Origin of the sequence: Pseudomonas morbosilactucae (genome assembly GCF_023241665.1) — a bacterium.
Lineage (GTDB): Bacteria > Pseudomonadota > Gammaproteobacteria > Pseudomonadales > Pseudomonadaceae > Aquipseudomonas > Aquipseudomonas morbosilactucae.
Window position 1 is genome coordinate 396,868 of sequence record NZ_JALQCX010000011.1, and the last position, 54,582, is coordinate 451,449.

Below are 54,582 nucleotides of genomic sequence, written 5' to 3' on the forward strand. Positions count from 1 at the left end.
CCGGCCGCCATCATGGCGCGGATCGCGGTCGGGGCGGTGTAGAGGATATTGACCTTGTGCTTGTCGACAATCTTCGCCACGCGGGTCACGTCCGGGTAGTTCGGGACGCCTTCGAACAGCAGAGTGGTCGCGCCATTGGCCAACGGGCCATAGACGATGTACGTGTGGCCAGTGACCCAGCCGACGTCGGCGGTGCACCAGTAGATTTCACCCGGGCGGTAGTCAAATACACGCTCGTGGGTCAGCGCTGCGTACAACAGGTAGCCGCCAGTGGTGTGCTGCACACCTTTCGGCTTGCCGGTGGAACCCGAGGTGTAAAGGATGAACAGGGCTTCTTCAGCACCCATTTCCTTCGGCGCACACACGGTGCCCGCCACTTTCATCAGGTCTTCGTACCAGATGTCGCGATGTTGGTTCCACTTGATGCCGCCACCGGTGCGCTTGCACACGATGACCTTCTGGATGCTGCTGGTTTCCGGGTTGGTCAGGGCGTCGTCGACGTTGGCCTTGAGGGGAATTTTCTTGCCGGCACGGATGCCTTCGTCAGCAGTGATCACCACCTTGGAGCGGCAGTCGATGATACGGCCAGCCAGGGCTTCAGGGGAGAAGCCACCGAACACCACCGAGTGGATCGCGCCGATGCGGGTACAGGCCAGCATGGCTACCACGGCTTCAGGGATCATCGGCATATAGATAGTCACCACGTCGCCGCGGTGCACGTCCTGGCCACGCAGGGCGTTGGCGAACTTGCAGACTTCTTCGTGCAGTTCGCGGTAGGTGATGTTGCGGCTTTCCGCCGGGTCGTCACCTTCCCAGATGATTGCGATCTGGTCGCCACGCTCGGCCAAGTGGCGATCCAAGCAGTTATAGGAGACGTTCAGGGTGCCATCGGCAAACCATTTGATGTCGACGTGGTGATCGTCGAAGGAGGTCTGTTTCACCGTGGTGAAAGGCTTGATCCAGTCGAGACGCTTGGCCTGCTCGCGCCAGAAGCCGTCGGGGTTGACCACCGACTGCTGATACATGGCCTTGTAGGTCGCCTCGTCAGTCAACGTGTTGGCTGCAACCTCGGGACGAACGGGATACAGAGAAGCCGCACTCATCTTTCTTACCTCGGTGAAATAGTTGTTTTTGTATGACCCCGTTGTAACGGGGGCGGCGCTATAGAACCATTCGACGATGGTAGTAACAACCCCCCACAAAATGTCCTGATATTCACTGCAACCGCTCAAGCACAGGACTTTCAGCGCTTTATAGCGTTTCCGGAAAATACTCCCCTTCGCCCCTGCCGGCCGGCTTTCCGGCGGATTGTTACAAAAAACGCCAATAGTCTTTATCAAAAGCACGTCTATATGCCTGTAACTCACAGGCCTAAAATCAACCTCGCCAACCCGGCTACTGATTAACGAAGTGACAGCCCCCACGAAGGCAGTTAATCAAACTTCCATTCAAGTTCCGCACGCAGCCCCATAAAGGCTGCGCGACCCAACTCGAACTTAAAAGGTGAATTCAAGATGAAAGCTTTATTAGTTCTGGCCCTTACTGGTCTTTGTGCAACCGCCATGGCCGACGAGGCGCCCACTGATGTGGCCAGTCAACAAACCCCGGTCGAGCAATACACTTACTCCACGGATCTGGACATCGCCAAAGTTGTCTCCATGAGTGACGTACCCAATGTATGTGAAGTTGTACCGGCTCGCATGGAATATGAAGACTCCCATGGCCAACGGCATATTCTGCAATATCGCGTCATGGGCAGCGGTTGCTCTAACGGCTGATATTCCAGCCAGTGACAAGCCGGCTTACACACACTCGCCGCAAGAAATCGCTCTTGCGGCAAAGATGCCAGGCGAACGACCCTCCATGGGACGAGCCCAGAGCCTCCCCTGATGCCAAGCCACGCCCTGCCCTCTTCCTGCTTCGCTGACGCTACTTCCCGACAAACCCTCAGCCCTCACACAGGGTGATCGCGCCAGCACCGCGCGAGCCTGTCCAAGTACGCGGCAAGCACGGGATTTGAGCGCTAATCCAGCCAACTCCAGTTGTGTCTCAAACCGGCGAAAGCCTCTCGAAAACACAACATCTAGTAAAAACACGCGTTTCAGCGGATTTTCTGCGGCTGATTTCCAAGCGCAAAAAAAAATCTTCACCAGCCAAAGCCCTGTAAACCCTCGCTTTGCCTTGAATGCCCCCCCTTTCCAAGCCTTCCTGCGCCACTTGGTCACCCCACAGACATAAAAAAATCCCTATAATGCGACCTCAAAACGGGCCTGCAACATTCCCTTACCGGACTGGAAAGACATGCTGGGGCCACCGCAGGAGCCGAAACGCTCGGTTCCGCCCCACGACCCGCTTCAGGACACCCGTGCACACATTCTGTTTATTGCCTGCGTTCACTGCTGCAACAAACGATTCCTTATAGATCTAACGCGGCCAGTAGGGTCGTGTGAAAAGCCAACCCTTTTGTTTTCACACGGGCATCTGGCCCTCAAGCAGGAGACGACACGTCATGCTGAGCTGGGACGAATTCGACAAAGAAGAAGGCGAAGTTGCCGTTAAAGGCGCCAACGCCGGCCATGCTTCTGAAGCCAACATGGACCGCCTCGACAGCGCTGGCGGTGCCGCCGCGCTCGAAGCCCGCGCCGTGACCGCCAGCGACTCTGCGGCCATCGCTCGTGCCAAGGCTGCACTGGACAAGCTGGACGTGGCCGAAGGCCTGGCCGAGCTGGAAGGTGCTTCCGCCCGTGTAGCTGTCGATGAAAAGCGCATGATCAACTGCCGCGCCGACCTCAACCAGCTCGTGCCGTTCAAATATGACTGGGCCTGGCAGAAGTACCTGGACGGTTGCGCAAACCACTGGATGCCGCAAGAAGTCAACATGACCGCCGACATCGCCCTCTGGAAAGACCCGGAAGGCCTGACCGACGACGAGCGCCGCATCGTGATGCGCAACCTGGGCTTCTTCTCCACCGCCGACTCCCTGGTTGCCAACAACCTGGTGCTGGCCGTGTACCGCCTGATCACCAACCCGGAATGCCGCCAGTACATCCTGCGCCAGGCGTTCGAAGAGGCGATCCACACCCACGCTTACCAGTACTGCATCGAATCGTTGGCCATGGATGAAGGCGAGATCTTCAACATGTACCACGAGATCCCGTCGGTCGCGAAGAAAGCCGTCTGGGGCCTGAAGTACACCCGTTCGATCTCCGATCCGAAGTTCGAAACCGGCACCGTCGAGACCGACAAAGAACTGCTGCGCAACCTGATCGCCTACTACTGCGTTCTGGAAGGCATCTTCTTCTATTGCGGCTTCACCCAGATCCTGTCCATGGGTCGCCGCAACAAAATGACCGGTGTCGCCGAGCAGTTCCAGTACATCCTGCGCGACGAATCCATGCACCTGAACTTCGGCATCGACGTGATCAACCAGATCAAGATTGAAAACCCGCACCTGTGGGATGCCGAGATGAAGGAAGAAGCCACCCAGATGATCCTCCAGGGCACCCAACTGGAAATCGAATACGCTCGCGACACCATGCCGCGCGGCGTACTGGGCATGAACGCGGCCATGATGGAGGACTACCTCAAGTTCATCGCCAACCGTCGCCTGTCGCAGATCGGCTTGAAAGAAGAGTACCCAGGTACCACCAACCCGTTCCCATGGATGAGCGAAATCATGGACTTGAAGAAAGAGAAAAACTTCTTCGAGACTCGCGTGATCGAGTATCAAACTGGCGGCGCGCTGAGCTGGGATTGATTCCTGACGCCACTGTAAGTTGTCTATTCACCCGTTGAATAGACTGCTCTAAAAAAGCCCTGACCTGTTCAGGGCTTTTTTATTGACGCGGAAAAACATTCAATACTTTTTCAACCTGCACCTGGCTTACAAGCCATCAACTTTTTAGCACTTTTTAATTATCAGAGTGGCTGACTTCAAGTACGGTTTCGAATCATCCCCAAGCCATTTCCCACTGATTGTTACAGTCAGTTTTTTACTGTTGCCGATCCCGGCTTCAAGCTTGCCCAAGTGCGCACTGGGCGGCTCTATCGTTCTGTTGCGCCCAAGCTCGCATTAACAAAATCGAGAAAATTTCGGTGCACGAACAAGGCCCAACCGCTATAAAAGCCCCTTCGCGCACAAGGACCTACGCCGCCATGAAATTCGACAACGCCTACTGCATCAGCCTCGACGACAAGCTGTCGATCTATGACGTGCGCGATCTGAATTTCGATGAAACCCAGGGCTTCGACTCGGCCAAGGAGCGCTTTCAGTGCCCCAATGATCAATGCCGTGCGGCCTTTGATGCGGAAAACGGGCTGGGCACCTTCAATGCCAAGAACGTCAATTATCGCCGCACCCCGCACTTCAAGAACCTTCCCGGCACCCGGCATGTGGACGGCTGCCCCTATGGCACTCGCCACGCCCTGATTGAAGGCCTGGAAGGCGTGGAGGCCGAGGATAACCGGGAGGAACACTTCCCTTCCGAGTTGTTGCTGGCTCGACGTGAATATGTGCGCAAACCGAGCAGCCCGGTGCCGGCCGTCGATACTCCGACCCTCCAACCGCAGTCGTCCTCCTTCAACGCAAGCGCGGCGCCCACCAGCGATCGGGCGCCGGACAAAACCAGCGTCTTTGCCCATCCGGTGGAATGCTTCGTGTCGAACATCGACGACAAAGACTTGCTCAAGCGCATGCCACTGAAGATTGGCGAGCACAGTGCGTCCTACGCCACCTTCTTCAAGAAGATCGAGTACCTGCAGGACAACAAGGGGCTGATCTACTGGGGCAAGATCAAGGAAATCAGGGACTACACCCAGAGCTTTCGCATCGACTTCGAGCAAAAGGTCTGGTTCAAGGCCGCGGACGACGCCAAAAAGAAGCCCTATTCGGTCAATGTCTACCTGAGCAAGAAGCTCATTGAGGGCTACCGCAAGCGCAAGGCGTTTCTTGAGGAGATCAAGCATGCCATCGACAGCGAACAGGATTTGTACTGCTTCTTCTATGGGGTCACGCCGGAGTTGAAGCAGGTGCCCAGCAAGAAGAACCCCGAGCAGACTTTCGGCGTGTTCAGCGCCAATATCGAGAACCTCGACCACTTCATCGTCCGTGAAGCACCGGCACTGAACACCCAATAAACGTCAGTCCTCAGGCAACTGCAACGCCACTGCCCCCGGGTGTTGGCGGACCAACGCGTACGGCAGTACCGACCAGTCCGCACCGTCGCACGAGCGCTGCACGCGGGCAAAGTAGGAGCCCAGGTACAAGCCCTTGGGCGTGAAGTACCACGAGGAATAGCCCCAGACACTCTCATCGGTAAAGTTGCAGCTGTCTTCATCATCAGCGGCCGGCGTTTGCATCTGCTCGGGGTACAGCTCGCGCCAACGGGCGATCAGCCAAGGTACCAGGACTTTGCTCCGATACTCGTAGCTGGCGTGGCTCTGCTCCTCAGTCGAAGGCGGGTCGCCCGGGTTATTGCGATCCGCGTGCAGCGTTGGCCGCCCCTCACCCACCCAGAGCACATCGCTCAGGGACAACTGCTCGCCACTGCGCACATCGATGTTCAGCGGTGAATCGCCAAAGTCCGGATGGGCACCGCCGCAGAAATAGCTGGTGGTGATGTTCAGGCTGATCACCCCCGCCGACATGAACTGCGGTTTCACCGTTTGAAAATACTCCCCCAAACCCAGACGGCTGGCCCTCAGCATGCACCCGTGGAAACTGGCCACTTCGTACCAGAACCGTCCCAGCAGTTGCTGATTGATGCGCTGTTGTTCGGCGGGCGTATAACCGGAGACGAGGGTGAACATCGACAGTTTGGAGCCCGGCTCGGTCCACCATTGCAGGGTGCGCCCCATGAAACGCTCTTGCTTGCCCTGCTTGAGGACCAGGCCCTGCAACCGCAGGTACTCATAGACATCCCCCCGATACAGCTGCGCCAGGTACTCCGGGGCATCCGCCTTGGGTGCTTCGGCCTGGGCCGCGACCAATTCAACCGGAAGGGTCTTGCCCTTGGCGCTGCGCCATTGGCCCTGCCAGCCATCGGCAGTCTTTTGCAGGGTCAGGCGGGGCCGCGGCGAGTTATCGCCATAGGGGTTCTGGCCCTCGTCGAGGCTGAGGGCCTGGCCTTCGAGGCGGCCGCTCAACCCCAAATCGCGGCGGTACTTCTGATAGAAATAACGACCTGTCAGCTCACCCGGATCCCGGTGGTCCAACTCCAGCACAATCGGCATCTTGCCCAGGGTTCCGGTGAACACCTGCAGGGCTTCATCAGCCTGGCTCGACGGCAGCAACAGCATCAGCAAAACCAACAACGGCACCCGACGGGCCAATCCTTTGAGCATGAACAGTTCCTTGATTGAAGAGGCCTGGCGGGCATCGCCGTGGCGAAAGCGCGACCGGATTATGGCGAGGTTGGCCGGCAGAATCGAGCGCGGCGCTGAGCAGATCCGGCTCGCTCAGGTGATCCACATGCTCAACATCACCAGCATCACCAGGCTGATGTACACCCGTGCGTGCAACCGGTCTGCAAGGACGCCGATCCAGCGCGACGCCAAGCGAATACCCAGCAGTGAACCCAAGGTCAGCACGCCAAACGCCAGCAGATCCACATAACCGATAAACCAGGGGCCCAACTCGACAGGGCTGAACCCGGCCAGGGCCATGTAGGTCAGGGTGCCGGCCAGAGCCACCGGGACACTCAGCGGATTGGCCATGGAGGTGGCCTGGGTCATGCTCAACCCGCATCGACGCAATAAAGGCACGGTCATTACACTGCCGCCCACGCCAAGGAAGGTGGCAACGGTACCGATGAGCAATCCGCCGCCCAGGGCCTGGGCCATGCCCAAACGTCGTGGCGACTGGCCGTGCAGCGGTTCGAGAAAGCCGCGACGCAGCAGGCAGTCGGCAATGGTCAGGCCGAGGTAGGCGATAAAGGCGTAACGGATGACTTCGCCGCTGACCCAAACGGCCACCATCGCACCCAACACCGCACCCACGCCGATGTAACCCGCCAAGGGCCACACGTAATGCCGGATCAAATGGCCCGCCCGCTGATGCTTCAAGGTCGCGACCAGGGCATTGACGATCATCACGCAGGTGGAGGTGGCGACCGCGATATGCATCGCCGACTGCCCAATCGCGCTGTCTGCCCCGTAGACGGCCGACAGCATGTGATAAAGCAGCGGCACCACCACAAAACCGCCACCAAAACCGAAGAGCACCGCGGTAACACCAGTCATGCAGCCAAAAAGCATCAACAGTAGATAGAACATCACGCAGCATCCATTACAGGGGAACCCGGACAATAGCCAGCGCGCCCCTGGCCGGCTTTAGCAGATAAGCCAATAATGTTCGCGTTCACGCCAATGGCAAGGGGCTCGCGGCCATGCGCAATACCTCAATCAACCTGCTCGACCAGACACCGCGCCCGGTGGTCGCCATCGGCACGGATTACCCCGACGGCCACCTGCTGCCTCGCCATCAACATCGCCGCGGACAATTGCTGTATGGGGCCACCGGGGTCATGCAGGTGAGTACCGAGGCGGGCAATTGGGTGGTGCCGCCCCAGCGCGCCGTGTGGATCGCACCTCAGGTGCCTCATGCGGTGCTGATGCTGGGCGTGAGCACCCGCAGCCTGTACATCGAACCGGACGCCGTGCCGTTTAATGAGGCCCCGTGTCGAGTCCTCAATGTCTCGCCGCTGATGCGCCAACTGTTGCTGGAAGCGGTGGACATCCCCCTTGAGTATGAAACCCACGGGCGTGACGGCGTGCTGATCAGCCTGTTGCTGCATGAGTTGGGGCGCAGCACCCCGCTGCCGCTGCACATTCCCCTGCCAGCCGAACCCCGCCTGCTCGCCCTGTGCCAAGCTTTCCTGCAGCAGCCGGATATTCATCAATCGCCGCAGCAGTGGGCGCAGCAGCTACACGCCAGCCTGCGCACCTTCAACCGATGGTTTCGTCAGCAGACCGGCATGAGTTTCGTGCAGTGGCGCCAACGCGCCTGTGTGGTCCTGGCCCTGGCACGCCTGGCGGCGGGCGAAGCGGTGACGCGGATCGCTATGGATTTCGGCTACGACAGCCCGGCGGCGTTTTCGACGATGTTCCGCCGGGTACTGGGGCAGGCGCCCACGGCCTACTTGCACAGCGCGGCCTGATCCTCGGGAAAGAACTTGTCACCAAAGGGTCGATAGAAACCGCAAAAATGAGTTTGATCAGCGGCCAAAACAACTGTACAAATAAACAGTATTTTATTGACTCTGCCTTTGATCCTCCCGGAGGAAACCATGGCCTCGCTCGCGATGAAAATCACCCTGGAACGTATCGCCCTGTTTCAATTCACCCCGACGCACTGTGCCCAGGCCCGCCAGTTGCTGGGTTGGAACATGGATCAGCTGTGCCAAAAATCCACCGTCTCTGTGCAAGCCATCCAACGCTTCGAAGCCGGCTTTGAGGTACGCGATGTCACTCGCCTGGCCCTGGCCTTCTGCTTCGAAGCGGAAGGCCTGGTGTTCTTCCCCGGTTTCGAGCCTGGGCGCGGCATGAACGTGCGAGGTGCAACCCCCAACCCGATGGAGCGCGCGGATTACGCCCTGATCGAATGATCCAGAGCGCTCACTACCGGCTCCAACCAGTGCTGCACCGAGTAATCGGCGGCAACCAGCCGGGCAAGCTGGCAATTGAGTTCCTTGATCCAGGTTCCATGGCGGCGCCGGCTGCGGGTGCCATGACCGCCACCATCGTAAACAGCCACCCAGGCCTGGAAAGTCTGGGTGGCAAGGTGGGATTCACCCCCGATGAAAATCTGCTCACTGCAGGGAAAGCTCACAGGGCGGCAACGCAACACCGGGGGTTCAGGAGGACTGGGTTTCCAGAGACGTGGTTTGTGCCTCGCCCTCCACGCTCAGCCACCAGGTGCTGCCGCGCTGGGGTTGCGACAGGCTGAAGGCTTGGCCCATCTGCGGCGTGGTGATGGCGATGCTGCGTTCCCAGGCCAAGGCCAGGATACGGTCGAAGGGTTCGTACCAGGCATGCATCGACAAATCGAAAGTGCCGTTGTGGATCGGCAGCAACCAGCGGCCCTTGAGGTCGATATGGGCCTGCAGGGTCTGCTCTGGCTGCATATGCACGTGGGGCCACTCGACGTTGTAGGCACCGGTTTCCATCAGGGTCAGATCAAACGGGCCGTATTGCTGGCCGATGCGTTTGAAGCCATCGAAGTACCCGGTATCCCCACTGAAAAAGATCCGCACAGGGCCGTCGATCATCACCCACGACGCCCACAAGGTGCTGTTGCCATCGAACAAACCACGCCCGGAAAAGTGCTGCGCTGGCGTCGCAATAAACCGGATGCCGTCGACCTCCGTGCCCTGCCACCAATCCAGTTGCCGGACCTTTTCCGCGGGGACGCCCCACTTGATCAAGGTCTCGCCCACGCCCAGGGGCGTGAGGAAGTGTCGGGCCTTTTCCGCCAGATGCAGCACAGTGCGACGGTCCAAATGGTCGTAGTGGTTGTGGGACAAAATCACCGCCTCGATGGCCGGCAGCTCTTCCAGGCTGATGGGCGGTTGGTGAAACCGTTTGGGGCCGGCCCACTGAACGGGCGAGGCGCGCTCCGCGAACACCGGGTCGGTGACCCAGAATTTGCCGCGCATCTTCAGCAGCACCGTCGAATGCCCAAGACGGAAGACACTGTGATCCGGCGCCGCCGACAATTGCTCGCGAGTCAAAGGCTGCACCGGGATCGCCCCCGCGGGGCGCGTGTTACGCGGCTTGTGGAAAATCATGTTCCAGAAGATGCGCAGGGTTTTGCCGAAACCTGCATGTTGAACGGGGGCGTGGTTGCGATAGGCGCCTTGTTCCTGGCGCGAGGTTTCAAGGCGAGCGGCGCCGTCGGCGTTGGGCGAGATAGTGGCCATGACTGAAGTGACTCCAAGGAACTCAACACGGTTCCGGCAATTCTCTGCGGGACGGTCCAGACCAACGCACGCAAGCATCAGTTGACTGTCATTGTTTGGATTTGAAGAGCGGATCAAGAACTACACTGCACAGTGTAGTTTCTACATTGCATGAAGCAGAAGACTAAGTAAACTGCCGATTGCAGTGCCCCTTCAGCCAACTCGAACCTCACTTATGACAGCTCCAAAGCGCCTCACCGACCGTAAACGCGAAGCCATCATCCAGGCGGCGATCAACGAATTCCGCGCCAGCGGTTTCGAGATCACCAGCATGGATAAGATCGCCGCCACCGCCGGTGTCTCCAAGCGCACGGTGTACAACCACTTCCCCAGCAAAGAGGAACTGTTCGCCGAAATCCTGCATAAGTTGTGGGCCAACATCTGTGCCCAGCCCGACGTCCAGTACCGCAGCGACCTGCCGCTGCGCGAGCAATTGCACACACTGCTCCAGGCCAAACTGCGCATGCTGGGGGACGATAACTTTCTGGACCTGGCACGAGTCGCCATCGCCGCCACCATCCACTCCCCTGAACGCGCGCAGAACATGGTGGCGCGCCTGAGCCAGCGCGAAGAAGGACTGAGCATCTGGATTCGCGCAGCCGTGGCCGATGGCCGTCTCAAACCGGTGGATGCAGAGTTTGCCTCCCACCAACTCCAGGGCCTGATCAAGACATTCGCATTCTGGCCACAGATCAGCATGGGGCAACCTACACTGCCGCTCGCTGAACAAACCCAGGTCATCGAGTCGGCCCTGGACATGTTTCTGTCCCACTATCAGGTTTGATTCCCCGCCCGATCCGTCTCTTCAGGAAGCCTCTTCCCTAGCCCTTAACGGCCCCTCTCAACGCTCTGAAACGACCTCGCAGCGCCCCTCCCACTGTTAAATGGCTTCGAAGGACACTGATTATTCTTCTTGGAATAAATGACAATATTCACCAAACTTATCCGATCAACGGCTATAGCGCATAAAACACCACAAGGTGTTTCAGAAGCAGATCTGGTGCATGACATTATGGAAATTCAACAAGGCAAAGGGTTGTCATTTGCCAGGCGCATCTATCGCCCAAGGACCATTGGCTTGGGCATCGGTGGCATCAGTGTCTTCGCCGCGCTCTATCCCATTGCCCTGCCCAACTGGATCTGGGCCCTGCTGCTGTTCAACGGCCTGATCTGGCCACACCTGGCTTACCAACTGTCGATCCGTTCGCGCTCGCCCTACCAGGCTGAACGGCGCAACCTGCTGTATGACTCGCTCTGCGGCGGCTTCTGGGCCGCAGCCTTTCAGTTCAATCCGCTGCCGGCGGTGACCATCCTATCGATGATGTCGATGAACAATGTCGCCGCTGGCGGGCAACGCCTGCTGATTCATGGCGCCGTTGCCCAGGTGACTGGCGTCCTGGCGGCCTGGGCGCTGCTGGGCATGCACTTCAGCACCCAAATCAGCCAAATCCAGATCTACGCCTGCCTGCCGATGTTGACCCTCTACCCCCTGGCACTGGGCATGGTCTGCTATCGGTTGGCGATGAAACTGTCCGAACACAAGCGCACCTTGAGTACCCTGAGTCGCACCGACAGCCTCACCGGCCTGCTCAACCACGGTTCCTGGAAAGACCTGCTGCAGATCAAATTCCTCAAGTGCCTGGAGCATAAGGCCCAGGCCAGCATCGCCCTGATCGACGTCGATCACTTCAAGCTGATCAACGACAGCTACGGCCACATCATCGGCGATGCGGTATTGCGCCAGTTGAGTGGCGAGTTGCGGCGCAACTTGCGCCAGGATGACCAGGCCGGCCGTTACGGTGGCGACGAATTTTGCGTGATCCTGCCCGGCCTGCACCCGCAGCAGGCAGTGGAGGTGATGGAGCGCTTGCGTGAAGCCTTCAGCCATTACCGACACCCGGACGTTCCCGAGTTGCGCGTCAGCCTGAGCATCGGCCTGGCAGCCTTTCAGCAGGGTTTCAATGACACCGCCGACTGGCTCAACGAGGCCGACAAAGCCTTGTACCAGGCAAAAAACACCGGGCGCAATAAAATCACCAGCGCCGCAATGCCCCCTGAGCCCGCCTTTGCCTGAGCCGCTGCCCGGCCAAAAACTTATACAAAATCTGGATAAATGCAGTTTTTGTACAAGTTTATTTAGATTTGTACGGTGTTAGCCATCATAATGCCGCCACTGCTCCCCCCTCCTGGAAGAGCGGCATCGCCCCATAGAATGAACCGCCGACCCACCCCAATTTGAATTGATTTGTAGACATGACGCCCTTCCTCCAACGACACCTCAAGGCTCAGCCCGGGTGCCGTGAAGGCTGAAATACCCGCTACCAGTTCAGTGTCAGTCATGGAGCGCTGGCACCCAGCAGACCCTGCCCAAGACCCTCGGGATCTTTTGGCATACAGGCGCACTCAATAGGGACCCACTCGACGCTTCCCACCGAGCACCAGCCACCATGCTATTCAACCGCCACAACAAGACCATCGAAACCCTGCAGCACACCGTTGCCCAACAAGCTGGCCTGCTCGAAGCCCTCGAACGCTCCATGGCCGTCGTCGAGTTCGATCTACAGGGCCGAGTGCTGCGCGCCAATGACAACTTCCTCAAGACCATGGGCTACCGCGCCGAACAGGTGCTGGGCCAATCCCACCAGCAGTTTTGCAGCACCGAGTTCGTGCGCAGCAATGGGTACCGCCAGCTCTGGACGCGCCTGCAAAACGGCCAGTTCGAATCGGGCACCTACGAACGGCTCAACGGCAGCGGGCAACCGATCTGGCTGGAGGCGACCTACAACCCGATCAAGGACGCGACGGGCAAGGTCATCAAGGTGGTCAAATACGCCCTGGATGTCACCGCCAAGGTGCAACAGGAAACGGAAGCCAAGGCCAAGCTGCAAGCCATCGACCGCGCCATGGCGGTGATCGAGTTCAACCTCGACGGCAGCATCATCAGCGCCAACCAGAACTTCCTCAATCGCATGGGCTACACCCTGGCCGAACTGCAAGGCAAACATCACCGGATATTCTGCAAGCCAGAGCTGGCCAACAGCAGCGCCTACCAGGATTTCTGGCGCCGGCTCAATCAGGGCGAGCTGTTCAACGGCCAGTTCGAGCGTGTCGACAAACAGGGCCGCACCCTGTGGCTGGAAGCCAACTACAACCCGGTGTATGACGCCGCTGGGCGCCTGATCAAAGTGGTGAAGTTCGCCTCGGATGTCACCCAACGAGTGGAACAGCACGAGCAGGACGCCCGCAGCGCCAGCCAGGCCTACCACATCTCCATGGAGACGCGGAAAGTGGCCGAACAAGGCACCGAGGTGATCCAGCAAGCGGCCAGCGAAATGCGCCACATTGCCAGCAATATCGAAGACTCCTCGGCCTTGATCGCCAAACTCGGTGACCGCTCCGAACAGATCACCGCGATCGTCAACACCATCCGTTCCATCGCCGACCAGACCAACCTCCTGGCCCTCAATGCCGCCATCGAGGCCGCCCGCGCCGGCGAGCAAGGCCGGGGCTTTGCCGTGGTAGCCGATGAAGTCCGGCAACTGGCGGCCCGCACCAGCGGTTCGACGGCGGAAATTTCCGAGATGATCGAGAAGATCCAGAACGAAACCCAGCAAGCGATCAAAAGCATGGACGGCACCCGCGACCGGGCGGCCAAAGGCGTGGGCCTGGCCGATCAGGCCGGTACCGTGATCCTGCAGATACGCGAAGGCACCGGCCACGCCGTCCAGGCGGTGAGCATGTTCGCCAGCGAACGCGGCGCACTCTGAGCCAGGGGATGCCGACGCGGGTTAACGCGTCGGCGGCACGGGGTGGCGCTATAGTTGCGCGATCGTCTGCCCGGTAGAAAATCCCCATGACCACCAAACGCCCTGAAGAAACCCCAGCCCCAGCTGTCGACCACCTGCGCTTCCATCGCCGCCACGCCCACCTGGCCCCCACCTTCGGCACCGACGCCTTCGCTTTGAGGGCCGAAGCCTTCGCCCGCTTCTTTGGCACGCCGACCTTTCTCGGGGCCCAGACCCTGATCGTACTGGTCTGGATCGGCCTCAACCTCAGCGGCGTCACCACTTTCGACGTCTACCCCTTTATCCTCCTCAACCTGGCGTTCAGCCTGCAGGCAGCCTACGCGGCACCGCTGATTTTGCTGGCACAGACCCGCCAGGCCGCCCGTGACAAAGCCCAGGCCGATGCCGATGCGCAACACCGCGAAGCCCTGGCCGTGGCCAACAGCGAGCGGCAGGCCCAAGCCGCCCACAGCAGCGCGCAATTACTGGAGCTGCTGGAGCAAAACACCCGCCTCACCGAAATGACCAAGCAACTGACCGAACGCATCGAAAACCTGACCAGCGAGATGCATCAGCACTTTGTCCGCAAGGAACCGCCCCAGGCTTGAGGGTCAAGGCAGGCGAACGTGGCGCGCCAGTTCGTCGAACAGGGCCACCACCGAGCGCAGCGCCCGACAGTCCGGGCGGGTCAACAGCCACAGCCCGGTGTCATGGCCCAAGGGTTCGCTCAGCGGCTCCAGCCCACCGCCGATAAGGAAGTCCGGCAGCGCAGCCACCCCCAAGCCCGCACGCACCAACTCGGTCACCGACTGCATGCTGTTGCAGCGGTAGCTGGGGCGCACACCCGGCCATTGACTGCGGCGCCAGGTCACCGTGGGGTGATCGGGCAGAAAATCGTCCGGGGCAATCCAGGCCACGCGAGACAGATCAGTGCAGTCGACCCGTTGCCGATAGGCAGCACTGGCACACACTCGATAAGCCACGGTTCCGAGGCGCCGGCCCACCAAGTGCTCCGGTGGCGCGGCAGTCAGGCGCAGGGCGATATCGGCGTCGCGACGGCTGAGGTTGGCAAAGTCGTTGGAGGTGCACAGCTCCACGGTCAACGCCGGGTAGCCGGGCATGAACTGCGCCAGGGCCGGCAGCAGCAACCCTTGCAACACCGAATCGGTGCAGGTCAGGCGCACGGTGCCACTGATGATTTCCCCGCCCTGGTCCACACCGATCCGCGCCGCCTCCAGGGCTTGTTCGGCACGCTCGGCCTGTTGCGCCAGAGTCTGCGCCAGGCTGGTGGGCAGGTAGCCCGCCCGGCTCTTATCGAACAGTTGCTGGCCCAGGGCGGCCTCCAGACGGCGTACCGCGCGAAACACCGTGGACACATCGACCCTGAGCAGCGCCGCGGCACGGGCCAGTGACCCGCCGCGCACCAGGGCAAGAATCAGGACGAGGTCGGGGTAGTCAAGCTGATAGTGCGTGGCTGCATTGATCAATTGGATAAACGCCAATATTGATTGCGTGGGCGCCAATTTATAGTGGCCGCCAGGAATCAACAAGCCATCGTCCCCCAGGGAGCCTCCATGCACGCCAACCGACCCCAGCCCCACGTTCGCATCGCCCTGATTGGCGACTACGACCCGCAGATCACCGCCCATCAAGCCATTCCCCAAGCCCTGGAGATGGCCGCGGCCGCCACCGAGGTCGAGCTGACCTACCAATGGCTGGGCACCGACTCCCTGAATGCGGACGCTCAGTTGGAGGGCTTCGATGGCATCTGGTGTGTGCCCGGCAGCCCTTATCGCCACCTTGATGGCGCGCTACTGGCAATCCGCGTGGCCCGGGAGCAACAACGGCCCTTCCTCGGCACCTGCGGCGGCTTTCAACATGGGGTGCTGGAATACGCGCGCCATGTCTTGGGCTGGGCGGACGCCGAGCACGGTGAACTGCACCCGGAGGCGCAACGGGCCCTGCTCACGCCCTTGAGCTGCTCACTGGTGGAAGCCGTCGACAGCATTCGTCTGCAGCCCGGCAGCCGCATCGCCGAGGCCTATCAAAGCCTGGAGATCATCGAGGGTTATCGCTGTCGTTACGGGGTCAATCCGCAGTTCGCCGATGCGCTGCTGAGCGGTGCGCTGGTCGCCACCGGGCACGACACAGCGGGCGACCTGCGAGCGGTCGAGCTCAAGGGCCATCGGTTTTTTGTCGCGACCCTGTTTCAGCCCGAACGCGCAGCCTTGGCCGGCAAGGTACCGCCCCTGGTGTGCGCCCTGCTCAACGCTTGCAAGGAGCCACACTGATGATCGGCAGCACACCCGCCCCCCCTTATTACGCAGTGATCTTCAGCTCACAACGCAGCGCCGCCGACCCGGACTACGATCAGGCCGCCCAGCGCATGGTCGAACTGGCCAGCCAGCAACCGGGGTTTCTCGGTGCGGAGTCCAGCCGCGATGAGCAAGGTTTTGGCATCACCGTGTCTTACTGGCGTGACGAAGCAGCGATCCTGGCCTGGAAGCACCATGCCGAACACAGCGTCATCCGCGAGCGCGGCCGTGCAGACTGGTACAGCCATTGCCACACCCGGGTGTGCAAAGTCGAACGGGCGTATCGCTTCGAACGCTAGAGTTGATCCAGGCGCTGACGCAGGTCGTCGGCCTGGGCGCTCACCGCGTCGCGCATCTCGTCGGGCATTTTGGCCAACTGCCGATACACCATCCCCAGCCGATGATTGCCTTCGAGCAACGGCTGGTGGCGGGCGAAAAAGTCCCAGTACAGCGCATTGAACGGGCAGGCACGCTCACCGATGCGGACCTTTTTGTCGTAGTGACAGCCCCGGCAGTAATCGCTCATGCGGTCGATATAGGCCGCACTGGACACATAGGGTTTGGTCGCCAGCAGGCCACCGTCGGCAAACTGGCTCATGCCCAGGGTGTTGGGCAACTCGACCCATTCGAAGGCATCGATATAGACCCCCAGGTACCACTGGTGCACCTCATAGGGATCAAGTCCGGCCAACAGGGCAAAATTGCCGATGACCATCAGCCGCTGAATATGGTGCGCATAGGCCTGCTCCAACGACTGGCCGATGGCATGGGCCAGGCAGCGCATGCGGGTCTGGCCGGTCCAGAACCATGACGGCAGCGGCAGGTCATGGGCAAACACGTTGCTGCGTTCGTAACCGGGCATCTGCGCCCAGTAGACCCCGCGCACATACTCGCGCCAACCGAGAATCTGCCGGATAAACCCCTCGACCGACGCTAAGGGTGCCACGCCCTGGTGATAGGCGTCTTCGGCCCGCTGCACCACTTCCCGGGGGTTGAGCATCTTGGTGTTCAGGGCAAACGACAGCAACGAATGAAACAACCGCCAGGCCCGGCTGCTCATGGCGTCCTGGAACTCGCCAAAATGCTTCAGCTCGTGCTCGATAAACCCCTGCAACTGCTGCAGCGCTTCGTCGCGATTCAGCGGCCAGGCCAGTTGTTCGGCGGCTACGCTGCCAAAGCTCTGGACCCCTGCGGCCTGAATGCTCTGCCACAGCAGGGAATGATCATGCCGCGGACGACTGTCGGCCGACTCGAACGGCATCCCGGGCCACGCCTGGCGGTTGTCGTGGTCGTAATTCCACTGGCCACCCAGGGGCTTGCGCTTAGGGTCCAGCAGCACGCCTTCGACCACCCGCAGCGTGCGATAGAAGTGCTCCATCAACCAATGCTCGCGCCCGGCGAAGATCAACTGCGCCTGCTCCCGGGCGGTGTAGAAGTGCTCGCTGTCGACCATCGTCGAGGGGATGGCCAGGGCCTCGCAGTAACCCAGTAATTGCTGGTCCAGGCGCCATTCATCCGGGGCCTGGTACTCGAAGTGGCTGGCCCCGTACCGCGCCAACAGGGCATCCAGGTTGCGGGTCAGGCACTGGGTGTTGTCCGGGTCGTCGATCTTCAGGTAACAGACGCGATGCCCGGCGGCCTCCAGGCTCGCGGCAAAGTCACGCATGGCGGCAAAGATCGCCAGGACCTTCTGCCCGTGATGCAGGACGTAGTCGGTCTCCTGGCGCACCTCCATCAGCACGTGAATCGCCTCCGCGCACGGTTGGCGAAACCAGCTGTGCAGCGGGTTGAGTTGATCGCCGAGGATCAGTCGCAAAAGGGTCATGGCAGGCCGGAGGGTTGATACGCAAAGGTGCAGAATGCCACACGTGGCTGCAGGCCGGCAGCGACAATGCTGCCCGGCCCGCGCCCGTCCACCGGCCTGAGGATCAGCTGCGTGCGGTGGCCACCAGGCTGCGCACGGCACAGATCTCCGGTACGTCAGTGCGACGCATGTACACCCGCAGCGGCTCGGTGATGTGAATCCGATCGTCGATGTTCTGCTCCAGCAGCAACTGGATGAGCTCGCGCTTGAGGGTCATGGTCTGGTCGGTGGCCGGGGCCCAGACGAATTCGCTGGTGGGAATGATGGCGTCGTCGGCGACGTCCATGCCGAAGGAGTCTTCGCTGAAACGCACAATGTGCTTGCCGGTCTTGCGGTTGAACCCGACAAAACCCTGAAGCTGGTCGGCGGCCTGACAGATAAGTTCGGACGTAATGCGCATGGTAAACCTCACTCAAGGTCCCGCAGGACAGGTGGTCAATGGTTTACACGCTTGGCAGAGGGCACAGATGCTTATGGGGTTTCCCTCTGATGGGGAAACTGCAGGGGTCAAGACTACTGCAAAGCCGAGGAAAAAAACGCCCGAATAATTTTTTTGACACACAGCCATGGCGCTATGGCGATAGCGTAAGGCGTTGCCTATTGATAAAAGAGAACGCTCCCCCGGCCCCGAAAGGAACTCGAAGATGCCCGCGACCTTTTCCCTGAACGCCCTGCTGCTGAGCCTGCTGCTTGCCGCCAGCCAAACCCAGGCTGCCAGTGCGCACGATCCCAAGGCCGTGGCCGCCAGCCATGGCATCGCCTACCCGGCGGTGATCGCCCACCGCGGCGCGTCCTACGATGCACCGGAATCCACTGCAGCGGCCTACAAACTGGCCCGGGACCTGGGGGCCGACTATTTGGAGCTGGACCTGCAACGCAGCAAGGATGGTGTGCTGCTGGCCCTGCATGACGACAACCTGCTGCGCACCAGCGACGTAGCCAGCAAGTTTCCCGAGCGCAAGAACAGCTCCGTCAGCGCCTTTACCCTGGCCGAACTGAAAACCCTCGACGCTGGCAGTTGGTTCAACCAGGCCTATCCACAACGCGCCCGCCCCAGTTATGTCGGCCTGCAGATCCTGACCCTGGATGAAGTGATCGATATCGCCCAGGGCAATCCGCAGCACAAACCCGGGCTGTATATCGAGACCAAGGGCCCCAGCCATTTCCCGGGCATCGAGCAAGACCTCAAGGCCAAGCTGCAGGAACGTGGCTGGCTGAACACCTCCGGCGTCCCTTCGGAAAAAGGCCAGCAGGCCATCGGCGAGGGCAAGGGCCGTGTGGTGTTGCAGACCTTCGACAAGCACAGTCTGGAACTGCTGCGCCAGGCCATGCCCAACGTGCCCGCCGTGTTGCTGCTGTGGGTGGCTGAAGGCAGCATCGAACCGCTGTCCAAGGTCAAGTTCGCCGACAGTGGCGAGCCTGACAAAGCCCACTATTACGCCAAGCAACAACCCAAGGACCGCGCCGCGTTCCAACAGTGGGTCGACTACGCCAAGGCCCAGGGCGCCGTCGGTACCGGCCCTTCCGTGGCCCTGCGCCAGGGTGGCGACCAGAGCTACGCGGACCTGGTGCAACCCTGGATGAATCAATACACCCACGAACAGGGCCTGCTGGTGCACGCCTACACCGTCGATGAGCCGGTGGACTTCAAGCAGGTGCTGGACGCCGGTGTCGACGGCATCTTCAGCAACCGCAGCGCGGAGTTGCTGACCTACCTCAAGCGCCCGCCCAGCCGCAGCGTGGCCCAAGTGCTTGACGCCAACGGCTACTGAGGATGGCCCTGCAACAGTGGCGCGGCCGGTTGTGGCTGGGGCCTGACTACGCCCTGCTGCAAGGCACCCTGGGGCCCACCGCGGCCCATGCCCACTACGCCCATCAAGTACTGATTGCGCCCGAGCAGCCGGTCACCCTCAGCCTCGATGGCGTGGTGCAAACCACCCACTGGCTGTTGATTGAAAGCTTGCGGAGGCATGCCATTGTCGAGGCCCCCGGCGAGGTATTGAGTGTCTACGCCGAACCACGGCTGCTGAATGGCGGCACCTTGCACACGCATCTGCGGGGCGCCGAATGTTCGTTGCCGGGCCTGGAAGCGGCCCTGCGCCAATGCCCGCGCCAGCCCCTCAGTGACAGCCGGGTCAGCCTGGCACTGATGGCCCTGGATAACGCCCTGACAGACAAGGTCCCCGCGGCGACCCTGGCGGCCCGGGCCCACCTCTCCCTGAGCCAGCTGGAACGCCTGTTCGCCCGGGACGTGGGCCTGCCCGTGCGGCGCCTGGTGCTGTGGCGACGCCTGCGCCTGGCGATGGCCCTGGTACTGACCGGGCAGCGGGTCACCGAGGCCGCCCATGGCGCCGGGTTTGCCGACTCGGCGCACTTCTCCCGGACCCTCAAGAGCCTGTTCGGCGTCACGGCCGGGCAAGCCCTGCAAGGTCTTGAACTGCGCGTACTGGATTGACTCAGGAGCGCAGTGGCTTAGGCACCGGTGGCTCATCGCTCAACGTCACCGCCAGGAATGGATCACACAACTGCGCCCGGTAATCCCGTGGAAAGTCCGGGCGGCTGCCAATGCCCAGGTCGCCGTCGCGAATGGGGTACTCGGCACTGTGGAAGGCCGTGCCCAACAGCCAGTCCCAAAAAGTGAAGAACAAGGCGAAATTCACATTGCCGGCCTTGCCGTACTTCATGTGATGAAAGCGATGCACCGGGGCCCAGGCAAAGACCCAGCGCAAAGGCCCCAGGCGCATATCGACATTGGAATGCTGCAACAACAGCTGGACGGCAATGGCCCAGGCCAGCAACTCGGCCACCGATAGGGGAATGCCCAGCACCAGTAACGGCAACAAGCCGGCGGACGCTTCCACGGCCTGGTGCAGGGGATGCTTCATCAAACCGTTGAACCCGTACAGCCGTTGCACGCTGTGGTGCACCGCGTGCAGGCGCCAGAGCCAGGGCAGCCGGTGACTGAAGTAATGGGCCAGGGTGATGCCACAATCGGCCACCACGATTGCCAGCAACAACTGCCCCCACAACGGCCATTGCCGGGGCCACAGGCCATCCACCGCCAGCAGGCTGACCATTACCGGCAACAGCAACAGGCCCAAGGCATTCAGGCTCTCATTGACCAAGGCGTGCAGCGCATCGCGCCGGCGATCCTGGCGAGCACGGTTCCAAGCGGGCTCATAAGGCAGCCACCACTCGGCCAGAAACGACACCCCGAGCGCCAGCGCAAACAGTGCCAGCAGCCACCCCGCCGATGCCCCGCGCTCGCCCACCCAAAAAATTCCGGCGCCGATAAAACCGACCCAGAACAGCGGCCCGTACAGCACTTTGATGATCCACCGCATAACCGCCTCCATTGATTGAGGCGCCAGCTTGCCGCCCGGTGAATAAGCGGCGATTGAACAAACGGCGCAAAGCGTCCGCGTAATTAAGGGTGAATTAAGTTCAGCTGGTTAACCTGAGGCCACTTAAACAGCTCACCCAAGGAATCAAGACATGAAAAAGCTCACTGCCCTGTTCGCTGCCACTGCCCTGACCCTGACTGCCGGCCTGGCCCAAGCCGACGTTCGCCCGGACTTGATCCCTGGCCTGCTCAAAGCCGGCAGCATCATGGACCTGGAAAAACTCAACCAGGCCGCCCTGGCCCAACACCCAGGCACCACCGCGACCAATATCACCGACACCGAGCTGGAGCAGACCGCTGCTGGCACCTATGTCTACCAAGTCGAACTGCGTGACACCAAAGGCGTGGAATGGGACGTGGACCTGGACGCCAAGACCGGCAAAGTCCTGAGCAACAAGCAAGACAAGTAACCCCCACACAAAAACGCCGCGTGACCCCAAGGTCGCGCGCGTTTTTGTGTGCGCTGAAAAATCAGGCGGTGGTGCTGACCAGCGAACCGGACGTACTGCTGTCGGAGTCCTGCAGGGCCTGCAACAAGGCCGCGGTGGCGGTTTGCAGCGAAGCGCTGGTGGAGGAAACCTGAGATTGCGCGGCGGCCACGTTGGCAGCCTTGGCGTCAGCGCTTTCTTCCTTGGCTTGGGCGGCCTGCAACTGGCGCTGTTCTTCCTGCAACTGCTTTTGCAGTTCGGCGATCTGCTTGCGCAGTTCCTTGACAGTATCGGACTCCTCGCTGCTGCTCGAACTGCTGTCGCCAGCCGGCGCTGCGCCGCCGGCCGGGGCCGCTTTGCTCGAATCGCTGGTGCTGTCGGTGGCACCGATCGCCGTGCTGTCGGTGGTGGTTTCGCTGTCGCTGCTCGCGGCTTTGGTGGTGCTGCTGGTGAGGGGCTGGGTAATGGTGACGGAGGTGAGGCTGACCATGGGTAATGTCCTGACGGGTGATGGGATAACCGGTCATCGACAGCACAAGGTCCAGCTTGAGAGTGATCGTGTATCGACACAGTAAGCATGTCGATACAGACCCGGCCCATCAGGCGCTCAAGCGCGCCGTCACTTCATTCAACTGACCAGACAAGCCGTGCAAGTTGCGGCTTGCCGCCTCGGTGCGCTGCACGTTGTCGAGATTGGTACTGGCGATGGCGGTGATCTCGGTGAGGTTGCGAGAAATGTCCTCGGCCACCGATGTCTGCTCTTCCGCCGCCGTGGCGATCTGCCGGTTCATGTCACGGATCGCCTCCACCGCTGCCGTAATGCGTTCGAGCATCGCCCCGGCCTGGGTCACTTGCTCGACACTTTCCTCACTGCGCGACTGGCCGCTTTCGATGGCCTGGGCCGCATCCACCGCACCGGTCTGCACCGTGTGGATGATCTGATTGATCTCGCTGATGGACGCCGCCGTGCGCTGGGCCAGGCTACGGACTTCGTCGGCGACCACGGCAAACCCGCGCCCGGCCTCACCGGCCCGGGCCGCCTCGATGGCCGCATTGAGGGCCAGCAGGTTGGTTTGCTCGGCGATCCCGCGAATCACTTCCAGGACCTTGCCGATCCGTCCGCTGTCGCTTTCCAGGCGACGAATCACTGTGGCGGTGTTGGCAATCTCGCCACGCATCTGGGTGATGGTGTGAATGGTGCCCTGCATCACCTGCTCGCCCTGCTGCGCCGAGTGATCGGCATCATCGGCGGCCCGCGCCGCATCGGCGGCGTGGCGCGCCACTTCCTGGGCCGTCGCAGACATTTCGTTCATCGCCGTGGCTACCTGATCGGTGCGGTTGAATTGCTCATTAGTGCCTTGGGACATCAGCCCGGCAATCGCATTCAGTTCGCCGCTGGCGCTGTCCAGGTCCGAGGCACTGCGCTGCAGACGGTTAAAGGTTTCCGCAAGGAAATCGCGCAAGGTGTTGGCCGCCACGGCCAGCTTGCCCAGCTCATCCTGGCGGGTACTGGCCACGCGCTCGGACAGACGGCCACGGCTCAGTTGGGCCACGTACTCGATCAACTCACGGATCGGCTGCACCAGGCTGCGGTTGACCAGCCACAGGCTGAACAAACCAATCAACGCCCCCGAGACCAGCATCACCAGAATCCCGATCCATACCGTGCGCTCGGCGTCGGCACTGATCAGCAAGGACTGCGCGCCGCCCTGCTGGCGCAACTCGCTGACCAGGCTGCTCATCTGCTCGCTGGTGGCGCGGTCCACGCCCTTGACGGCTACATCGCCGGCCGCCGCATCAGCCCCGGCCGCCACGTAGGCGTCACGCCCTTTCTGGTAGGCACTGCCCAACAAGCGATGCTCTTCACGCAGGCGCTCGATGCGGGTCTTGAGCGCACTGTCGACCCCAGGCGTTGCCGCCAATTGCCCGAGAATGTCCTGCACCTCGCGCTGCCGCGCCTCGAACTGGGTCCAGTACTTGTTCAGTTCCTGAGGCTCCTTGCCGCGCAACAAAACGTTTTTCCATTCCTGCACCTGCACCTTGAATTGCAGGTTGGCTTCATCGATCAACTGGGAGGTGTGCAAAGGTCCGTCGATCAGGGCGCGATAGCTTTGCACGCCACTGGACAGAAAATGAAAACACGCCAAGGCGATCAACAGCATCGCCAGCAGGCTGCCGCTCAACAGGGTGAGCACTTGCGCTCTCAGGGATTTTTGCAAAGACATCGTGGGGATCTCATGGCGGGGATAAAGCAGGCCCAAAACACCTGCGTAACGTCGTGACATCCCTGTCGGGCACACCTAAAGGTGCCTTGTGTTGTCAGCGTGATCGGCGCGTCGAAGACTTTCTTGAGCCACGCCGACTGCCGGTTATGACCCCCTTATATTGCTCGCCGAACTGTCACAAAAACGTCAAAAAACCTTGGGATGATAGGGCTCAAGTGAACCTGTGAAACCCAGCCACAGGCGCCCTCTCTCCTGCGAGACGCCATGAACCACAGCATCGACCAAAGCCACCGTGATTCCGACCTGTTCGGCCTGCTGTACGGCTTCAGTTTTCGCCCTGGCGAACGCGGTCGCGAGCTGGACTCGGCCAAGGCCCTACAGGCCCTGCAACACCCTGACGACGGCGACGAATTCCTCTGGTTGCACCTGAACCTGGCCCACGCGGCGTGCGAGCGCTGGATGAAGGCGCACCTGCAATTGCCCGAGGAGTTCTTCGAGGCCCTGCACGAGGGGTCGCGCTCCACACGCATCGAACACGTGGACTCGGCCCTGCTGGCGGTGGTCAACGACGTGGTGTTCAACCTCAGCAACATGGTGTCTTCGGACATTTCCACGCTCTGGGTCTGTGCCCGCAGCCGCCTGATCATCAGCGCCCGCCTGCAGCCCCTGCACTCGGTGGACAAGCTGCGCTCATCGGTCAAGGCCGGCGAATGCTTTCGCTCCCCCCTGGAACTGCTGGTGCACCTGCTGCGGGACCAGGGCGAAGTGCTGACCCAGATCGTGCGCAAGACCAGCCTCAGCGTCGATCAGATCGAAGACCAGTTGCTGGCGGCCCGGGTCGCCAGCAACCGCGCCGAACTGGGGGCCATGCGTCGGGTGCTGGTGCGCCTGCAACGGCTGCTGGCCCTGGAGCCCGGCTCCCTGCTGCGGCTGCTCAACCGGCCACCGCAATGGCTGCAGAAGGAAGACGTCAAGGAGCTGCGCAAATCCACCGAAGAGTTCGCCCTGATCATCAACGACCTCACCGCCTTGGGCGAGCGCATCAAACTGCTGCAGGAAGAGATCGCCGCCAACCTCAACGAGCAGAGCAACCGCACCCTGTTCACCCTGACCGTGGTCACGGTGCTGGCGCTGCCGATCAACATCATCGCCGGCTTCTTTGGCATGAACGTGGGTGGCATTCCGTTTTCCGGAGACCCGGAGGGCTTCTGGATCCTGGTGGCGCTGGTGGCCACCTTCACCGTGATCGCCGGGCGCTGGGCCTTCCGCAAGCGCCAGGACTACTGACCCCACCTTGCCGGCGAAGGCGCCCCCAAGGTAGGTGCCAGGCTTGAGGGCCTCTTCGCCGGCAAGCCGGCTCCTACGGGATGAGCGGGATGGCGGGATGAGCACGATGGCCGCGCGGGATCGACCTGATCAACGGAACGGCTCAATCGCGTAAACCATGATCTGAGGCAGCCTCTCTGTAACATTTGGCAACGATCATGGGCGACATTCCTCCCACCCACAGGATTGTCCGGCCATGGCCACCCCATCCCTGACTGCCGCCACCTCCCGCCCCGAGACACGCCCCTCACTGGATAAAAAACCTGGCCCCTTCACCCTTGTGGTGTTCTTTGCCGTGCTGGCCATGGGGTTGTTGTTCACCGCCTACAGCCTGGTGCACGACATGCACGAACTGGGCACCACGGTCACCACTTGGACGCCCTTTCTGTTGCTGGGCGTGGCGCTGCTGATCGCCCTGGGCTTTGAGTTCGTCAACGGCTTCCACGACACCGCCAATGCCGTGGCCACGGTGATCTACACCCATTCGCTGCCGCCGCACTTCGCGGTGGTCTGGTCGGGTTTCTTCAATTTCCTCGGGGTCTTGCTGTCCAGCGGCGCGGTGGCCTTCGGCATCATCGCCCTGTTGCCCGTGGAGCTGATTTTGCAGGTGGGCTCATCGGCCGGTTTCGCCATGATCTTCGCCCTGCTGATCGCCGCCATCTTGTGGAACCTCGGCACCTGGTGGCTGGGGCTGCCGGCCTCGTCGTCCCACACCCTGATCGGCTCGATCATCGGCGTCGGCGTGGCCAATGCCCTGATGCACGGCCGTGACGGCACCAGCGGCGTGGACTGGGGCCAGGCCACCAAGGTCGGCTACGCCCTGCTGTTCTCGCCCTTGATCGGCTTCGTCTTCGCCGCCCTGCTGCTGTTGGCCCTGCGCCTGTTCGTGAAGAACCGTGCGTTGTACAAGGCCCCCAAAGGCAATACCCCGCCGCCGTGGTGGATTCGCGGCATGTTGATCCTGACCTGCACCGGGGTGTCGTTCGCCCACGGTTCCAACGATGGGCAAAAAGGCATGGGCCTGATCATGCTGATCCTGGTGGGCACCCTGCCGATGGCCTATGCGCTGAACCGCACCATGCCGGCAGACCAGGCCCTGCAGTTCGCCGCTGTGGCCGAAGTCACCCAACAAGCCCTGGTGAAAAGCGCACCGCAACCGGCACCGGCCGACCCGCGTCCCGTGCTCTCCGAATACGTGCGCAGCAAACAGGCCAGCCCCGAACTGATCCCGGCCCTGGCCGCCCTGGCCGGCTCCATCGGCAGTGAGGTCAAGGGTTACGGCTCGCTGTCCAAGGTGCCCGCCGAAGCCATGGGCAACGTGCGCAACGACATGTACCTGACCAGCGAAACCATTCGCCTGATGGACAAAAACGCGGTGGGCAATTTCGACGCCGACACCCAGGGCAAGCTGCAACTGTTCAAGCAGCAGATCGACAACGCCACGCGCTTTATTCCGCTGTGGGTGAAGATCGCCGTGGCCATCGCCCTGGGCCTGGGCACCATGGTCGGCTGGAAACGCATCGTGGTGACCGTCGGCGAGAAGATCGGCAAGACCCACCTGACCTACGCCCAGGGTGCCTCGGCAGAAACCGTGGCCATGCTGACCATCGGCGCGGCGGACATGTTCGGCCTGCCGGTATCGACCACCCACGTCTTGTCCTCGGGGGTGGCCGGAACCATGGTGGCCAATGGCGGCGGGTTGCAGATGCGCACCATCCGCAACCTGGCCATGGCCTGGGTCCTGACCTTGCCGGCGGCGATCCTGCTGTCGGGCAGCCTGTACTGGCTGTTCACCCAACTGTTCTGATCAGCGCCCGCTTGCCCGCCGCCCTGTCAGCCGACGGCGGGCAAGCGGCCCCGCAAGCGACTGGCCAGCCCGGCCTGCAAGGCAAACGCCAGGACCCCGGTCAGCGGCGCCGAGAAACTGGCCAGGCCGCCCCCCGCCCACATCAGCATCAGCCCCAGGGCCGTGCCGCCGAACCAGGCTGTCAGCCCCACCGGGTTGAAGGCCGCCACGCGATCAATCGCCGCCACGTCGGTACGCCCCAACAGAATCTGCGCCAAGGCCACGCCGACCCAGGCCACGACAAAGATCCCCTGATAGGCCAGGGCCTTGAGCAGGTAGGCGAACACATCCGCCAGCATCAGGCCGTAGACAATGATCCCCACCGCCACCGCCCACATCAGGTAGGAGCCGCGCAGACCGAAACGACCGAAGAACGCCTGCATGTTCAAGGTCGCCAGGTAGTAGTTGGCGGTGTTGATCCGGGTTTGCGTGGCCCAGACGAACAACAGCCCCCAGAGCCCCATCAACTGCAAGATCGCCATCACCACCGAGACTTCATTGAGCGCGCCTTCATGGGGAATGCTGCTCACCAGGTAGATCCCCGCGGCGCCGTTGAGCAAAAAGGTCACCGCGTAGAACGGCATGCCGAAGTTCCAGCGACCGTGATAAGCGGCGTCTGCCGGCTTGCCGAAACGTGCGTAGTCGAAGGTGAACAGCATCAGGATCCACACCCCCATGTAGGCTACGAAGCAATCCCACCAGCCCGTGCTACTGGGATTGGCCGGGCCGAAATCCAGCCATTGCGGCTGGTAGCCATAACGGCTGATGGACAGGCCCACGGCGAACAGCAAGCCACCCAGATACACCGGCAACAGCACACCGTTGAGCTTGTCCAGCCAGTGCTGCACGCTGCCCAGGATCAGCGGCACGCTGTACAGCACCACCACCAGCGCCGCCAGCGGATACTGCAGTTGCGGGTATAGGTGGTTGAGGGCCACGGCGATCACCGAACCTTCGAACACCGCGTAATAGATCGCCGTGGAGAAGAAAATCAAGGTCGCCAGGCAGGCCCCGGTGCTGCCAAACAACAACCGTGAAAACAGCGCCACCGAGAGCCCGCTGCGCATGGCGAAGCGGCTGAGCACAGTGTTCACCAGGCCATAACTGAGCACCGACAGGAGCATGCCGATCAGTGCATTGCGGGTGCCGTAAGACAGGGCCAGGGAAGCGCCGACGACGATGTAGAACATCGCGCTGCACACCGCCCACCAGGCCATGGTCAGGGACAGTCGCCCCATGCGCGCCTCACTGGGCACGGCAACGCTGGTCGGGTCCTGCCCGGTTTGATTCGATTGCGATAAAGCTGCCATTGGCGTGAACTCCAGAACCAATCAAGGGTTGAAGCGCGGGCAGCCGTCACCGCACCGAAGTGCGGCGTTGGCGTACCTTTTGGCATGGCCCGCGCGATGCGGCGGGCAGAGTCAGGAAGGGAAGAGCTTGTTCAGACAGCTGAGCTTTTTCTTATAGGAGCGCCGGGCTTCCAGCGCTTCTTCGAGGGTCACCGCCACAAAGCGGGCCTTCTGGTTGGGCTGCATCTGGCCGATCAGGTCGAGGTCGGCACTGATCACCGTGCCGATCATGGCGTAGCCGCCACCGGACACCGCATCCCGGTGCAGGACAATGGGTTCAAGCCCTGCCGGCACCTGGATCGAACCGATGGGGTAGCAACTGTCGACGATGTTCGACGGATCGGAACCCGCGCCGAACGGCTGCTCCCGGGGCTGGAAGCTCAAGGCGCTGCCGCCCTTGAAGCGATAGCCGATGCGGTCGGCTTCCGAACCCACGGTCCAGGGTTCGGCGAAGAAGCTGACCTTGGCCGCGTCGCTCAAGCGTTCGTAGTACAGGCCCGGCACTACCCGCAGGGTGATTTCGCCCCCAAGGGATTGGCGCAGCGCCATGGGCAAACTGGCACCGGGACGGCTTTTGCCGCTGGCGACACCCACCGGCAGCTCATCCCCAGCCGCCAAACGCCGCCCCTGAAAACCGCCCAGGGCGCCCAAGGCATAGGTCGAGCGACTGCCCAACACCAGCGGCACATCGATGCCACCGGCCACCGCCAGGTACGCTCGGGCCCCAGCCTTGGGAAAGTCGAAGCGCAGCACTTGCCCGGCCTTGACCGCAAAGGCGGTGTCCAGGTGCATGTCCACACCATCGAGTTTGGGCGTCATATGGGCGCCGCAAACCGCCACCAGGGCATCGGCGCTGAACGCAAGCTCCGGCCCGAGCAGCGTGCACTCCAGCCCGGCCGCTCCTGCCGGGTTGCCCACCAACTGGTTGGCCGCGCTCAGAGCGTACTGGTCCAAGGCGCCAGACGGCGGAATCCCCAGGTGATAGAAACCTTCGCGCCCCAGGTCCTGCACCGATGTGGCGAGGCCCGGTTTGATGACCTTGATCATGCCAGCACCTCCTGCAGCGACTTGGGATAGCCGACCGGGTCGGCAATGAACGCATCCAGGGAAAACTCCACCTCGCGAATACGCAAGTCAAAGCGCCCGGCCTCGACTTCGGCCACCGCCTGGTCGTAAGCCTCGCGGTCGATGGGCTTGAACTGCACGATGTCCCCCGGGCGGAAGAACACCATGTGCGCCTTGAGGTAAGCCAGTTGCTGCTGCGGGTCGTAGATGGGGGCCGGGGTGACGCCGAACATCTGGTAACCGCCGGCACCGCGCACCGAGTAGATGCAGCCGAAACAGCCGCCATGACCCAGGGTCAGTTTTGGCGTATCGGTGCGCGGCCGCAGGTACTTGGGCACCTGCAACTGCCGCTCACGCTCAACCATCTGGAACATGAACGGCAGCCCGGCAACAAACCCCACCATGGAGACGAACCAGGGCGCACCGCTGTGGGCGGCGATAAAAGCATCGACGTCCGCCAGACCGTTGATCCGCGCTGCGTACTCCAGGTCCGTGGCGCTGGGGTCCTGGTGCCGGTCACGAAAGCGCATCAGGGTTTCATGGGTCCAGGGGTCGTTGTAGAGCACCGGGATCTCGATGATCCGGGTGTGCAGGCTGCGCTCGGCCACCGCCCCGGCCTCGGCCTGCTGCACCGCCTCCAGCAGGGTGTGCGGGGCGATGCGGTCCGGGTCGAAGCGGATCTGGAACGAGGCATTGGCCAGGCACACATCCAGCACCCCATCCAACTCCAGGCGCTCCACGGCGCGGGTTACCGCCATGCCCTTGAAGAAGGCTTCCAGGGACATGCTGTCGCTGACTTCGGCGAATAGGTGCTCATCGGCACCAAAGCTGTAGCGGATCGGCTGGCTCATGCGACACCTCCGGCGCGGCGCTCGGCCAGCCAGGTTTCCAGGGTTCCCGTGTGAAAATCGGCCTGCTGCAGCCAGGGTTCGGCCAGCAGTTCACGGTGCAGCGACAAGGTACTGGCCATGCCGGTCAAGGTGGTGTGTTCTACGGCCAGCCGCGCCCGGGCCAGGGCCTCGCCACGGTCACGCCCGTGGACGATCAGCTTGGCCAACAGCGAATCGTAATAAGGCGGCACCACATAGCCCGGGTACAAGTGACTATCGACCCGCACTCCCGCCCCTTCCGGCCAGATCAACTGCTCGACCTTGCCCGGGCTGGGGAAGAAATCCCGTGCCGGGTCTTCGGCGTTCAAGCGCATCTGCAAGGCCGCGCCATTGAGTTGGATATCGCTCTGGCGAAAACCCAGGGGCTCGCCCCCAGCAATGCGCAACATGGCCTGGACCAGATCGATACCGGTGATCAGTTCGCTGATGGGGTGTTCCACCTGAATCCGCGTGTTCATCTCGATAAAGAAGAACTCGCCGGTGCTGTCGTCGTAGAGGTATTCCAGGGTGCCGGCGCCCTGGTAGCCCAAGGCTTCGGTGAGGCGCACGGCGCTGCTGCACAATTGCTCACGCTGCTCGGCGCTGAGCACCGGCGACGGTGCTTCCTCGAAGATTTTCTGCCGCCGCCGTTGCAGCGAGCACTCGCGCTCGAACAGGTGCACTGCGTGTTTACCATCGCCCAACACCTGGACTTCGATGTGCCGCGCACGGCCAATGAAACGTTCCAGGTACACCGCGCCATTGCCGAAAGCCGTCTGGGCTTCCCGTTGCGCTCGAGGGAATTCCTCGACCAATTGCGCCGCATCCTGAGCCAGGCGAATCCCCCGCCCGCCACCGCCGGCACTGGCCTTGATCAACAGCGGAAAGCCCACGTTTTCAGCGGCCTTGAGCGCGGCGTCCAGGTCGAAGAGTTCACCCGGGGAGCCCGGTACCACCGGCACTCCCGCCGCCTGCGCGGTGCGCCGGGCTTCAGCCTTGTCGCCCATGCGGCGGATGGTCTCGGCACTGGGCCCGACGAAGATTGCTCCGGCCTTGACCACCGCCTCGGCGAAGTCGGCGTTCTCGGAAAGAAAGCCATAGCCCGGATGCACCGCATTGGCACCGCTGGCCTGCAAGGCACCGAGCAGGGCCTGGACATTCAGGTAGCTCTTGTCGGCCCGCGCCGGGCCAATGATCTGCACGTCATCGGCCATGCGTGCGGCCATGGAATCGGCATCCGCCTCGCTGCAAGCGGCAACGGTAGGAATCCCCAGGGCCTTGGCCGCGCGAATGATGCGCACGGCAATCTCGCCACGGTTGGCCACCAGTAATTTGTTAATTGATCCAGTCATGCCCCGGCCCTCACTGTTCGAGCGTCGCGACGACCTGACCCGGTTCCACCGGATCACCGTCTTCCACCAAAAAGGCACTGACTTGACCCGCGCTCCCGGCGGTCAGTTCGGAGAACTGCTTCATGACTTCAATCAGGCCGATCACGGTATCGGCGCTGACGGAGTCGCCGACCTCGACGAAAGGTGCCGATTCCGGAGTGGCCTTGCGATAAAAGGTGCCCGGCAAGGGGGTGATAACACTGTATTCGGCCATGTCTGTTCCTTTTGGAATAGTTGTAGAAAGGCAGGCAAAAAATCAAAACCAGGTGAAACCCGCGTCTGCGCGCGGTGCTTCGTGTGGATGCGCCTCAGCGCGGTGCACGCACCTCGATGCCGGCCTGATCCAGCGCCGTGCGGGTGGCTTCCACCAGATCCAGAGCGCCCGGGGTGTCGCTGTGCAGGCAGATGGAGTCGAACTCGATGGCCAGGTCCTCGCCTTCAACGGTACGCACCAGGCCGCTTTGGCAGGCGCGCAGCACCTTGGCCGCCACGGCCGCCGGGTCCAGGGCGCGCACTTGGCGGGTGAAGACGATGGAACCGCTGAGGTCGTAATCGCGGTCGGCGTAGAACTCGCGGATCACCGGCTGGCCCAGCTCCTGGGCGATGTGCCAGATCACCGAATTGGGCATGCAATACAGCAGCAGCTCAGGCTCCAGCTTGCGCAGGTTCTGCACCAACAGCCGCGCGGCTTCCTCGTCCCGGGCCAGGTGCATGTAGAGCGCGCCGTGGGGTTTGATGTGCTGCAACTTGAGGCCCTGGACCCGGGCCAGCTCACGCAGGGCACCGAGCTGATAGAGCATGTCGTCGACCAATTCCTGGGCCGGTGCATTGATGTGTCGGCGGCCGAAACCCACCAGGTCACGGAACCCCGGATGAGCACCAATGGCGACACCCAAACGCTTGGCCTGTTCGATGGTGCGGCGCATGGTGCCAGGGTCGCCAGCGTGAAAGCCGGTGGCGATATTGGCCGAGCTGATAAAGCCCATCAGCTCGGTATCAACGCCATCGCCGATGGTCCAGGGACCGAAGCTTTCGCCCATGTCCGAATTGAAATCCACTGCCTGCATCACTGTTGCTCCAACTCTCGTGACTTCGTGCAGTGAAAATTAGAGCGGCCTTGACCCCTTGGGAAGATCTATTATCAGATAGAGCATCTTCTGAAAAACAGATAAAGCTACCAGGCAGCGTTGCCTTTTACGGCAACGGCGTCTGCTGGGTCGCTTTCGCCGGCAAGCCGGCTCCTACAGAGTGATGGGGAATGGAACATGTCGTTGACCTTGCGCCAGGTGCGCTACTTCGTGGCCACTGCGGAAATCGGGCAGATCTCCCAGGCGGCGATCCACTTGAATATCTCGCAGTCGGCAGTGACCACGGCGATCAAGGAGCTGGAGGCGATGCTCGCCGTGCAGTTATTCGTGCGCTCAGCCCAGGGCATGAACCTGACCGACGCCGGGCGGCATTTTCTCAACCGTGCCTATGTGATTTTGCGCAGTGTCGACGATGCACTGAACAGCCCGCTGCCGGACTACCGAGCCAGCGGTGTGCTGCACCTGGCGGCCAGCTACACGGTGATCGGCTACTTCCTGCCACACCACCTGCAACGCCTGGAGCACTGGCACCCGGACGTCACCATCGAGCTGCATGAACAGGAACGCCGGGCCATCGAGCAAGGGTTACTGGAGGGGCGTTTCGACATGGCGGTGGTGCTCACCGCCAACCTGACTCACCCGGACATCGTCTCGGAAACCCTGTTCAACTCCGAACGCCGGCTGTGGCTGCCGGCGCACCACCCGCTCTGCGAACGGGCCAGCATCAGCCTGGCGGACGTGGCTAAAGAACCCTTCATCCTGCTGACCGTCGACGAGGCCGAGCAGAGCGCCATGCGCTATTGGGAACAGGCCCATCAACAGCCTCAGGTGCGGGTGCGCACCAGCTCGGTGGAGGCAGTGCGCAGCATGGTGGCCAACGGCAGCGGCGTAGCGATCCTCTCAGACCTGGTGCATCGGCCCTGGTCGCTGGAGGGCAAGCGCATCGAAACCCTGACCCTCAGCGATGCCGTCACCCCCATGAGCGTGGGCCTGGCCTGGCACCGGGAACGGGCCTTCACCCCGGCCATGCAGGCGCTGCGCGATTACTTCCACGATGCGTTCCTGGCGCCCCAGCAACTCTCCGCCCGCCGCTAACGATGCCTGCCTTCAGGGACAGGTCCAGCGCTGTGCAGTGGCGGCGATCTGCCCGGCCAACTGGGCAATGGCCTGTTGGTGGGCCTGCACCAGGCTATTCAGTTCAACACCTGCTGGCTGGCGGATCTGGCTGCTACAGGTGAGGCTGCGGGCCGGACCACCCTCGCCCCGAAGGCGCAGGCTCCAGACCACATCGATCAGCGCGTAACGCCCGGGCAGGGATTCGAAGCGCCGCACATCGGTCTGCAACGACAGCACCGGGCGCCCGGGCTGCTTGGGCAAGCCTTCGAGGTTACGCGTGCCGAGCTTCTGCTCCATCTGGCTGGCCAGGGCGTCGTGGAACTCGTCCACCAGGGGCGCGCTCCAGCGCTGGGTTTCGAGGATCGCCAGGGTGCCGCTGTCCTGACGCACTACCAACTGCGGCTGGTCCACCTGGACCGGGATACGCACCGTGGACATTTCGAACTGCAGGCTCCCGGTCCGGGCCACAGCGCTGCCTTCGGCCACCGGCGGCATCAGGGTGTAGTAATGGGTCGGCGCGGAGCTGCAAGCGGCAAGTCCCAGGCTCAGGCACAACAACAGGGCTGGTTTTTTCATGGCTGGGCTTCCGACGCGGATTCACGAACCGAGGTGGACGGAGACTGGTAGGCATCCGGTTGATTGTCTTTCAGGCGACCGCGAATCAGCGCCTCGGGATGACGGCCCAGGAAGTCGGTGAGTACCCGCACCGAGCGGGCGGTGCGCTGCACCTCTTCCATGGCCTGGCCCAATTGCAGGCGTTGCGGCGAGTCTTCAGAGAAGCTGTCGTTGGCACTGGCCAGGGTCTTTTTCGTCTGTTCCAGGGTGTCACGCATTTGCGGCAAGACGTCGCCGTTGACCTGTTTCAGGGTCTTCTGCATTTCCCCCAGGCTGGCGTTGAGGTTGTTGGCGATGGCGTCGATCGGCAATTTGCTGATCTTCTCCACCACGGCCTGCAACTGCTCCTGCAGCTTGTCCAGGCTGCCCGGCACCGTCGGGATTTCCAGAGGCCGTGCGCTGGCATCGAATGCCACCGGCTTGGCCTTGGAAACGAAATCCAGGGAAATGTAGAGCTGGCCGGTCAGCAGGTTACCGCTGCGCGCCTGGGCCCGCAGGCCCTGCTTGACGAACGCAGCGATCAATTGGGCGGAGCGGGCATCGTCTTCGCCGCCGAACTCCTTGAGCAGTTTTTCGTGGGCCTTGCCCAGGCGATCCGGGTAGATCACGGCCCCCACCAGGGTCGGGAAATACTGACGTTGCTCGTCGTAGTCCAGGTCCATGGACACCACCTTGCCGACGTTGACCCCAAGGAACTCCACCGGTGCATTGACCGCCAGTCCACGCAGGGGCTGGTCGAAACGCATGCGGATGTAGCGCGGCTGGCCATCAGGCGGTGCCAGGGCCGTTTCCTGATCGCCGAACAGGGTGTATTCGGCGTGTTCCGGGGCCGGCTTGGCATCGGGGCTGTACTTGGGTTCGACGAAGGCAATGCCGCCGGCGAGGATCGAGGACACCGACTCGGTGTTGACCTTCAGGCCGTTGGCACCGAGGGTCACATCCACGCCGCTGGCGTTCCAGAAACGGCTGTCGGTGGTGACGTACTTATCGTTGGGCGAGTTGACGAAGATCTTCACGTCCACGCCCTTGCCACTATTGGCCAACTGATAGGACACCACCTGCCCGACTTCGATGCGCCGGTAGTAGACCGGCGAGCCGATGTCCAGGGAGCCCAGGTCGTCCGTGTGCAGAGTGAAGCGCTTGCCTTTCTGCCCGTAGGTGATCGGCGGTGGGGTTTCCAGGCCCTTGAAGCTGTTTTTGCGTTTCTCCGATTTGCCGGCATCGGCGCCGATAAAGGCCCCGGACAGCAAGGTGTCGACCCCGGACACGCCGTTGGCGCCGATGCGCGGGCGCACCACCCAGAACATCGAGTCGTCAGCGGTGAAGGGTTCGGCGGACTGGTCCAGTTCGACCTTGGCCAGCACCTTGCGGCGATCGTCGCTCAAGGCGATGGAAGTCACCTTGCCGATCACCACGTTCTTGTACTTGACCTGGGTCTTGTTGGCCTCCAGGCCCTCGGCCGTCTGGAAGCTGATGGTGATTTCCGGCCCGGCCGAGAGCGACTTGTTGACCACCATGGACAGCCCTACCAAGGCCGCGACGATGGGCACCAGCCACACCAGCGAGACATTGAAACGGCGCGTCCTGACCGCTGGCGTACCCGGGGCGGCCTGGGGCTTTGAAGCGTTGGAACCTGGATGATCAGACATCTTCAACCTCTACATCCCAGATAAGCCGGGGATCGAAACTCATGGCCGCCAACATCGTCAGCACCACCACCAAACCAAAAAACAGAATGCCCATCCGCGGATCGATGGAGCTCAGGGCCCGAAACTGCACCAGGGCCGCCACCAGGGCCACCACCAGCACATCGAGCATGGACCAGTAGCCGATCAACTCGATAAACCGATAGAGCCGGGCACGTTCACGCTGGGCCCAGCGGCTGCGGCGCTGGCATGTGACCAGCAAGGTGCCGAGGACAAAAAACTTGATGCAGGGCACCACCACGCTGGCGATGAAAATCAACAGGGCAATGTCCCAGGAGCCGTGTTTCCAGAACTCCACCACCCCGCTCATGATGGTGTTTTCACTGCCACTGCCAAACATGCTGGTGTGCATCACCGGCAACAGGTTAGCCGGGATGTAAAAGATCACGCTGGCCACAAGGAAGGCCCAGGTGCGGCTCAGGCTGTTGGGCTTGCGCGCGTGCACAGGCGATTCACAGCGCGGGCAGTGGTGCTGATGCTGCTCACACGCCTGGCCGCAGGTGTGGCAGAGCATCAGGCCCAAGTCACGGGCATAGGGCGGTGCACTCATCAATAGCGGCCCTCGAGGTCGTCCCAAAGGCTGCGGATGCCCTTGCCGGAAATCAGGATGATCAGCACCGTCAGCATCGACAAGGCCCACAAGCCGAGCCCCGGATGCACATCGAGCATGCCCGCCAGCTTGACGATGGCCACCAGGATCCCCAGCAGGCACACCTCCAGCATGCTCCAGGGCCGCAGGTGTTCCAGGGCGCGCATGCAAGCCTTGAAGCCCGGCGCCGCGCGGCCGACGTTGGCATGGCCCAGCACCCAGCACAGCAGGATGATCTGCAGGCAAGGCGCAAGAATGATGGTCAACCCGGCAACGGCGGCAATCAGGCTGATACGGCCCTGGGCCAGGGCCTCCACCGATTGCCAGAGGGTGGCTTCGTTACTCAGGCCCTCCAGGCTGATCTGGATCACTGGGAACAGGTTGGCGAACACGAACAACAACGCTGCGGTGATCGACAGGGCAAACAACTGCTGCACATTCAAATGCCGCGCGCGCACCAGGACCGCGCCACAGCGTGAACACTGGGCGGTCTGGCCTTTGGCGAGCGGCACCGGTTCGAATACCGAATCGCAGTGTTCGCAAATGATCCAGGGACGAGAAATAGTCATGGTCTTCAGAGGGCCGGGTGGGCGGCAGGTTCAGGGCAGGAACCGGCCGGCGCGTATTTTCGACAAAAGTAGAGGACAGTGTCTAGTTTTGTTTGAGGACTCTTCTTGTTTACGGACTGTGCGCCAGCATCTACGCCATAATAGGCGCCCCGGGAATTTTCGCAGACCATGACCGACTCCACGCCCCTCCCCGTCAAACCTCAGCGTGCGCCCAAGCAGACTCGCGGGCATGAACGCGTCATGGCGATTCTCGATGCCTGCGCACGGCTGCTGCTCAGCCACGGCGTGGCCAACCTGACCATGCACGGCATCGCCCGGGAAGCCGGCACCTCCATCGGCTCGCTGTACCATTTCTTCGCTGATAAACAACAGGTACTCGATGCGCTGGGGCAACGCCATATCGTCGCCGTGAGCCACATCACCGAGCCGTTGCTGGCGGTGGATGCACAGCAGTGGCGGGAGATGAGTTGCCGGGGGGTGATCGAGCGCATGATCCTGCCGATCCTGCATTACCTCGAACAACACCCCGACCTGTTGCAGATGATCAACCCGGGCTTCGCCACCGGCCAGCTCCAGGCGCCCGAGCTGCATGCCCGGGTGAAAAGCGTCTATGAGCAGATTTTCAGCCTGCGCCTGCCCCAGGCCAGCGCCGAGCAACGGGCCACCTATGTACTGGCCATGTTTGGCCTGCCCATGGGCCTGTTCCAGTTGGCCCAGGAGCACAGCCAACTCAAGCATGTGCTCCTGCTGCAAGAAGCGCCGCGGGCCATGGAGGCGTACCTCGAAGCCATTGAACGCCAGCACCGCAACGCCTGAAGCGATCGGCGCCTAGTGCGCCAGGTGCTGTTGCAGCCACTTGGCCCGCAGCACGTCGTAGGCCCAGTGGTAGAGATAGGTGTAGGGCAGGAAAAACAGCAGCACGCCGATGTCCAGGAGAAACGCCTGCAACAGGCTGACGTTCAGCCACCAGGCAATCAGCGGTACCCCCACCGCCACCAGCCCGCCCTCGAACAGCACGGCATGCACGAGCCGGGTCCAGCCATTGTGGGCAAGCCCGAAGCGCTTGAGCCCACGGTCGAACAGGGCGTTGAAAACCACGTTCCAGGCCAGGGCGAGCAGGCCGATGCCAATGGTAACCGCGCCCATGTCGACCATGGGTTTGTCCATCACCCACGCCAGCAACGGGGTGCAGATCAATACCGCCAGCAACTCGAAACCCACCGCCTGACAAACCCGTTCGGTCAACGATTTAGAGGTGTTCATGGCCCTGCTCCGTGAGTGAATGAGGTTGCGATCATCCAGGATCGGCCCGATACTTCATAACCAATAACCATCGATCAAGGCGATAGTTCATGGCCTCACATGAAGTGCTGCTGGCCTTTGTCCAGGCGGCCACCCAGGGCTCGTTTTCCGCAGCGGCACGCCAATTGGGCAAGAGCCAGTCGACCATCAGCGCCGCCGTGGCCAGCCTGGAAATCGACCTCAATGTGCAACTCTTCGACCGCAGCAGCCGCAAGCCCGGCCTGACCCCAGCCGGCTACGTGTTATTGCAGCGTGCGGAAGAGATCCTGGCCGCCACCAGCCGCTTGGAAATGGCCGCCAGCCAGTTGTCCCAGGGCGTGGAAGCCAAACTCACGGTGGCCCTGTCCGACACCTATCAGTCGGACCGTTTCGAAGCGTCGCTGCAAGCGTTCGAAGCGCGCTACCCGGACCTGGAACTGGAATGCCTGATTGCCGAATGCGAAGACCTGGTGGCCCTGGTGCAAAGCGGCCGGGCGCAAATCGCCTTTGCCGAGATGCAGCCCAGCTACCCGGCGGACCTGGAACACGCCACCGTGGAAGAGCGCACCGAAATCGCCCTGTTCGTTGCCCGTGATCACCCCCTGGCGCAACTCAAACAGCTCGACCCAGAGAACCTGGAACAGCACCGCGAACTGCGCCTGGCAACAATCATCAACCCCTATGAAAGCCGCGCGCGGGGCCGGGTCTGGTCGGCGGCCAGCTACCTGATGCTGCTGGAAATGGCCCAAGGCGGCTTCGGTTGGGCCGCATTGCCCCGCTGGTTGGTGGAGCGTTTTGGCGCCGGCACGCTGCAAGAACTGAACGCCCGTGGCTGGCCCCGCCCGGTGGCGGTGGACGCACTGTGGTCACGCCTGCATCCACCGGGCCCGGCGGGCAGTTGGCTGTTGGCGAAAATGCTCGAATAACCCGCCGTCAGGCGGCAACTGTGCGCGCTGGTGGGTGGTTCTGGAAGTACTCCAGCAAGGTGCGCAAGGTGCCTGATTCCAGGGCCTGGGCGGCGTAGCACAGCCCCACCCGCCGGCTCGGTGCCGGCAAGTGCAGAGCGCGGGTTACCACCCCTTCCCGCCCCAGCAGCAGGGACTGGGGCAGCATCGCCACGCCCACGCCTGCGGCCACCAGGTGCAGGGCCTGTTTCAGCGATCCGGCATGCCCGGCCAGGGTCTGCGGCGAACGGCCATACAGTGCCATCAAGCGTTGGTGAGAAGGGTGCTGCGGGCAGGTGATCCAGTCATCGATCGGCACCCAGGCTTGCCCGGCCGGCGACTGGGCCATGGGATGGGCTGCGGGCAACGCCAATACATAGGACTCTTCCCACAGCGGCAGAAACAATTCGTCCTCGCAGCACATCTCCTCCACCGCCAGCCGGGCATCGCCCACACAGCCCTCTTGCAGGGTCAGCAACAGCCCGGGCAACGCCTGGTGAGCCATACGCACAAAGGCGCCCACCTGACTGTCGGCAACGTCCCCCTCCACCCCCAACGTCAGTGGCGAGCGGTCTTCCTGGCCGCGAAACAGTCGGCTCAGGGCCTCGGCTTCAGCCACCATGCGCCGAGCCTGGGGATACAAAACCCGGGCCTGCTCACTGACCTCCACACCACGGGGTTGACGCACAAACAGCGTGGTTCCCAGTTCCTCTTCCAGTTGCTTGATGGTCACCGACAAGGTGGGTTGGCTGATAAACAAGCGCTGGGCGGCGACAGTGATGTTGCGTTCCTCGAACACCGCGAGAAAGGCTTTGAGATGGCGAATATCCATAGGAAATTCCGATACCAGAGAGAGGAATAAGGCATTTTTCAGTTATGCACACAGTAAATACACTGCCGGCCAGCACTCGTCATTTGTTTTTCTTATTTCAGGAGTCATCCCATGAGCAAGCCACTGGTCATCATCACTGGCGCCAGTTCCGGTATCGGTGAAGCCGTTGCCCGGGCACTGTCGGCGGCCGGCCATCCGCTGTTGCTGCTGGCCCGACGCATCGAACGCCTGGAGGCTCTGGGCCTGCCCAATACCCTGAGCCGCGGCGTCGACATCACCGATCGTGCCGCGCTGCTGGCGGCGGTCCAGGACGCCGAAGCCCGGTTCGGCCCGGCAGACGCCTTGATCAACAACGCCGGGGTGATGCTCCTGGGGGAAATGAGCAAGCAGGACCCCGAACAGTGGGACCGCATGCTCGACGTCAACGTCAAAGGCCTGCTCAACGGTGTGCATGCCGTGGTTGCCGGGATGATCGAGCGCAAGGCCGGCACCCTGATCAACGTCAGCTCGGTGGCCGGGCGCAAGACCTTCCCCAATCACGTGGCCTACGTGGGCACCAAGTTCGCGGTCCATGGCCTGTCGGAAAACCTGCGCGAAGAGCTGGCGCCACACAATGTGCGGGTCATCACCATTGCTCCAGGCGCGGTGGAGACCGAACTGCTGAGCCACACCACCGACGAAGGCATCAAGAGCGGCTACCAGGCCTGGAAGCAGGACATGGGCGGCACCGTGCTCAGCGCCGAGGACGTGGCCGGGGCGATCCAGTTTGCCTACGAACAGCCGCCCCACGTGTGCATCCGCGAAATCGTCCTGGCTGCCACCCGCCAGCAGGCCTGACGCTCATTCCCGGGCGCGCTCCAACGGTCGCCAGCACCCGACTGCCAGCACTTAAAGCTGCTGGAGGCGGCGCTCGATAAAGCGCCGTTCGGGCAGTTGCTGGGTCAAGGCCAGCGCGCGCTCATACGACGCCCGTGCCTGCTCCACCTGGCCTAGCTGCCGGCAAAACTCGGCACGGGCCGAGTGGGCCAGGTGGTAATCCTGCAGATCCCCGCGCTGCAAAATCGCCTCCACCCGCTCCAGCCCCGCCAAAGGCCCGTCGCGCTGGGCAATGGCCGCGGCCCGGTTGAGTTCAATCACCGGCGAGGGCACCCGCCGCAACAGCACGTCATACAGGCCGACAATCTGCTCCCAGTCGGTGGCCTGCGCACTGCTCGCCTCGGCGTGTACCGCGGCAATCGCCGCCTGCAGGCAATAGGGCCCGCTACGTCGATAGCTCAAGGCCCGTTCGACCAGCGCACACCCCTCGGCCATCGCCTCGGCATTCCACAGCGAACGGTCCTGCTCATCCAGCAGGATCAGCTCACCGCTGACCGAGACCCGCGCCTGGCGTCGTGACTCATGCAGCAGCATCAGGGCCAGCAGCCCCATGACTTCGGGCTCCGGCAGCAACTCCATCAGCAAGCGCCCCAGGCGAATGGCCTCGCGGGTCAGTTCATCGCGGGTCAGCTCACTGCCCATGGACGCCGAGTAACCCTCGTTGAACACCAGGTAAATCACCCGTAGCACACTCTCCAGGCGCTCGGGCAGCTCGGCCATGGACGGCACCTGATAGGGAATACCGGCATCGCGAATCTTGGCCTTGGCGCGCACGATGCGCTGGGCGATGGTGGCCGGGCTCACCAGAAAAGCACGGGCGATTTCCTCGGTGGTCAGGTCACAGATTTCCCGCAGGGTTAGCGGCACCTGGGCGTCCGCCGCCAGCGCCGGGTGGCAACAGGTAAAAATCAAGCGCAAGCGATCGTCTTCCACCTCTTCGCCACTCCAGTCCGCCTGTTCCAGTTCTTCCAACTGGCTGGCCAGCAAGGCCTGGGACGCGGCAAAACGGGCGCGGCGGCGCAGGCCGTCGATGGCCTTGAAACGCCCGGTGGACACCAGCCAGGCTCGCGGGTTGTCCGGTACGCCATCGCGTTGCCAACGTTCCACGGCGACAAAAAAGGCCTCGTGCAAGGCCTCTTCCGCCAAGTCGAAATCCCCCAGCAGGCGAATCAGGGTCGCCAGAACCCGCCGCGACTCCGTGCGGTAAACCGTCTCCACCCGGGTTGGGACGGTTGCGCCCGGCGGCGTCGGCATCAGTCCTTCATCCCTTGGGTGACCAGGGCCACCAGGCGCTCCAGGCTCTGCCCCCAGCCCTCATGAAAACCCATGGCTTCGTGGGCCTGGCGGTCCTCCGCGGACCAGTGCATGGCCCGGGCGGTGTACAGGGTCTGGCCGTCCTGTTCCTCAAAGGTCACTTGCGCGGTCATGAACGGCTTGGCGGACGGGATCCATCCCGGCAGGTAGGCATCGGTGAAGACCAGCCGCGACGGCGCGACGATCTCCAGAAACACGCCCATGGTCGGGTACTCGCTGCCATCGGGCGCGCGCATCAGGGTGCGAAACTGGCCGCCGACCCAGAGGTCCATTTCGCATTCCGGGGTGGTCATGCCGTGGGGCCCCCACCATTGGGCCAGCAGGTGCGGCTCGGTCCAGGCGCGAAATACGCGATTACGCGGTGCATCGATCAGGCGGCTGATGGACAGTTCAAAGGGGGCGGGCGAGCGGCCCGACAGGTCGTGGCTCATCGCGAAACTCCTGTTCTTTTAGGGGTGTTATCAGGGATTCAATTCACGAACGGGGCGGACCTCGACGCTGCCGACCCGGGCCGCCGGAATGTTCCCGGCCACCTGGATGGCAGCGTTCAGGTCACGGGCTTCAATCAGGTAGAAGCCGGCCAATTGCTCCTTGGTTTCGGCGAACGGACCGTCGGTGATCGACAGCTTGCCGCCGCGCATACGCACCGTGGTGGCGGTCTGCACCGACTCCAGGGCCTGGGCCGCAAGCATGCGGCCGCTGCCTTGCACCGCCTCGGCGTAGGCCAGGCATTCGTCATCCTTGGGACTCTCGGGCAAGCTGTGCAGCAACTGCTCGTCGCTGTACACAAGGCAGAGATATTTCATGAGGTTCTCCCGGCAAAGGCTGATCCACTATGGCTGCTGTTTCGGACTTTGGCGAACCACCCGACGATCAGGGTTCGAGGTCGAACAGCACCGTGCCGCTCTGCATATCGAAGGGCGCCGACCAGTGTTCATGCACCACTTTCCACTCGCCTTGCAGGCGCTGGTAACCGGCGGTCACGCGCATCCAGCAGGCCTTGGTTTCACCCTGTTCGTCAGTGCCGCCGCAGCGGGCCAGCCAATGGGCAAAGGCGCTGTCCTCGGCGGACACCACATGCAACTCATGGAACTCGAAGATGCCCGGGCCGGGGCAGACCTTCATGCATTCTTCCCAGTGCGCCCGGTAGGCCGCCTTGCCCTTGAATTGCAAGGCGCCGACGGCGTCGAAAGAGGTGATGTCATCGGCGTAATAGCTGACGATCTGTTCGATATCCTTGGCAATCACCGCGTATTGCCAGGCGTCGATCAAGGTGCGGATCTGCGCGTCTGTGGCATGACTGTGCATGGCGAATCTCCCGACTGAGTGAACGGTAGAAGCTCCAGGCGCGGCCTTTTCGGACAGCACCAGAAACCTCCAGACACCCTTAGTCGTCTGGCGAACCGGCTAATCGACAGGCCACAGAAAAATAATTCAGGCGCCGGGCAAATCGCTAGAATCGCCGCCTACTTTGCCCGGCCATGGAGCCCCTTGTGAGCACTCGACTCGTCGCCTATGAACAGCTCAACGAGCAGCAGCGCGAACAACTGCAGGCCCTGGAAGTGCTGCCACAGCAAAAGGCGTTTTCCGGGGACATCGACTCCGCGCTCTACACCCTGCTGAACGCACGCGGGCCGGGGATCAAGGGCTTTGCCCTGCTGGCCGAGGAATACCCCGTGGCCTTCCTGCTGCTCAGGCGCCCGCCCTGCCTCCCAGCCTGGGCCGACGCCGACAGCGCCACGCTGCACGCCTTGCAGGTGGACCACAGGTTCCAGGGGCGGGGTTACGGCAAGGCCTTCCTGCACGCCCTGCCCGCCGCCGCGCGCCAAACCTGGCCAGAGATCAACAGCCTGATGCTGTCGGTGGATGCCGATAATCAGGCCGCCCTCAACCTCTACCGGCAACAAGGCTGGATCGACAGCGGCGAAGCCTACCGAGGCCGCATCGGTTACGAACGGCGGATGGCGCTGAGGTTCTGAATCAACGACCGGGGCCGGGCTCGCGCGACGGCCAAGCCCCGTCTGGAGCGGGCGTTACAACTGCAGGAGCATCTCGTGCCAGGCCATGCCGCCGTGGTCCGAATCCGAGGCCTTGATGTAGACAAAACCGAAGCCTTGGTAGAGCGGCACGTGGCGCTCCTTGCACATCAGGTGGATGCTCGACTTGCCCATCTCGGTCATGCGTTGGATGAACGCCTGCATCAACTGCTTGGCCACACCGCGCCCCTGGAAGTCCGGGTGCACCACCACGGACATGATCACTACGTTGGGCCCTGCCGGGTCATGGCCGATCAGCTCCTTAAAGGCCTCGTCGGCCATTGCCACCTCGAATGCGGCGCCGGCGTTGATAAAACCGGCCACTACGCCCGATGCCTCTGCAACGATAAAACCCTGGGGCCAGGTGGCGATACGGATCGCGATCTTTTCCCGGGTAGCCGCTTCGTCGCCTTCATAGGCCTGGGTTTCAATGGCAAAGCAACGGTCCAGGTCAGTGGGCTGGACCTGACGGATAACAACGGGGAATGAGGTCATGGCGGACACGGGGCTGCGTAGAAAAAAGGGCCGCAATCATAGAGCAATCGCCCCGCCTTATCGATCACTCAGCCCCTGGCGGACGCCCGCAGGCGCCCGCCAGGGTGGCTATTAGGCAGCGTTGAGGGGCACCCAGATTTCCAGCACGCCCGCCCCGGTGCGCGGATTGAAATCGGCGCTGTAGCGCTCGAATCCCGGTGCATCCGCCGCCGTGCGGCCTGACTGTGGCAGCCAAGTGTTCCAGATGTATTGAAAGGTCTGGGGCAACCCGTGGAGTGGTCCCTGGTGCTCGAACACCGCGTACTGCTGCGGTTGTACCTCGACCCAGCGATAACGCTCCGGCAGGTCATCGAGCTTGCTGATTTCCACCCCAGCGATGTAGTCGAACCCGCCCTGCTGGTCGGTGTTGCAGCAGACGCCGTAGGTCACCTCGCCCACCTGGCTCGGGACCTTGCCGATGTGGGGCACAAAGCGCTCCCAGAGCTCAGGAATCGCCCCGGAAGTGTCCTGGGTAAAACGCTGGCCAAAGCCGGCAACCAATAAAAAACGCTCCTTTTCGAAGCGCGGCTGCAGGGCGACGCCCTGTTTTAGGTCATCCATGAAAACCACTCCTGGCAGTGAAAAACGGGTTCGGCATCCAGTATAGAAGGCAAACCCGAAATCCCCCGTCAAAGCCCTGGCAGTTCGGCCGAGGCGGCCCCCACGATAAATTCCTGGTAACCCGAAAGGATCACGTAGACCGCGAAATAGCAGAAGATCGCCGCCGATGCCAGGTAAGAGTAGCGCAGCAATTTATCCCCCAGAAGCTTGCCGCCCTGGGTCGCAGCCAGGCACAAGCCCATGGTCCAGACCAGCCCGGCGCAGAAGAACCCGGCCAGGAACAAGCCGGAACTGGCCACCCCACCGCCCCCGGATCGGGCAATCAAGGTCCCGCCCACGGCGGCGAACCAGAGGATCGCGGTAGGCGATGACATGGCGAGGAAAATCCCGCGAAAAAACTCTTTGCGTGGCGACCCGTTGTCCACCTCACCGGCCTCGGCCAGCACCGAGCTGTGATGGATGGCGGCGTAGATCATCTTCGCCGCGAAGTACACCAGCAACGCCGAACCGCCGACCCAGAGCACCCAGCGCACGCTTTCGTATTGCAGCAGCACGGTCATGCCGGCCAGGGCCAGCACGGCGTAGATCAGATCGCCGACACAGGTGCCCAGGCCCAGGCAAAAGCCTTGGAAATAGCCACGCTGCATGGCCAGGGTGATCATCGCGATATTGGCCACGCCGATGTCCAGGCACAACGAAAGGCTCAGCAAAAAGCCGCTGGTAAACTCCATGATTGATCCTGTTTGATGCGGTTGTTCGAGAGTGCCCCGTCATGGAGCGCTGCTGAGTCAGGCAAGAAGCGTGCACGTTATAGCGGCAAAACCGGCGCACTCGCAAATACCCGGGAAAACGCCCGGCCCGCCCCTGAACTATTTTTTCTCGCCCTCTGGACAAGCGCCGGCCAGCGCCCTTATCTTCAGCGCCGCAGGCCACCGCAGTGGCCAACGTCGCTCGGACGGTTCCGGGCGCTTACGTACTCTCGAGGCAACAATGGCCGAACAAGGTTCGCCGCGCCGCTTTGCGCGCATCGATCGACTCCCCCCTTACGTGTTCAATATCACTGCCGAGCTGAAGATGGCTGCGCGTCGGCGCGGCGAAGACATCATCGACTTGAGCATGGGTAACCCGGACGGCGCCACACCTCCCCATATCGTGGAGAAAATGGTCACCGTCGCTCAGCGTGAAGACACCCACGGCTACTCCACCTCCAAAGGCATTCCGCGTCTGCGCCGCGCTATTTCCCGTTGGTACAAGGACCGCTACGAGGTCGACATCGACCCGGAAAGCGAAGCCATCGTCACCATCGGCTCCAAGGAAGGCCTGGCGCATTTGATGCTGGCGACCCTGGACCAGGGCGATACCGTGCTGGTGCCCAACCCCAGCTACCCGATTCACATCTACGGTGCGGTGATTGCCGGCGCCCAGGTGCGCTCGGTGCCACTGGTGCCCGGTGTGGACTTCTTCGCCGAGCTGGAGCGGGCCATTCGCGGCTCGATCCCCAAGCCGAAGATGATGATCCTCGGCTTCCCGTCCAACCCCACCGCCCAATGCGTGGAGCTGGACTTCTTCGAACGGGTGATTGCCCTGGCCAAGCAGTACGACGTGCTGGTGGTCCACGACCTGGCCTACGCCGACATCGTCTACGACGGCTGGAAAGCCCCGTCGATCATGCAGGTGCCCGGGGCCAAGGACATCGCGGTGGAGTTCTTCACCCTGTCCAAGAGCTACAACATGGCCGGCTGGCGCATCGGCTTCATGGTCGGCAACCCGGAGCTGGTCAACGCCCTGGCGCGGATCAAGAGCTACCACGACTACGGCACCTTCACCCCGCTGCAGGTAGCCGCCATCGCCGCACTTGAAGGCGACCAACAGTGCGTCAAGGACATTGCCGAGCAATACCGCCAGCGCCGCAATGTGCTGGTCAAGGGCTTGCACGAGCTGGGCTGGATGGTCGAGAACCCGAAAGCCTCGATGTACGTCTGGGCCAAGATTCCCGAGGCCTACGCGCACCTGGGCTCCCTGGAGTTCGCCAAGAAGCTGCTGGCCGAAGCCAAGGTCTGCGTCTCGCCAGGGGTGGGTTTCGGTGAGTACGGCGACGATCATGTGCGCTTTGCGCTGATCGAGAACCAGGACCGGATTCGTCAGGCCGTCCGCGGTATTCGCGGCATGTTCCGCGCCGATGGCCTGGTGCAGAAAAGCTGATAACCCTTCAGCCACAAAAAAACCGCAGCGATGCGGTTTTTTTGTGCCCCTGTTTCACCAACTGGCCCCCACTTTGTAGGAGCCGGCTTGCCGGCGAAGCCGTTTAAACCACCAACGACAACAGCAGGATAAAGATCAGGCCCACCACCGACAGGATGGTTTCCATCGCTGTCCAGGTCTTGAAGGTCTCGGCCACGGTCATGTTGAAGTACTGCTTCACCAGCCAGAACCCGGCGTCGTTGACGTGGGACAAGATCAACGAGCCGGCGCCGGTGGCCAGCACCAGCAGCTCACGGTTGACCCCGGGGATCATCCCCACCACCGGCACCACGATGCCCGCGCCCGTGATGGTCGCCACGGTGGCCGAACCGGTGGCGATGCGAATCACCGCCGCCACCAGCCACGCCAGGAGGATCGGCGAAATTTGCGCGTTGACCGCCATATGACCGATCACGTCACCCACGCCGCTGGTCACCAGCATCTGCTTGAAGCCACCGCCAGCACCGATGATCAGGATGATCGCCGCCGTCGGCGCCAGGCTGGCGTCGAGCAAGCCGAGAATCTGCTTGGAGCCGATGCCCTGCTTGTAGCCGAAGGTGTAGAGCGACAGCAGCAAAGCCAGCAGCAAGGCACTGATCGGGTGGCCGATCATGTCCATCCAGATGCGGAAGAAATGCCCGTCCGGCAGCGCCACGTCGGCGAACGTCTTGAGCAGCATCAGGAACACCGGCAGCAACACCGTCAGCAAGGTCACGCTGAAGCTCGGCAGGTTCTGCGAGGTATTTTCACGCGCCAACTGGTCGACCAGCTCCTGGGACGGGTTGCCCGGGATGTACTTGGAGATGAAGGTGCCGTAGATCGGACCGGCAATGATCGCCGTCGGCAACGCCACAATCAGACCGTACAGAATGGTCTTGCCGATATCGGCACCAAACACGCCGATGGCCAGCAACGGACCCGGGTGCGGAGGCACCAGGCCGTGAACCGCCGACAGGCCGGCGAGCAACGGGATACCGATCTTGATCAGCGACACGCCGGTACGCCGTGCAACGATGAACACCAGCGGGATCAGCAGGACAAAGCCGATTTCGAAGAACAGCGGAATGCCCACCAGGAAGGCGGCGAACATCATTGCCCACTGCACCCGCTCCTTGCCGAAGGCACGGATCAGGGTCTGGGCAATCTGATCCGCCCCGCCCGACTCGGCCATCATTTTCCCGAGCATGGTGCCCAGGGCCAGGATGATGCCGACAAAACCGAGCACGCCGCCAAAGCCGTCCTGGAACGCCTTGATGATCTTGTCCACCGGCATGCCCGACGTCAGGCCGAGGAAACCCGCGGCGATGGTCAGGGCAATAAAGGGGTGCAGCTTGAAACGGGTGATCAGCACGATCAGCCCGATGATGGTGACCACTGCATCCACCAGCAGATAGGTCTCTTGGGACATGCCAAACATGGGGTTTGCCTCCGGTTTGTTGTTTTTATTAAAGCGTTAAAAACGTGAGCCGATTGGGATAGCGCTACCTTTTCGAACCAGCACTTAACGTGATGGTTCCAGGCCGTGTTCCAGCCACCAGGCATGGGCCCGCTCAGCCAGGCTGGCGACGCTCAGGGTGCTGGCATCCAGGGCCAGGGTGCGCGGTTCGCCAACGGGGGATTCAAGGGTCGCGAATTGACTGTCGATCAAGGTCGACGGCATGAAATGCCCGGGCCTGTGGGCCACGCGGTCAGCCGCCACTTCAGGGGTCAATTCGAGGAAGACAAAGCCCAGGCCCGGCGTGGCGCTGCGCAAGCGCTCGCGGTACTGGTGCTTGAGCGCCGAACAGGTCAACACCGGACGCTGGCCGGCGGCCAGGGCGCGACGCAGTTCATCGCACAGGCTGTCGAGCCAGCCGGCGCGGTCGTCGTCGTTCAAGGGAATACCGGCACTCATCTTGGCGATATTGGCGGCAGGGTGGAACGTATCGCCTTCAATGGCAGTGGCGCCGCTGCGCTGGCACAGGGCTTCGCTGACGCTGGACTTGCCGCAACCGGCAACGCCCATGATGACCAGGGCCGTGATGGATTGACTCATGTAACACCTCAGCGCGCAGACAGCGCTACCTTCGCTCTGTGAAAGCCTAGTGCAAAAATAGTTTCTGCCGACGCCTTCTTGTCATTTTTGTGGGTTGCCGCGTATATAGGCCCCGAAACCAAAGAGCGCAGATCAGGCAGACCGCGCTCACGCATTGCAGCTGTTTTGAGACAGCGCTACCTTAGTGACTTGAATTTTGTTTGGCAAGCCGTCTGATGACCACCCACAAAAACGATAAAAACACGCGCACCACTGGCCGCCCCACCCTCAATGAGGTGGCGCGCCTGGCAGGCGTGAGTCCGATCACCGCGTCCCGAGCCCTGCGCGGTATCAGCAGCGTGGCCACCGAACTGGTGGAAAAGGTCCAGCAGGCCGCCCGCGAGCTCAACTACGTGGTCAACCCCGCGGCCCGCGCCCTGGCCTCGGCCCAGAGCCAATCGGTGGTGGTGCTGGTGCCGTCGCTGTCCAACCTGCTGTTTATCGAAACCCTGGAAGCCATCCATCAGGTGCTGCGTCCCAAGGGCTTCGAAGTGCTGATCGGCAACTATCACTATTCCCGTGATGAAGAAGAAAACCTGCTGCGCAACTACATGGCCTATCAGCCGCGGGGTTTGCTGCTGACCGGTTTCGATCGCACCGAAAGCGCCCGGCGGATGATCGAGACCAGCAACATCCCCTGCGTGTACATGATGGAACTGGACGCCGGCGCGGGCCTGAACTGCGTCGGTTTCTCCCAACTGAGCGCCGGCGAAACCGCCGCCCGGCACCTGATCTCCCGCGGGCGCAAGCACCTGGCCTACATCGGCGCCCAACTGGACCAGCGCACCCTGCTGCGTGGCGAAGGCTTCCGCCGAACCCTGCAACAGGCGGGGCTCTACAACCCCGACCTCGAAGTGCTGACCCCACGCCCGTCGTCCGTGGGCCTGGGCGGCGAGCTGTTCCTGCAATTGCTGCACAGCCAGCCCCTGGTCGACGCGATCTTCTTCGGCAACGACGACCTGGCACACGGCGCCCTGCTGGAAGCCATGCGCAGCGGTATCAAGATCCCCGAACAGGTGGCGGTGCTGGGCTTCAACGACCTGCCCTCCTCGGCCCACATGGTGCCGCGCCTGAGCAGCATCAGCACCCCGCGCGAAGCCATTGGCCGCCGCGCCGCGGAACAGATGCTGACCCTGATGGCCGGCAATGCCGTGGCCGAGCCAGTGGTAGACATGGGCTTTGAGCTGAAGGTGCGGGAGAGCACCTGAGCCGCCTCAGGGCTTCAGGCTCAAGGCACTGAGCAACAACCCAAAACCCACCAGAGCGGCCCCGAACAACTGATCGATACGGCGCTTGTACGCCACCAACTGGCTGGCGATCGCCGGTGTCGAAAAAAACAGCGCCACCAAGCCGAACCACAGCACGTGGGCCAAGACGATGATCGCCCCATAGCCAACCTGCACCGGCCATGCCGTGCCTGGCTCGATCACCTGCATAAACAGGCTGAGGACAAAAATCATGGTCTTGGGATTCAGCGCGTTGGTCAGGACGCCGCTGCGCAAGGCCGCCCAGGACGACATCTCGGTCGCGGCCTTCGCCACCTCCGCCCCGCCTTGCGCCGGACAGCGCAACAGCTTGACCCCCAGGTAGATCAGGTACATGGCCCCGGCGATCTTCAGCCCGGTGAACCACAGCAGCGATTGCTGCAGCAGCACACCCACACCCAACAGGCTGTAGCCGATATGCACCATGACTCCGAGCCCGATCCCCAGGGCTGTGAGCACCCCATGGCGGCGCGAAAGCATCAGGCTGTTGCGCGTGACCAGGGCAAAATCGGCCCCGGGGCTGAGTACCGCGAGGACGGTGATGGTGATTACGGCTAACAGTTCGGTCACGTTGCATGCGCCTTGGTTATAGAATCAGGCGCTACTGTATGGGGATCGGCATGGGGACAGCCAACGATGAAAACTGACACTCTTGGTGATAAAAACTCACAGATATTGCGACGACGCCTGCCGCCCCTCAGTGCCTTGCGCTGCTTCGAAGCGGCGGCGCGCCTGGAAAGCTTTACCCAGGCCGGCGCCGCCCTGCACCTGACCCACGGCGCCATCAGCCGCGCCGTGCGCGCGTTGGAGGAAGACCTGGGCACCGCTCTGTTCGAACGCCGCAGTCACCGGGTATTTCTGACCCCGGCCGGTGCCGACTTGCTGCACAGCGTGACCCAGGCCCTGGACCTGATCGAAAGCACCGCCAGCCGCCTGCGGGCACCCAGCCCCGAGGCGCCGCTGGTGCTGTCCTGCGAACCCACCCTGCTGATGCGCTGGCTGATCCCGCGCATGGCGGATTTCCATGCCTGCCACCCAGGGCTGTCGATCCAACTGGTGGCGGGCGGCGGGCCCTTCTCGTTCAATGCCGGGATCGACCTGGCGATCCGCCGCAACGACTTTGCCTGGAGCAGCGACACCCAGGCGCATTGGCTGTTCGACGAAGCCATAGGCCCGGTGTGCCGACCGCAGCAGCAGGCTCAATGGGCGCCGCTGGAACAGGGCCAGCGACAATTGGCCAGCCAGGCACCGCGCCTGCACAGCGCCACGCGCCGGCAGGCCTGGGAGCAGTGGTTCCAGATCCAACAACGACCTTGCAGCCCGGTGCAACAGGAACAGGTTTTCGAACACTTCTACTTCAGCCTGCAAGCTGCGGTGGCGGGATTGGGGCTGGCCATCGCGCCCTGGCAACTGGTGCGGGACGATCTGGCCAGCGGGCTGTTGTGCGCGCCTTTCGATTTCGTCGCTGACGGCAGTGCCTACTACCTGCTGTCGCCCCAAGCGATCAGCAATGACTCGGCAGCCGGGCAACTACTGCTCTGGTTACGCAAGCAGGCCCTGGCCTAAGCCCTATAACGCGGGTGGCGCACCCAGTGCCGGGTCCTCGCCACTGAGTAACTGCACCAACGCCAAGGCGCCCTTCTGCAACGGCTGGTTCTTCAGCCACACCGCATGCACCGGCAACTGCAGGCCGTTCTCGATGTTCTTGAAGTGCAGCCGTTGCAGGCGCCCGGCGTCCAGCCACGGCTGGATCACCGACAAGGGGAAATTGCCCCAGCCAATCCCCGCTTCCACCATGTGCACCGCCATGGCCAGGCTGTCGGTGCGCCACAGCGACTCGCCCACCAGGGGCCGGGTATCGCTGATGGGCAGGTCGCGGCTGGCCACCACCACCTGGCGAACCCGGATCAACTCCTCCAGGAACAGCGAACCATCGCTGGCCAGAAACACCGGATGCCGGGGCGAGAGGCAGGCAATCACCCGCTCGCTGCCGATGTACTGGAAGTACTCCAAGGCATTCACGCTCAGGCCGGCAAAGGCCACGGCCACGCTGACCCGACCACTGTGCAGCAGTTGCAGCACATCATCCTGGGGGGCGCTGAGCACCTCCACGTCGAGCAACGGATAACGCTCGGCAATCAACTTGATGGCCGCCAGTACCCGTTGTTTGTCGATGTCATCCACCACAGCGATCGACAGCTTGCTTTCCAGCCCCAGGGACAGCTCGATGGCATGCACTTGAAGCTGCTTGAGTTGGTCGGCGATCAACCGCGCATGGGGCGCCAGGGCCAGCGCCAGCGCCGTGGGCACCGGCTCGCGATGGCTGCGATCGAACAGCGCATAGCCCAATTCCGCCTCCAGGTTGGCGATACCCATGCTCACCGCCGAAGGCACCTTGCCCAAGGAGCGGGCGGCGGCGGAAAAGGAGCCGCGCTCAAGCACGGCAAGGAATAACTGAATGCTGTCACTGGAAAAATTCATGGGAACAACTTATCAGCAAAACTGAAAGCTACCGACTTTTTCTGTCAGCCGAAGTGAAGCTATCTTCTGCGCCCCGCGCCAGTCTCGATGCTAATCGAACTGGCCAGCCGTATTCGCAAAGAGGAAGCAGGCATGCAAGGCGTAAAGCGCAAACTGGTGTACGTATCGTTGTTCGAGGTCTTCGGCATGACCTTCTCGGCCCTGGGCCTGGCCCTGCTTTCGGGCACCTCCCCCAGCAGCACCGGCCCCTTGGCCGTGGCCATCACCAGCATCGCGGTGACCTGGAACTTCATCTACACCACCTTGTTCGAGCGCTGGGAAAGCCGCCAGGTCTCGCGCACCCGCACGGTCAAGCGGCGCATCGCCCATGCCGTGGGCTTCCAGTTGACGCTGATCGTGTTCCTGATTCCGCTGATTGCCTGGTGGATGGAAATCAGCCTGCTGCAAGCCTTTCTCCTCGACCTGGCACTGATCCTGTTCATCCCCTGCTACACCTTCGCCTTCAATTGGCTGTTCGACCGGGTCTTCGGCCTTCCGGCTTCGGCACTGCCGGACCCGGCCTGAAGAAAGTGGGCAAAACCCCCATCGCCGAAGCGCAACCACGCTGTTAGATTCTCCAGGCCCTCCAATACCGCCAA

The 54,582-nt window shown here is 62.3% G+C and carries 58 protein-coding genes and 1 pseudogene (1 of these 59 only partly in view); 25 read left to right on the top strand and 34 right to left on the bottom strand.

Annotated features, from left to right (window positions below; genetic code table 11):
* Positions 1–1,103: the 5' portion of an acetate--CoA ligase gene (gene acs, locus M1B35_RS08430; RefSeq protein WP_123328470.1), read on the bottom strand. Its footprint begins 853 nt before the window's first position; the window shows 1,103 of its 1,956 coding nt (coding positions 1–1,103); its start codon is at positions 1,101–1,103; its stop codon lies off the left edge, out of view.
* Positions 1,104–1,514: 411 nt separating this feature from the next.
* Here acs and M1B35_RS08435 point away from each other — a divergent pair, with 411 nt between their 5' ends.
* The 3 genes from M1B35_RS08435 to M1B35_RS08445 all read left to right on the top strand — a co-directional run bounded on the left by M1B35_RS08435 (position 1,515) and on the right by M1B35_RS08445 (position 5,136).
* Entirely contained in the window at positions 1,515–1,778 is a 264-nt protein-coding gene (locus M1B35_RS08435; protein WP_123328471.1) for a DUF2790 domain-containing protein, read from the top strand.
* A 731-nt stretch (positions 1,779–2,509) separates the two neighbouring features.
* Entirely contained in the window at positions 2,510–3,757 is a 1,248-nt protein-coding gene (locus tag M1B35_RS08440) for a ribonucleotide-diphosphate reductase subunit beta (RefSeq protein WP_123328472.1), read from the top strand.
* A gap of 398 nt (positions 3,758–4,155) precedes the next feature.
* Positions 4,156–5,136 carry a hypothetical protein gene (locus M1B35_RS08445; protein WP_268261679.1) on the top strand — a complete coding sequence of 327 codons (981 nt, stop codon included), beginning with the start codon at positions 4,156–4,158 and terminating at the stop codon, positions 5,134–5,136.
* 3 nt (positions 5,137–5,139) lie between these two features.
* Here the strand turns inward: M1B35_RS08445 and M1B35_RS08450 are convergent, their stop codons facing one another.
* Together M1B35_RS08450 and M1B35_RS08455 are read right to left on the bottom strand one after the other, a co-directional pair.
* Positions 5,140–6,342, bottom strand: a complete 1,203-nt coding sequence (locus M1B35_RS08450; RefSeq protein ID WP_123328474.1) for a hypothetical protein — start codon at positions 6,340–6,342, stop codon at positions 5,140–5,142.
* Positions 6,343–6,456: 114 nt separating this feature from the next.
* Complete coding sequence (locus M1B35_RS08455; RefSeq protein ID WP_268261680.1) at positions 6,457–7,272, bottom strand: sulfite exporter TauE/SafE family protein; 816 nt, start codon at positions 7,270–7,272, stop codon at positions 6,457–6,459.
* Positions 7,273–7,385: 113 nt separating this feature from the next.
* Between M1B35_RS08455 and M1B35_RS08460 the strand changes: the two genes are divergently transcribed.
* Together M1B35_RS08460 and M1B35_RS08465 are read left to right on the top strand one after the other, a co-directional pair.
* Positions 7,386–8,156 carry an AraC family transcriptional regulator gene (locus M1B35_RS08460; protein WP_123328476.1) on the top strand — a complete coding sequence of 257 codons (771 nt, stop codon included), beginning with the start codon at positions 7,386–7,388 and terminating at the stop codon, positions 8,154–8,156.
* Positions 8,157–8,285: 129 nt separating this feature from the next.
* Positions 8,286–8,603, top strand: a complete 318-nt coding sequence (locus M1B35_RS08465; RefSeq protein WP_268261681.1) for an XRE family transcriptional regulator — start codon at positions 8,286–8,288, stop codon at positions 8,601–8,603.
* A gap of 249 nt (positions 8,604–8,852) precedes the next feature.
* Here the strand turns inward: M1B35_RS08465 and M1B35_RS08470 are convergent, their stop codons facing one another.
* Complete coding sequence (locus M1B35_RS08470; protein WP_123328479.1) at positions 8,853–9,917, bottom strand: MBL fold metallo-hydrolase; 1,065 nt, start codon at positions 9,915–9,917, stop codon at positions 8,853–8,855.
* 214 nt (positions 9,918–10,131) lie between these two features.
* Here M1B35_RS08470 and M1B35_RS08475 point away from each other — a divergent pair, with 214 nt between their 5' ends.
* The 4 genes from M1B35_RS08475 (at position 10,132) to M1B35_RS08490 (ending at position 14,349) form a co-directional block, all read left to right on the top strand.
* A complete protein-coding gene (locus tag M1B35_RS08475) occupies positions 10,132–10,740 on the top strand; it encodes a TetR/AcrR family transcriptional regulator (RefSeq protein ID WP_123328480.1) in 609 nt (202 codons plus the stop codon).
* 228 nt (positions 10,741–10,968) lie between these two features.
* Entirely contained in the window at positions 10,969–12,030 is a 1,062-nt protein-coding gene (locus M1B35_RS08480) for a diguanylate cyclase (RefSeq protein WP_268261682.1), read from the top strand.
* A 373-nt stretch (positions 12,031–12,403) separates the two neighbouring features.
* Positions 12,404–13,723, top strand: a complete 1,320-nt coding sequence (locus M1B35_RS08485; protein WP_123328481.1) for a methyl-accepting chemotaxis protein — start codon at positions 12,404–12,406, stop codon at positions 13,721–13,723.
* A gap of 86 nt (positions 13,724–13,809) precedes the next feature.
* Positions 13,810–14,349 carry a DUF1003 domain-containing protein gene (locus M1B35_RS08490; RefSeq protein WP_268261683.1) on the top strand — a complete coding sequence of 180 codons (540 nt, stop codon included), beginning with the start codon at positions 13,810–13,812 and terminating at the stop codon, positions 14,347–14,349.
* Between the two features lie 3 nt (positions 14,350–14,352).
* Here the strand turns inward: M1B35_RS08490 and M1B35_RS08495 are convergent, their stop codons facing one another.
* Positions 14,353–15,291 carry a LysR family transcriptional regulator gene (locus tag M1B35_RS08495; protein ID WP_185039090.1) on the bottom strand — a complete coding sequence of 313 codons (939 nt, stop codon included), beginning with the start codon at positions 15,289–15,291 and terminating at the stop codon, positions 14,353–14,355.
* A gap of 24 nt (positions 15,292–15,315) precedes the next feature.
* Here M1B35_RS08495 and M1B35_RS08500 point away from each other — a divergent pair, with 24 nt between their 5' ends.
* Complete coding sequence (locus M1B35_RS08500; RefSeq protein WP_268261684.1) at positions 15,316–16,032, top strand: CTP synthase C-terminal region-related (seleno)protein; 717 nt, start codon at positions 15,316–15,318, stop codon at positions 16,030–16,032.
* Complete coding sequence (locus M1B35_RS08505; protein ID WP_268261685.1) at positions 16,032–16,355, top strand: antibiotic biosynthesis monooxygenase family protein; 324 nt, start codon at positions 16,032–16,034, stop codon at positions 16,353–16,355. The genes M1B35_RS08500 and M1B35_RS08505 overlap by 1 nt, the downstream gene beginning before the upstream one ends.
* Here the strand turns inward: M1B35_RS08505 and M1B35_RS08510 are convergent.
* Together M1B35_RS08510 and M1B35_RS08515 are read right to left on the bottom strand one after the other, a co-directional pair.
* A complete protein-coding gene (locus M1B35_RS08510; protein WP_268261686.1) occupies positions 16,352–17,881 on the bottom strand; it encodes a cryptochrome/photolyase family protein in 1,530 nt (509 codons plus the stop codon). The two genes, M1B35_RS08505 and M1B35_RS08510, sit on opposite strands and share 4 nt — an antisense overlap.
* A gap of 103 nt (positions 17,882–17,984) precedes the next feature.
* Positions 17,985–18,320 carry a DUF2025 family protein gene (locus M1B35_RS08515; protein ID WP_123328486.1) on the bottom strand — a complete coding sequence of 112 codons (336 nt, stop codon included), beginning with the start codon at positions 18,318–18,320 and terminating at the stop codon, positions 17,985–17,987.
* A 244-nt stretch (positions 18,321–18,564) separates the two neighbouring features.
* Here M1B35_RS08515 and M1B35_RS08520 point away from each other — a divergent pair, with 244 nt between their 5' ends.
* Together M1B35_RS08520 and M1B35_RS08525 are read left to right on the top strand one after the other, a co-directional pair.
* Positions 18,565–19,692 carry a glycerophosphodiester phosphodiesterase gene (locus M1B35_RS08520; protein ID WP_268261687.1) on the top strand — a complete coding sequence of 376 codons (1,128 nt, stop codon included), beginning with the start codon at positions 18,565–18,567 and terminating at the stop codon, positions 19,690–19,692.
* A 2-nt stretch (positions 19,693–19,694) separates the two neighbouring features.
* A complete protein-coding gene (locus tag M1B35_RS08525) occupies positions 19,695–20,375 on the top strand; it encodes a helix-turn-helix transcriptional regulator (protein ID WP_268261688.1) in 681 nt (226 codons plus the stop codon).
* Position 20,376: 1 nt separating this feature from the next.
* Here M1B35_RS08525 and M1B35_RS08530 read toward each other — a convergent pair whose 3' ends face one another.
* Positions 20,377–21,264, bottom strand: coding sequence for a sterol desaturase family protein (locus M1B35_RS08530; RefSeq protein ID WP_268261689.1), 888 nt, complete (start codon positions 21,262–21,264; stop codon positions 20,377–20,379).
* 151 nt (positions 21,265–21,415) lie between these two features.
* On the opposite strand from M1B35_RS08530, the gene M1B35_RS08535 reads away from it, so the two are divergent.
* Positions 21,416–21,733 carry a PepSY domain-containing protein gene (locus M1B35_RS08535; RefSeq protein WP_123328490.1) on the top strand — a complete coding sequence of 106 codons (318 nt, stop codon included), beginning with the start codon at positions 21,416–21,418 and terminating at the stop codon, positions 21,731–21,733.
* 61 nt (positions 21,734–21,794) lie between these two features.
* On the opposite strand, the gene M1B35_RS08540 is transcribed toward M1B35_RS08535, so the two are convergent.
* From M1B35_RS08540 to M1B35_RS32170, 3 genes and pseudogenes are all read right to left on the bottom strand, one after another.
* Positions 21,795–22,241 (bottom strand): hypothetical protein, encoded by a 447-nt coding sequence (locus tag M1B35_RS08540; protein WP_123328491.1) that lies wholly within the window; start codon positions 22,239–22,241, stop codon positions 21,795–21,797.
* 109 nt (positions 22,242–22,350) lie between these two features.
* Positions 22,351–23,118, bottom strand: a complete 768-nt coding sequence (locus M1B35_RS32165) for a methyl-accepting chemotaxis protein (RefSeq protein WP_425273399.1) — start codon at positions 23,116–23,118, stop codon at positions 22,351–22,353.
* A gap of 165 nt (positions 23,119–23,283) precedes the next feature.
* A pseudogene (locus M1B35_RS32170) lies at positions 23,284–24,036 on the bottom strand (methyl-accepting chemotaxis protein); the annotation flags it as partial.
* A 204-nt stretch (positions 24,037–24,240) separates the two neighbouring features.
* Here M1B35_RS32170 and M1B35_RS08550 point away from each other — a divergent pair.
* Together M1B35_RS08550 and M1B35_RS08555 are read left to right on the top strand one after the other, a co-directional pair.
* On the top strand, positions 24,241–25,263 hold the full coding sequence (locus tag M1B35_RS08550; protein ID WP_123328493.1) for a transporter: 1,023 nt from the start codon (positions 24,241–24,243) through the stop codon (positions 25,261–25,263).
* 235 nt (positions 25,264–25,498) lie between these two features.
* Positions 25,499–27,109, top strand: a complete 1,611-nt coding sequence (locus M1B35_RS08555) for an inorganic phosphate transporter (RefSeq protein ID WP_268261691.1) — start codon at positions 25,499–25,501, stop codon at positions 27,107–27,109.
* Between the two features lie 26 nt (positions 27,110–27,135).
* Here M1B35_RS08555 and M1B35_RS08560 read toward each other — a convergent pair whose 3' ends face one another.
* The 6 genes from M1B35_RS08560 to M1B35_RS08585 form a co-directional block, all read right to left on the bottom strand.
* The gene (locus M1B35_RS08560) at positions 27,136–28,458 is read right to left on the bottom strand and encodes a purine-cytosine permease family protein (protein ID WP_268261692.1); all 1,323 of its coding nucleotides are present in this window, start codon (positions 28,456–28,458) and stop codon (positions 27,136–27,138) included.
* 111 nt (positions 28,459–28,569) lie between these two features.
* Positions 28,570–29,544 carry a 5-oxoprolinase subunit C family protein gene (locus M1B35_RS08565; RefSeq protein ID WP_123328496.1) on the bottom strand — a complete coding sequence of 325 codons (975 nt, stop codon included), beginning with the start codon at positions 29,542–29,544 and terminating at the stop codon, positions 28,570–28,572.
* The gene (locus tag M1B35_RS08570; RefSeq protein WP_123328497.1) at positions 29,541–30,413 is read right to left on the bottom strand and encodes a 5-oxoprolinase subunit B family protein; all 873 of its coding nucleotides are present in this window, start codon (positions 30,411–30,413) and stop codon (positions 29,541–29,543) included. Before M1B35_RS08570 ends, M1B35_RS08565 begins: the two co-directional genes overlap by 4 nt.
* On the bottom strand, positions 30,410–31,783 hold the full coding sequence (locus tag M1B35_RS08575) for an acetyl-CoA carboxylase biotin carboxylase subunit (RefSeq protein WP_268261693.1): 1,374 nt from the start codon (positions 31,781–31,783) through the stop codon (positions 30,410–30,412). The genes M1B35_RS08570 and M1B35_RS08575 overlap by 4 nt, the downstream gene beginning before the upstream one ends.
* 10 nt (positions 31,784–31,793) lie before the next feature.
* Positions 31,794–32,036, bottom strand: a complete 243-nt coding sequence (locus M1B35_RS08580) for an acetyl-CoA carboxylase (protein ID WP_011062806.1) — start codon at positions 32,034–32,036, stop codon at positions 31,794–31,796.
* 94 nt (positions 32,037–32,130) lie between these two features.
* Positions 32,131–32,889 (bottom strand): 5-oxoprolinase subunit PxpA, encoded by a 759-nt coding sequence (locus tag M1B35_RS08585; protein ID WP_268261694.1) that lies wholly within the window; start codon positions 32,887–32,889, stop codon positions 32,131–32,133.
* Between the two features lie 198 nt (positions 32,890–33,087).
* Here M1B35_RS08585 and M1B35_RS08590 point away from each other — a divergent pair, with 198 nt between their 5' ends.
* A complete protein-coding gene (locus M1B35_RS08590; protein WP_268261695.1) occupies positions 33,088–34,005 on the top strand; it encodes a LysR family transcriptional regulator in 918 nt (305 codons plus the stop codon).
* Between the two features lie 12 nt (positions 34,006–34,017).
* On the opposite strand, the gene M1B35_RS08595 is transcribed toward M1B35_RS08590, so the two are convergent.
* From M1B35_RS08595 to M1B35_RS08610, 4 genes are read right to left on the bottom strand one after another with little or no spacing between them, the layout of a single operon-like run.
* Complete coding sequence (locus M1B35_RS08595; protein ID WP_268261696.1) at positions 34,018–34,602, bottom strand: PqiC family protein; 585 nt, start codon at positions 34,600–34,602, stop codon at positions 34,018–34,020.
* Positions 34,599–36,290, bottom strand: a complete 1,692-nt coding sequence (locus M1B35_RS08600; protein WP_268261697.1) for a PqiB family protein — start codon at positions 36,288–36,290, stop codon at positions 34,599–34,601. Before M1B35_RS08600 ends, M1B35_RS08595 begins: the two co-directional genes overlap by 4 nt.
* Positions 36,283–36,897, bottom strand: coding sequence for a paraquat-inducible protein A (locus M1B35_RS08605; protein WP_123328503.1), 615 nt, complete (start codon positions 36,895–36,897; stop codon positions 36,283–36,285). Before M1B35_RS08605 ends, M1B35_RS08600 begins: the two co-directional genes overlap by 8 nt.
* Complete coding sequence (locus M1B35_RS08610; protein WP_268261698.1) at positions 36,897–37,505, bottom strand: paraquat-inducible protein A; 609 nt, start codon at positions 37,503–37,505, stop codon at positions 36,897–36,899. The genes M1B35_RS08605 and M1B35_RS08610 overlap by 1 nt, the downstream gene beginning before the upstream one ends.
* Before the next feature lie 168 nt (positions 37,506–37,673).
* Between M1B35_RS08610 and M1B35_RS08615 the strand changes: the two genes are divergently transcribed.
* Positions 37,674–38,321, top strand: a complete 648-nt coding sequence (locus M1B35_RS08615) for a TetR/AcrR family transcriptional regulator (RefSeq protein ID WP_268261699.1) — start codon at positions 37,674–37,676, stop codon at positions 38,319–38,321.
* Between the two features lie 12 nt (positions 38,322–38,333).
* On the opposite strand, the gene M1B35_RS08620 is transcribed toward M1B35_RS08615, so the two are convergent.
* Positions 38,334–38,768: a multidrug/biocide efflux PACE transporter gene (locus M1B35_RS08620; RefSeq protein WP_123328506.1), complete on the bottom strand. Its 435-nt coding sequence runs from the start codon at positions 38,766–38,768 to the stop codon at positions 38,334–38,336.
* Between the two features lie 89 nt (positions 38,769–38,857).
* On the opposite strand from M1B35_RS08620, the gene M1B35_RS08625 reads away from it, so the two are divergent.
* Positions 38,858–39,712 carry a LysR family transcriptional regulator gene (locus tag M1B35_RS08625; RefSeq protein WP_123328507.1) on the top strand — a complete coding sequence of 285 codons (855 nt, stop codon included), beginning with the start codon at positions 38,858–38,860 and terminating at the stop codon, positions 39,710–39,712.
* Positions 39,713–39,719: 7 nt separating this feature from the next.
* Here M1B35_RS08625 and M1B35_RS08630 read toward each other — a convergent pair whose 3' ends face one another.
* Complete coding sequence (locus M1B35_RS08630; protein WP_268261700.1) at positions 39,720–40,562, bottom strand: LysR family transcriptional regulator; 843 nt, start codon at positions 40,560–40,562, stop codon at positions 39,720–39,722.
* 111 nt (positions 40,563–40,673) lie between these two features.
* On the opposite strand from M1B35_RS08630, the gene M1B35_RS08635 reads away from it, so the two are divergent.
* Positions 40,674–41,399 carry an SDR family oxidoreductase gene (locus tag M1B35_RS08635; protein WP_268261701.1) on the top strand — a complete coding sequence of 242 codons (726 nt, stop codon included), beginning with the start codon at positions 40,674–40,676 and terminating at the stop codon, positions 41,397–41,399.
* 51 nt (positions 41,400–41,450) lie between these two features.
* Here the strand turns inward: M1B35_RS08635 and M1B35_RS08640 are convergent, their stop codons facing one another.
* From M1B35_RS08640 to M1B35_RS08655, 4 genes are all read right to left on the bottom strand, one after another.
* Complete coding sequence (locus tag M1B35_RS08640; protein WP_268261702.1) at positions 41,451–42,692, bottom strand: RNA polymerase sigma factor; 1,242 nt, start codon at positions 42,690–42,692, stop codon at positions 41,451–41,453.
* Positions 42,692–43,183, bottom strand: a complete 492-nt coding sequence (locus tag M1B35_RS08645; protein ID WP_123328511.1) for an SRPBCC family protein — start codon at positions 43,181–43,183, stop codon at positions 42,692–42,694. The genes M1B35_RS08640 and M1B35_RS08645 overlap by 1 nt, the downstream gene beginning before the upstream one ends.
* 30 nt (positions 43,184–43,213) lie before the next feature.
* Positions 43,214–43,558 carry a YciI family protein gene (locus M1B35_RS08650; RefSeq protein ID WP_268261703.1) on the bottom strand — a complete coding sequence of 115 codons (345 nt, stop codon included), beginning with the start codon at positions 43,556–43,558 and terminating at the stop codon, positions 43,214–43,216.
* A 67-nt stretch (positions 43,559–43,625) separates the two neighbouring features.
* The gene (locus M1B35_RS08655; protein ID WP_123328513.1) at positions 43,626–44,060 is read right to left on the bottom strand and encodes a YybH family protein; all 435 of its coding nucleotides are present in this window, start codon (positions 44,058–44,060) and stop codon (positions 43,626–43,628) included.
* Positions 44,061–44,245: 185 nt separating this feature from the next.
* On the opposite strand from M1B35_RS08655, the gene M1B35_RS08660 reads away from it, so the two are divergent.
* Complete coding sequence (locus M1B35_RS08660) at positions 44,246–44,731, top strand: GNAT family N-acetyltransferase (protein ID WP_268261704.1); 486 nt, start codon at positions 44,246–44,248, stop codon at positions 44,729–44,731.
* Positions 44,732–44,785: 54 nt separating this feature from the next.
* Here M1B35_RS08660 and M1B35_RS08665 read toward each other — a convergent pair whose 3' ends face one another.
* The 3 genes from M1B35_RS08665 to M1B35_RS08675 all read right to left on the bottom strand — a co-directional run bounded on the left by M1B35_RS08665 (position 44,786) and on the right by M1B35_RS08675 (position 46,614).
* Entirely contained in the window at positions 44,786–45,283 is a 498-nt protein-coding gene (locus M1B35_RS08665; RefSeq protein ID WP_123328515.1) for a GNAT family N-acetyltransferase, read from the bottom strand.
* Between the two features lie 111 nt (positions 45,284–45,394).
* The gene (locus tag M1B35_RS08670) at positions 45,395–45,883 is read right to left on the bottom strand and encodes a GyrI-like domain-containing protein (protein ID WP_268261705.1); all 489 of its coding nucleotides are present in this window, start codon (positions 45,881–45,883) and stop codon (positions 45,395–45,397) included.
* A 68-nt stretch (positions 45,884–45,951) separates the two neighbouring features.
* Positions 45,952–46,614, bottom strand: a complete 663-nt coding sequence (locus M1B35_RS08675; protein WP_123328517.1) for a LysE family translocator — start codon at positions 46,612–46,614, stop codon at positions 45,952–45,954.
* Between the two features lie 259 nt (positions 46,615–46,873).
* On the opposite strand from M1B35_RS08675, the gene alaC reads away from it, so the two are divergent.
* Positions 46,874–48,085: an alanine transaminase gene (gene alaC, locus M1B35_RS08680; protein ID WP_123328518.1), complete on the top strand. Its 1,212-nt coding sequence runs from the start codon at positions 46,874–46,876 to the stop codon at positions 48,083–48,085.
* Positions 48,086–48,188: 103 nt separating this feature from the next.
* Here the strand turns inward: alaC and M1B35_RS08685 are convergent, their stop codons facing one another.
* Both M1B35_RS08685 and M1B35_RS08690 read right to left on the bottom strand, forming a co-directional pair.
* The gene (locus tag M1B35_RS08685; protein ID WP_123328519.1) at positions 48,189–49,541 is read right to left on the bottom strand and encodes a GntP family permease; all 1,353 of its coding nucleotides are present in this window, start codon (positions 49,539–49,541) and stop codon (positions 48,189–48,191) included.
* Positions 49,542–49,625: 84 nt separating this feature from the next.
* Positions 49,626–50,159: a gluconokinase gene (locus M1B35_RS08690; RefSeq protein WP_123328520.1), complete on the bottom strand. Its 534-nt coding sequence runs from the start codon at positions 50,157–50,159 to the stop codon at positions 49,626–49,628.
* Between the two features lie 215 nt (positions 50,160–50,374).
* Here M1B35_RS08690 and gntR point away from each other — a divergent pair, with 215 nt between their 5' ends.
* Positions 50,375–51,406, top strand: a complete 1,032-nt coding sequence (gene gntR, locus M1B35_RS08695; protein ID WP_268261706.1) for an HTH-type transcriptional regulator GntR — start codon at positions 50,375–50,377, stop codon at positions 51,404–51,406.
* 6 nt (positions 51,407–51,412) lie between these two features.
* On the opposite strand, the gene M1B35_RS08700 is transcribed toward gntR, so the two are convergent.
* Positions 51,413–52,033 (bottom strand): LysE family transporter, encoded by a 621-nt coding sequence (locus tag M1B35_RS08700; protein WP_268261707.1) that lies wholly within the window; start codon positions 52,031–52,033, stop codon positions 51,413–51,415.
* Between the two features lie 66 nt (positions 52,034–52,099).
* Between M1B35_RS08700 and M1B35_RS08705 the strand changes: the two genes are divergently transcribed.
* Positions 52,100–53,029 (top strand): LysR family transcriptional regulator, encoded by a 930-nt coding sequence (locus tag M1B35_RS08705; protein ID WP_268261708.1) that lies wholly within the window; start codon positions 52,100–52,102, stop codon positions 53,027–53,029.
* Positions 53,030–53,032: 3 nt separating this feature from the next.
* Here the strand turns inward: M1B35_RS08705 and M1B35_RS08710 are convergent, their stop codons facing one another.
* Positions 53,033–53,944 carry a LysR family transcriptional regulator gene (locus M1B35_RS08710; RefSeq protein WP_123328524.1) on the bottom strand — a complete coding sequence of 304 codons (912 nt, stop codon included), beginning with the start codon at positions 53,942–53,944 and terminating at the stop codon, positions 53,033–53,035.
* A gap of 132 nt (positions 53,945–54,076) precedes the next feature.
* On the opposite strand from M1B35_RS08710, the gene M1B35_RS08715 reads away from it, so the two are divergent.
* Positions 54,077–54,508, top strand: a complete 432-nt coding sequence (locus M1B35_RS08715) for a PACE efflux transporter (RefSeq protein ID WP_123328811.1) — start codon at positions 54,077–54,079, stop codon at positions 54,506–54,508.
* Positions 54,509–54,582 lie beyond the last annotated feature (74 nt).

Coding starts and splice junctions, on each gene's coding strand:
- M1B35_RS08605 (WP_123328503.1), bottom strand. CDS start 36,897: ATGAGTGCACCGCCCTATGCCCGTGACTTGGGCCTGATGCTCTGCCAC.
- M1B35_RS08710 (WP_123328524.1), bottom strand. CDS start 53,944: ATGAATTTTTCCAGTGACAGCATTCAGTTATTCCTTGCCGTGCTTGAG.
- M1B35_RS08595 (WP_268261696.1), bottom strand. CDS start 34,602: ATGAAAAAACCAGCCCTGTTGTTGTGCCTGAGCCTGGGACTTGCCGCT.
- M1B35_RS08625 (WP_123328507.1), top strand. CDS start 38,858: ATGGCCTCACATGAAGTGCTGCTGGCCTTTGTCCAGGCGGCCACCCAG.
- M1B35_RS08600 (WP_268261697.1), bottom strand. CDS start 36,290: ATGTCTGATCATCCAGGTTCCAACGCTTCAAAGCCCCAGGCCGCCCCG.
- M1B35_RS08530 (WP_268261689.1), bottom strand. CDS start 21,264: ATGCGGTGGATCATCAAAGTGCTGTACGGGCCGCTGTTCTGGGTCGGT.
- M1B35_RS08670 (WP_268261705.1), bottom strand. CDS start 45,883: ATGGATGACCTAAAACAGGGCGTCGCCCTGCAGCCGCGCTTCGAAAAG.
- M1B35_RS08560 (WP_268261692.1), bottom strand. CDS start 28,458: ATGGCAGCTTTATCGCAATCGAATCAAACCGGGCAGGACCCGACCAGC.
- M1B35_RS08580 (WP_011062806.1), bottom strand. CDS start 32,036: ATGGCCGAATACAGTGTTATCACCCCCTTGCCGGGCACCTTTTATCGC.
- M1B35_RS08500 (WP_268261684.1), top strand. CDS start 15,316: ATGCACGCCAACCGACCCCAGCCCCACGTTCGCATCGCCCTGATTGGC.
- M1B35_RS08575 (WP_268261693.1), bottom strand. CDS start 31,783: ATGACTGGATCAATTAACAAATTACTGGTGGCCAACCGTGGCGAGATT.
- M1B35_RS08645 (WP_123328511.1), bottom strand. CDS start 43,183: ATGAGCCACGACCTGTCGGGCCGCTCGCCCGCCCCCTTTGAACTGTCC.
- M1B35_RS08475 (WP_123328480.1), top strand. CDS start 10,132: ATGACAGCTCCAAAGCGCCTCACCGACCGTAAACGCGAAGCCATCATC.
- M1B35_RS08485 (WP_123328481.1), top strand. CDS start 12,404: ATGCTATTCAACCGCCACAACAAGACCATCGAAACCCTGCAGCACACC.
- M1B35_RS08455 (WP_268261680.1), bottom strand. CDS start 7,272: ATGTTCTATCTACTGTTGATGCTTTTTGGCTGCATGACTGGTGTTACC.
- M1B35_RS08450 (WP_123328474.1), bottom strand. CDS start 6,342: ATGCTCAAAGGATTGGCCCGTCGGGTGCCGTTGTTGGTTTTGCTGATG.
- M1B35_RS08690 (WP_123328520.1), bottom strand. CDS start 50,159: ATGAGTCAATCCATCACGGCCCTGGTCATCATGGGCGTTGCCGGTTGC.
- M1B35_RS08675 (WP_123328517.1), bottom strand. CDS start 46,614: ATGGAGTTTACCAGCGGCTTTTTGCTGAGCCTTTCGTTGTGCCTGGAC.
- M1B35_RS08490 (WP_268261683.1), top strand. CDS start 13,810: ATGACCACCAAACGCCCTGAAGAAACCCCAGCCCCAGCTGTCGACCAC.
- M1B35_RS08515 (WP_123328486.1), bottom strand. CDS start 18,320: ATGCGCATTACGTCCGAACTTATCTGTCAGGCCGCCGACCAGCTTCAG.
- M1B35_RS08715 (WP_123328811.1), top strand. CDS start 54,077: ATGCAAGGCGTAAAGCGCAAACTGGTGTACGTATCGTTGTTCGAGGTC.
- M1B35_RS08665 (WP_123328515.1), bottom strand. CDS start 45,283: ATGACCTCATTCCCCGTTGTTATCCGTCAGGTCCAGCCCACTGACCTG.
- M1B35_RS08610 (WP_268261698.1), bottom strand. CDS start 37,505: ATGACTATTTCTCGTCCCTGGATCATTTGCGAACACTGCGATTCGGTA.
- M1B35_RS32165 (WP_425273399.1), bottom strand. CDS start 23,118: ATGTCCCAAGGCACTAATGAGCAATTCAACCGCACCGATCAGGTAGCC.
- M1B35_RS08565 (WP_123328496.1), bottom strand. CDS start 29,544: ATGATCAAGGTCATCAAACCGGGCCTCGCCACATCGGTGCAGGACCTG.
- M1B35_RS08685 (WP_123328519.1), bottom strand. CDS start 49,541: ATGTTTGGCATGTCCCAAGAGACCTATCTGCTGGTGGATGCAGTGGTC.
- M1B35_RS08440 (WP_123328472.1), top strand. CDS start 2,510: ATGCTGAGCTGGGACGAATTCGACAAAGAAGAAGGCGAAGTTGCCGTT.
- M1B35_RS08650 (WP_268261703.1), bottom strand. CDS start 43,558: ATGAAATATCTCTGCCTTGTGTACAGCGACGAGCAGTTGCTGCACAGC.
- M1B35_RS08655 (WP_123328513.1), bottom strand. CDS start 44,060: ATGCACAGTCATGCCACAGACGCGCAGATCCGCACCTTGATCGACGCC.
- M1B35_RS08620 (WP_123328506.1), bottom strand. CDS start 38,768: ATGAACACCTCTAAATCGTTGACCGAACGGGTTTGTCAGGCGGTGGGT.
- M1B35_RS08585 (WP_268261694.1), bottom strand. CDS start 32,889: ATGCAGGCAGTGGATTTCAATTCGGACATGGGCGAAAGCTTCGGTCCC.
- M1B35_RS08550 (WP_123328493.1), top strand. CDS start 24,241: ATGAACCACAGCATCGACCAAAGCCACCGTGATTCCGACCTGTTCGGC.
- gntR (WP_268261706.1), top strand. CDS start 50,375: ATGACCACCCACAAAAACGATAAAAACACGCGCACCACTGGCCGCCCC.
- M1B35_RS08640 (WP_268261702.1), bottom strand. CDS start 42,692: ATGCCGACGCCGCCGGGCGCAACCGTCCCAACCCGGGTGGAGACGGTT.
- M1B35_RS08540 (WP_123328491.1), bottom strand. CDS start 22,241: ATGGTCAGCCTCACCTCCGTCACCATTACCCAGCCCCTCACCAGCAGC.
- M1B35_RS08470 (WP_123328479.1), bottom strand. CDS start 9,917: ATGGCCACTATCTCGCCCAACGCCGACGGCGCCGCTCGCCTTGAAACC.
- M1B35_RS08630 (WP_268261700.1), bottom strand. CDS start 40,562: ATGGATATTCGCCATCTCAAAGCCTTTCTCGCGGTGTTCGAGGAACGC.
- M1B35_RS08525 (WP_268261688.1), top strand. CDS start 19,695: ATGGCCCTGCAACAGTGGCGCGGCCGGTTGTGGCTGGGGCCTGACTAC.
- M1B35_RS08505 (WP_268261685.1), top strand. CDS start 16,032: ATGATCGGCAGCACACCCGCCCCCCCTTATTACGCAGTGATCTTCAGC.
- M1B35_RS08570 (WP_123328497.1), bottom strand. CDS start 30,413: ATGAGCCAGCCGATCCGCTACAGCTTTGGTGCCGATGAGCACCTATTC.
- M1B35_RS08480 (WP_268261682.1), top strand. CDS start 10,969: ATGGAAATTCAACAAGGCAAAGGGTTGTCATTTGCCAGGCGCATCTAT.
- M1B35_RS08555 (WP_268261691.1), top strand. CDS start 25,499: ATGGCCACCCCATCCCTGACTGCCGCCACCTCCCGCCCCGAGACACGC.
- M1B35_RS08590 (WP_268261695.1), top strand. CDS start 33,088: ATGTCGTTGACCTTGCGCCAGGTGCGCTACTTCGTGGCCACTGCGGAA.
- M1B35_RS08460 (WP_123328476.1), top strand. CDS start 7,386: ATGCGCAATACCTCAATCAACCTGCTCGACCAGACACCGCGCCCGGTG.
- M1B35_RS08520 (WP_268261687.1), top strand. CDS start 18,565: ATGCCCGCGACCTTTTCCCTGAACGCCCTGCTGCTGAGCCTGCTGCTT.
- M1B35_RS08535 (WP_123328490.1), top strand. CDS start 21,416: ATGAAAAAGCTCACTGCCCTGTTCGCTGCCACTGCCCTGACCCTGACT.
- M1B35_RS08635 (WP_268261701.1), top strand. CDS start 40,674: ATGAGCAAGCCACTGGTCATCATCACTGGCGCCAGTTCCGGTATCGGT.
- M1B35_RS08705 (WP_268261708.1), top strand. CDS start 52,100: ATGAAAACTGACACTCTTGGTGATAAAAACTCACAGATATTGCGACGA.
- M1B35_RS08445 (WP_268261679.1), top strand. CDS start 4,156: ATGAAATTCGACAACGCCTACTGCATCAGCCTCGACGACAAGCTGTCG.
- alaC (WP_123328518.1), top strand. CDS start 46,874: ATGGCCGAACAAGGTTCGCCGCGCCGCTTTGCGCGCATCGATCGACTC.
- M1B35_RS08465 (WP_268261681.1), top strand. CDS start 8,286: ATGGCCTCGCTCGCGATGAAAATCACCCTGGAACGTATCGCCCTGTTT.
- M1B35_RS08435 (WP_123328471.1), top strand. CDS start 1,515: ATGAAAGCTTTATTAGTTCTGGCCCTTACTGGTCTTTGTGCAACCGCC.
- M1B35_RS08615 (WP_268261699.1), top strand. CDS start 37,674: ATGACCGACTCCACGCCCCTCCCCGTCAAACCTCAGCGTGCGCCCAAG.
- M1B35_RS08510 (WP_268261686.1), bottom strand. CDS start 17,881: ATGACCCTTTTGCGACTGATCCTCGGCGATCAACTCAACCCGCTGCAC.